Source organism: Marinomonas colpomeniae, from assembly GCF_014803385.1.
In the GTDB taxonomy this organism is placed as follows: Bacteria; Pseudomonadota; Gammaproteobacteria; order Pseudomonadales; family Marinomonadaceae; genus Marinomonas; species Marinomonas colpomeniae.
Map to the genome: position 1 here is coordinate 951,534 of NZ_JACYFC010000001.1, position 57,671 is coordinate 1,009,204.

The 57,671-nt window shown below is 40.6% G+C and carries 54 protein-coding genes (2 of these 54 cut by a window edge); 27 read left to right on the forward strand and 27 right to left on the reverse strand.

The features are described from left to right. A protein-coding gene (locus IF202_RS04460) for a carboxypeptidase M32 (protein WP_191593649.1) crosses the window boundary here: on the forward strand, positions 1 to 398 show its 3' portion. 1,105 nt of this gene lie to the left of the window's left edge; 398 of the gene's 1,503 nt are visible here — the last part of the coding sequence; its start codon lies beyond the left edge, outside the window; its stop codon occupies positions 396 to 398. 131 nt (positions 399 to 529) lie between these two features. Here the strand turns inward: IF202_RS04460 and IF202_RS04465 are convergent, their stop codons facing one another. Then, positions 530 to 2,653: an ArsR/SmtB family transcription factor gene (locus IF202_RS04465; protein ID WP_191593650.1), complete on the reverse strand. Its 2,124-nt coding sequence runs from the start codon at positions 2,651 to 2,653 to the stop codon at positions 530 to 532. Between the two features lie 2 nt (positions 2,654 to 2,655). Then, positions 2,656 to 3,852, reverse strand: a complete 1,197-nt coding sequence (locus tag IF202_RS04470) for an ATP-binding protein (protein WP_191593651.1) — start codon at positions 3,850 to 3,852, stop codon at positions 2,656 to 2,658. A 173-nt stretch (positions 3,853 to 4,025) separates the two neighbouring features. On the opposite strand from IF202_RS04470, the gene IF202_RS04475 reads away from it, so the two are divergent. After that, positions 4,026 to 4,970: a DMT family transporter gene (locus IF202_RS04475; RefSeq protein ID WP_206705355.1), complete on the forward strand. Its 945-nt coding sequence runs from the start codon at positions 4,026 to 4,028 to the stop codon at positions 4,968 to 4,970. 88 nt (positions 4,971 to 5,058) lie between these two features. Here the strand turns inward: IF202_RS04475 and IF202_RS04480 are convergent, their stop codons facing one another. Further along, complete coding sequence (locus tag IF202_RS04480; protein WP_191593653.1) at positions 5,059 to 6,186, reverse strand: zinc-binding dehydrogenase; 1,128 nt, start codon at positions 6,184 to 6,186, stop codon at positions 5,059 to 5,061. 243 nt (positions 6,187 to 6,429) lie between these two features. On the opposite strand from IF202_RS04480, the gene IF202_RS04485 reads away from it, so the two are divergent. Next, positions 6,430 to 7,335 (forward strand): LysR family transcriptional regulator, encoded by a 906-nt coding sequence (locus IF202_RS04485; protein WP_191593654.1) that lies wholly within the window; start codon positions 6,430 to 6,432, stop codon positions 7,333 to 7,335. 107 nt (positions 7,336 to 7,442) lie between these two features. Here the strand turns inward: IF202_RS04485 and IF202_RS04490 are convergent, their stop codons facing one another. The 4 genes from IF202_RS04490 to IF202_RS04505 all read right to left on the reverse strand — a co-directional run bounded on the left by IF202_RS04490 (position 7,443) and on the right by IF202_RS04505 (position 10,243). Further along, a complete protein-coding gene (locus tag IF202_RS04490; RefSeq protein WP_191593655.1) occupies positions 7,443 to 8,315 on the reverse strand; it encodes an MYG1 family protein in 873 nt (290 codons plus the stop codon). A 286-nt stretch (positions 8,316 to 8,601) separates the two neighbouring features. After that, positions 8,602 to 9,378 (reverse strand): 2OG-Fe(II) oxygenase family protein, encoded by a 777-nt coding sequence (locus IF202_RS04495; RefSeq protein ID WP_191593656.1) that lies wholly within the window; start codon positions 9,376 to 9,378, stop codon positions 8,602 to 8,604. Next, the gene (locus IF202_RS04500; protein ID WP_191593657.1) at positions 9,359 to 9,763 is read right to left on the reverse strand and encodes a VOC family protein; all 405 of its coding nucleotides are present in this window, start codon (positions 9,761 to 9,763) and stop codon (positions 9,359 to 9,361) included. The genes IF202_RS04495 and IF202_RS04500 overlap by 20 nt, the downstream gene beginning before the upstream one ends. Before the next feature lie 189 nt (positions 9,764 to 9,952). Continuing rightward, positions 9,953 to 10,243, reverse strand: a complete 291-nt coding sequence (locus tag IF202_RS04505) for a putative quinol monooxygenase (protein ID WP_191593658.1) — start codon at positions 10,241 to 10,243, stop codon at positions 9,953 to 9,955. 375 nt (positions 10,244 to 10,618) lie between these two features. Between IF202_RS04505 and IF202_RS04510 the strand changes: the two genes are divergently transcribed. Beyond that, positions 10,619 to 11,023 carry a DUF1801 domain-containing protein gene (locus IF202_RS04510; RefSeq protein WP_191593659.1) on the forward strand — a complete coding sequence of 135 codons (405 nt, stop codon included), beginning with the start codon at positions 10,619 to 10,621 and terminating at the stop codon, positions 11,021 to 11,023. A gap of 185 nt (positions 11,024 to 11,208) precedes the next feature. On the opposite strand, the gene IF202_RS04515 is transcribed toward IF202_RS04510, so the two are convergent. Then, positions 11,209 to 12,213 carry a GGDEF domain-containing protein gene (locus IF202_RS04515; RefSeq protein ID WP_191593660.1) on the reverse strand — a complete coding sequence of 335 codons (1,005 nt, stop codon included), beginning with the start codon at positions 12,211 to 12,213 and terminating at the stop codon, positions 11,209 to 11,211. 229 nt (positions 12,214 to 12,442) lie between these two features. Here IF202_RS04515 and IF202_RS04520 point away from each other — a divergent pair, with 229 nt between their 5' ends. Continuing rightward, a complete protein-coding gene (locus IF202_RS04520; protein WP_191593661.1) occupies positions 12,443 to 13,528 on the forward strand; it encodes a linear amide C-N hydrolase in 1,086 nt (361 codons plus the stop codon). Between the two features lie 118 nt (positions 13,529 to 13,646). Here IF202_RS04520 and IF202_RS04525 read toward each other — a convergent pair whose 3' ends face one another. Next, on the reverse strand, positions 13,647 to 14,453 hold the full coding sequence (locus tag IF202_RS04525) for a M48 family metallopeptidase (RefSeq protein ID WP_191593662.1): 807 nt from the start codon (positions 14,451 to 14,453) through the stop codon (positions 13,647 to 13,649). Positions 14,454 to 14,829: 376 nt separating this feature from the next. Here IF202_RS04525 and IF202_RS04530 point away from each other — a divergent pair, with 376 nt between their 5' ends. The 4 genes from IF202_RS04530 (at position 14,830) to IF202_RS04545 (ending at position 21,819) form a co-directional block, all read left to right on the forward strand. Next, a complete protein-coding gene (locus IF202_RS04530; RefSeq protein ID WP_191593663.1) occupies positions 14,830 to 16,638 on the forward strand; it encodes a NirA family protein in 1,809 nt (602 codons plus the stop codon). Positions 16,639 to 16,669: 31 nt separating this feature from the next. Next, positions 16,670 to 18,427, forward strand: a complete 1,758-nt coding sequence (locus IF202_RS04535) for a diflavin oxidoreductase (RefSeq protein WP_191593664.1) — start codon at positions 16,670 to 16,672, stop codon at positions 18,425 to 18,427. Between the two features lie 256 nt (positions 18,428 to 18,683). Next, on the forward strand, positions 18,684 to 20,420 hold the full coding sequence (gene dld, locus IF202_RS04540; RefSeq protein WP_191593665.1) for a D-lactate dehydrogenase: 1,737 nt from the start codon (positions 18,684 to 18,686) through the stop codon (positions 20,418 to 20,420). 241 nt (positions 20,421 to 20,661) lie between these two features. Then, positions 20,662 to 21,819 carry a YHYH protein gene (locus tag IF202_RS04545; protein WP_191593666.1) on the forward strand — a complete coding sequence of 386 codons (1,158 nt, stop codon included), beginning with the start codon at positions 20,662 to 20,664 and terminating at the stop codon, positions 21,817 to 21,819. Between the two features lie 92 nt (positions 21,820 to 21,911). On the opposite strand, the gene IF202_RS04550 is transcribed toward IF202_RS04545, so the two are convergent. Next, positions 21,912 to 22,682: a DUF4197 domain-containing protein gene (locus IF202_RS04550; protein WP_191593667.1), complete on the reverse strand. Its 771-nt coding sequence runs from the start codon at positions 22,680 to 22,682 to the stop codon at positions 21,912 to 21,914. Between the two features lie 280 nt (positions 22,683 to 22,962). Between IF202_RS04550 and IF202_RS04555 the strand changes: the two genes are divergently transcribed. The 10 genes from IF202_RS04555 to IF202_RS04595 all read left to right on the forward strand — a co-directional run bounded on the left by IF202_RS04555 (position 22,963) and on the right by IF202_RS04595 (position 34,033). Beyond that, positions 22,963 to 23,658, forward strand: coding sequence for a VC0807 family protein (locus tag IF202_RS04555; RefSeq protein WP_191593668.1), 696 nt, complete (start codon positions 22,963 to 22,965; stop codon positions 23,656 to 23,658). A gap of 301 nt (positions 23,659 to 23,959) precedes the next feature. After that, on the forward strand, positions 23,960 to 24,937 hold the full coding sequence (locus tag IF202_RS04560; protein WP_191593669.1) for a dipeptidase: 978 nt from the start codon (positions 23,960 to 23,962) through the stop codon (positions 24,935 to 24,937). 2 nt (positions 24,938 to 24,939) lie between these two features. Next, entirely contained in the window at positions 24,940 to 25,485 is a 546-nt protein-coding gene (locus tag IF202_RS04565) for a DUF5943 domain-containing protein (RefSeq protein WP_191593670.1), read from the forward strand. Between the two features lie 122 nt (positions 25,486 to 25,607). After that, positions 25,608 to 27,686 carry an oxidoreductase gene (locus tag IF202_RS04570; protein WP_191593671.1) on the forward strand — a complete coding sequence of 693 codons (2,079 nt, stop codon included), beginning with the start codon at positions 25,608 to 25,610 and terminating at the stop codon, positions 27,684 to 27,686. A gap of 18 nt (positions 27,687 to 27,704) precedes the next feature. Beyond that, a complete protein-coding gene (locus IF202_RS04575) occupies positions 27,705 to 29,672 on the forward strand; it encodes a (Fe-S)-binding protein (protein ID WP_206705356.1) in 1,968 nt (655 codons plus the stop codon). Beyond that, positions 29,669 to 30,943, forward strand: a complete 1,275-nt coding sequence (etfA, locus tag IF202_RS04580; protein ID WP_191593672.1) for an electron transfer flavoprotein subunit alpha — start codon at positions 29,669 to 29,671, stop codon at positions 30,941 to 30,943. Before IF202_RS04575 ends, etfA begins: the two co-directional genes overlap by 4 nt. Next, positions 30,933 to 31,721, forward strand: a complete 789-nt coding sequence (gene etfB / locus IF202_RS04585; protein WP_191593673.1) for an electron transfer flavoprotein subunit beta — start codon at positions 30,933 to 30,935, stop codon at positions 31,719 to 31,721. Before etfA ends, etfB begins: the two co-directional genes overlap by 11 nt. A 45-nt stretch (positions 31,722 to 31,766) precedes the next feature. Beyond that, complete coding sequence (locus tag IF202_RS04590) at positions 31,767 to 31,997, forward strand: hypothetical protein (RefSeq protein ID WP_191593674.1); 231 nt, start codon at positions 31,767 to 31,769, stop codon at positions 31,995 to 31,997. A gap of 81 nt (positions 31,998 to 32,078) precedes the next feature. Further along, entirely contained in the window at positions 32,079 to 32,309 is a 231-nt protein-coding gene (locus IF202_RS17410) for a hypothetical protein (protein WP_235963255.1), read from the forward strand. Continuing rightward, complete coding sequence (locus IF202_RS04595) at positions 32,306 to 34,033, forward strand: methyl-accepting chemotaxis protein (RefSeq protein ID WP_235963260.1); 1,728 nt, start codon at positions 32,306 to 32,308, stop codon at positions 34,031 to 34,033. The genes IF202_RS17410 and IF202_RS04595 overlap by 4 nt, the downstream gene beginning before the upstream one ends. Positions 34,034 to 34,131: 98 nt before the next feature. Here IF202_RS04595 and IF202_RS04600 read toward each other — a convergent pair whose 3' ends face one another. Together IF202_RS04600 and IF202_RS04605 are read right to left on the reverse strand one after the other, a co-directional pair. Continuing rightward, the gene (locus tag IF202_RS04600; RefSeq protein ID WP_191593675.1) at positions 34,132 to 34,416 is read right to left on the reverse strand and encodes a putative quinol monooxygenase; all 285 of its coding nucleotides are present in this window, start codon (positions 34,414 to 34,416) and stop codon (positions 34,132 to 34,134) included. Beyond that, positions 34,409 to 34,645, reverse strand: a complete 237-nt coding sequence (locus tag IF202_RS04605; RefSeq protein ID WP_191593676.1) for a DUF2798 domain-containing protein — start codon at positions 34,643 to 34,645, stop codon at positions 34,409 to 34,411. Before IF202_RS04605 ends, IF202_RS04600 begins: the two co-directional genes overlap by 8 nt. Before the next feature lie 101 nt (positions 34,646 to 34,746). Here IF202_RS04605 and IF202_RS04610 point away from each other — a divergent pair, with 101 nt between their 5' ends. Beyond that, the gene (locus tag IF202_RS04610; protein ID WP_191593677.1) at positions 34,747 to 35,604 is read left to right on the forward strand and encodes a LysR family transcriptional regulator; all 858 of its coding nucleotides are present in this window, start codon (positions 34,747 to 34,749) and stop codon (positions 35,602 to 35,604) included. Positions 35,605 to 35,809: 205 nt separating this feature from the next. On the opposite strand, the gene IF202_RS04615 is transcribed toward IF202_RS04610, so the two are convergent. The 3 genes from IF202_RS04615 to uraH form a co-directional block, all read right to left on the reverse strand. Then, positions 35,810 to 37,690 carry a methyl-accepting chemotaxis protein gene (locus tag IF202_RS04615; RefSeq protein ID WP_191593678.1) on the reverse strand — a complete coding sequence of 627 codons (1,881 nt, stop codon included), beginning with the start codon at positions 37,688 to 37,690 and terminating at the stop codon, positions 35,810 to 35,812. 313 nt (positions 37,691 to 38,003) lie between these two features. Continuing rightward, on the reverse strand, positions 38,004 to 39,158 hold the full coding sequence (gene hpxO / locus IF202_RS04620; protein WP_191593679.1) for an FAD-dependent urate hydroxylase HpxO: 1,155 nt from the start codon (positions 39,156 to 39,158) through the stop codon (positions 38,004 to 38,006). Positions 39,159 to 39,411: 253 nt separating this feature from the next. Beyond that, positions 39,412 to 39,774, reverse strand: a complete 363-nt coding sequence (gene uraH / locus IF202_RS04625; RefSeq protein ID WP_191593680.1) for a hydroxyisourate hydrolase — start codon at positions 39,772 to 39,774, stop codon at positions 39,412 to 39,414. A 212-nt stretch (positions 39,775 to 39,986) separates the two neighbouring features. On the opposite strand from uraH, the gene uraD reads away from it, so the two are divergent. Further along, positions 39,987 to 40,508 carry a 2-oxo-4-hydroxy-4-carboxy-5-ureidoimidazoline decarboxylase gene (uraD, locus tag IF202_RS04630; RefSeq protein WP_191593681.1) on the forward strand — a complete coding sequence of 174 codons (522 nt, stop codon included), beginning with the start codon at positions 39,987 to 39,989 and terminating at the stop codon, positions 40,506 to 40,508. A gap of 102 nt (positions 40,509 to 40,610) precedes the next feature. Here the strand turns inward: uraD and IF202_RS04635 are convergent, their stop codons facing one another. Then, positions 40,611 to 41,213 carry a LysE family translocator gene (locus tag IF202_RS04635; protein WP_191593682.1) on the reverse strand — a complete coding sequence of 201 codons (603 nt, stop codon included), beginning with the start codon at positions 41,211 to 41,213 and terminating at the stop codon, positions 40,611 to 40,613. A 115-nt stretch (positions 41,214 to 41,328) separates the two neighbouring features. Here IF202_RS04635 and IF202_RS04640 point away from each other — a divergent pair, with 115 nt between their 5' ends. Both IF202_RS04640 and IF202_RS04645 read left to right on the forward strand, forming a co-directional pair. Then, positions 41,329 to 42,753, forward strand: a complete 1,425-nt coding sequence (locus IF202_RS04640; protein ID WP_235963261.1) for an aminotransferase-like domain-containing protein — start codon at positions 41,329 to 41,331, stop codon at positions 42,751 to 42,753. Positions 42,754 to 42,907: 154 nt separating this feature from the next. Continuing rightward, positions 42,908 to 43,117, forward strand: coding sequence for a hypothetical protein (locus IF202_RS04645; protein ID WP_191593684.1), 210 nt, complete (start codon positions 42,908 to 42,910; stop codon positions 43,115 to 43,117). A 53-nt stretch (positions 43,118 to 43,170) separates the two neighbouring features. Here IF202_RS04645 and IF202_RS04650 read toward each other — a convergent pair whose 3' ends face one another. From IF202_RS04650 to IF202_RS04685, 8 genes are all read right to left on the reverse strand, one after another. Then, complete coding sequence (locus IF202_RS04650) at positions 43,171 to 44,190, reverse strand: isopenicillin N synthase family dioxygenase (protein ID WP_191593685.1); 1,020 nt, start codon at positions 44,188 to 44,190, stop codon at positions 43,171 to 43,173. 87 nt (positions 44,191 to 44,277) lie between these two features. Continuing rightward, positions 44,278 to 44,754 carry a nucleoside deaminase gene (locus IF202_RS04655; protein ID WP_191593686.1) on the reverse strand — a complete coding sequence of 159 codons (477 nt, stop codon included), beginning with the start codon at positions 44,752 to 44,754 and terminating at the stop codon, positions 44,278 to 44,280. 11 nt (positions 44,755 to 44,765) lie between these two features. Further along, the gene (locus IF202_RS04660) at positions 44,766 to 45,560 is read right to left on the reverse strand and encodes an ABC transporter permease (RefSeq protein ID WP_191593687.1); all 795 of its coding nucleotides are present in this window, start codon (positions 45,558 to 45,560) and stop codon (positions 44,766 to 44,768) included. Further along, positions 45,538 to 46,371 (reverse strand): ABC transporter ATP-binding protein, encoded by an 834-nt coding sequence (locus IF202_RS04665; protein WP_191593688.1) that lies wholly within the window; start codon positions 46,369 to 46,371, stop codon positions 45,538 to 45,540. Before IF202_RS04665 ends, IF202_RS04660 begins: the two co-directional genes overlap by 23 nt. A gap of 7 nt (positions 46,372 to 46,378) precedes the next feature. Continuing rightward, positions 46,379 to 47,386 carry an ABC transporter substrate-binding protein gene (locus IF202_RS04670; protein ID WP_235963262.1) on the reverse strand — a complete coding sequence of 336 codons (1,008 nt, stop codon included), beginning with the start codon at positions 47,384 to 47,386 and terminating at the stop codon, positions 46,379 to 46,381. A gap of 359 nt (positions 47,387 to 47,745) precedes the next feature. Continuing rightward, positions 47,746 to 48,324 carry an NAD(P)H-dependent oxidoreductase gene (locus tag IF202_RS04675; protein ID WP_191593689.1) on the reverse strand — a complete coding sequence of 193 codons (579 nt, stop codon included), beginning with the start codon at positions 48,322 to 48,324 and terminating at the stop codon, positions 47,746 to 47,748. A gap of 83 nt (positions 48,325 to 48,407) precedes the next feature. Continuing rightward, positions 48,408 to 48,746, reverse strand: a complete 339-nt coding sequence (locus IF202_RS04680; RefSeq protein WP_191593690.1) for a MerR family transcriptional regulator — start codon at positions 48,744 to 48,746, stop codon at positions 48,408 to 48,410. A 32-nt stretch (positions 48,747 to 48,778) separates the two neighbouring features. Beyond that, entirely contained in the window at positions 48,779 to 49,252 is a 474-nt protein-coding gene (locus tag IF202_RS04685; RefSeq protein WP_191593691.1) for a MarR family winged helix-turn-helix transcriptional regulator, read from the reverse strand. 54 nt (positions 49,253 to 49,306) lie between these two features. Between IF202_RS04685 and IF202_RS04690 the strand changes: the two genes are divergently transcribed. Continuing rightward, positions 49,307 to 49,696, forward strand: a complete 390-nt coding sequence (locus IF202_RS04690; protein WP_191593692.1) for a hypothetical protein — start codon at positions 49,307 to 49,309, stop codon at positions 49,694 to 49,696. Between the two features lie 73 nt (positions 49,697 to 49,769). Here the strand turns inward: IF202_RS04690 and IF202_RS04695 are convergent, their stop codons facing one another. The 3 genes from IF202_RS04695 to IF202_RS04705 all read right to left on the reverse strand — a co-directional run bounded on the left by IF202_RS04695 (position 49,770) and on the right by IF202_RS04705 (position 52,885). After that, positions 49,770 to 51,155, reverse strand: coding sequence for an MATE family efflux transporter (locus IF202_RS04695; protein WP_191593693.1), 1,386 nt, complete (start codon positions 51,153 to 51,155; stop codon positions 49,770 to 49,772). A 25-nt stretch (positions 51,156 to 51,180) separates the two neighbouring features. Next, positions 51,181 to 52,032: an AraC family transcriptional regulator gene (locus tag IF202_RS04700; RefSeq protein WP_191593694.1), complete on the reverse strand. Its 852-nt coding sequence runs from the start codon at positions 52,030 to 52,032 to the stop codon at positions 51,181 to 51,183. A 118-nt stretch (positions 52,033 to 52,150) separates the two neighbouring features. Continuing rightward, positions 52,151 to 52,885, reverse strand: coding sequence for a pseudouridine synthase (locus IF202_RS04705; RefSeq protein WP_191593695.1), 735 nt, complete (start codon positions 52,883 to 52,885; stop codon positions 52,151 to 52,153). 243 nt (positions 52,886 to 53,128) lie between these two features. On the opposite strand from IF202_RS04705, the gene xdhA reads away from it, so the two are divergent. The 3 genes in view from xdhA to xdhC are tightly spaced (at most 14 nt apart) and all read left to right on the forward strand, a layout consistent with a single transcriptional unit that may run on beyond the window. Further along, the gene (xdhA, locus tag IF202_RS04710) at positions 53,129 to 54,697 is read left to right on the forward strand and encodes a xanthine dehydrogenase small subunit (RefSeq protein WP_191593696.1); all 1,569 of its coding nucleotides are present in this window, start codon (positions 53,129 to 53,131) and stop codon (positions 54,695 to 54,697) included. Continuing rightward, the gene (xdhB, locus tag IF202_RS04715) at positions 54,690 to 57,059 is read left to right on the forward strand and encodes a xanthine dehydrogenase molybdopterin binding subunit (RefSeq protein ID WP_191593697.1); all 2,370 of its coding nucleotides are present in this window, start codon (positions 54,690 to 54,692) and stop codon (positions 57,057 to 57,059) included. Before xdhA ends, xdhB begins: the two co-directional genes overlap by 8 nt. A gap of 14 nt (positions 57,060 to 57,073) precedes the next feature. Continuing rightward, a protein-coding gene (gene xdhC / locus IF202_RS04720; protein WP_235963263.1) for a xanthine dehydrogenase accessory protein XdhC crosses the window boundary here: on the forward strand, positions 57,074 to 57,671 show its 5' portion. The gene runs 269 nt beyond the window's last position; 598 of the gene's 867 nt are visible here — the first part of the coding sequence; its start codon is at positions 57,074 to 57,076; the stop codon falls past the right edge of the window.

Here is a 57,671-nt window from a genome sequence, read left to right on the forward strand (position 1 = left end):
AAATAGAACGCGACCTGATCAACGGTGTCATCGAACACACAGACGTACCAGAAATTTGGGATGAGAAAATGAAAGCGTCTCTTGGCATCACAACCAAAGGCAACTACAAAAACGGCTGCATGCAAGACATCCACTGGACAGACGGAAGTTTTGGCTATTTTCCTTCTTACACACTGGGCGCCATGTATGCGGCTCAATACAAAGCCACCATGACCAACACCGTCAACATAGAAGCGGCCATTCAAAGCGGCGACCTAAGCCCAATTTTCCAATGGCTCAACGACAACATCTGGTCACAAGCTTCGCTCCACACTACAGACGAACTCGTCAAACGCGTCACAGGTGAAGTGCTTAATGCAGAACACTTTAGAAAACACCTAGAAGCGCGTTATTTGTAGTTTAATCGTATTTTGAATAGCCGATTTGTTCCCTCCCTTTTCTTCAAGGGGAGGGTTAGGGAGGGGTTGTCACGAACGGTTCCTTTCTCTTTCAAGGGTAGGGAACCGTTCGTTTTGTCCTCAGCTATAAATTACTCATTTAACGCTTTTTCGCTCAAAATGAAACTGCGAATTTCTTTAGGAAAAATAAGTAATGAACTTGGATCGTTCGTTGCAAGGTAAGCTGAAATAGCCTCTGTTTCTTTAATTATAGATTTGAATTTTTCATTTTCATAAATATGAAACTTAGCTGACTCTAAAAAAATCTTCGATTTTTGAATACAGCAATATACGATAAGCTGAATCATGTGTGTTATTTTATAGTTCTTGGACTCTATCAATGCTTTTAAACCAACTTCAATATCTTCTTTTGAGTACTGGTCAGAATTAATGAATAACCTAGGTATTATTGATGATATATAGTCCACTTCATTAGTTTTATCTACAAGTTGAATTAATAGTTCTATTTGTTGTGTCTTTTCTTCCCACCTTTCAAAAAGAAGGCCAGTAGACCCTTTTACTATATGAGTGATTAATTGATCTCTTTTATCAAGTGTGAAAACTATCGTATCCAAGGTTAGTTTTATGTCATGTAAGCAAGCAATAGCGATGTGAGGAAAGCTGAATAAGTTCAATTGATCGAAACTCTGAAATAATTGTTTTGATGTTACGGTTTTTTCTTTTTTTCTTAAGGTATATAAAAATATTAAAGTTGTAGAAACGAAATTTTCTTCACTTGGTAATGAGGAAAAAAGTTTTTTTAATAAAGACAATTGAGTTGTTTTTGCACTAAAAAAATTCAAAAGGAGTTCACTGAATTTTTGTGAAAACATTGCCTTCTCCTCTTTGTTGAACTGATAAAACTGCTCAATGATTTTATGTGTTTCTTGATAATTTTCTTTCTTAAACTCTCTTTCGAAATCTTTCAATGCCACCGTGACGTGAGGGCTAGTGGTAGTGTTATTAATGGCAGAATTGATAAGGTCTTCCGTTAAAAATTTGATGCCTAAGAGGTCGATTTTTTCATTACTTTGAATCTGCTTTAGTTCTGTTGTGGTATAAAAATGACGAATCAAATCAATCGCTAATTTAATAGGCGCTCCACGGTTGTCTTTTACACTTAAAACCATACGAAGTAATGGTTCAGCGATTTCGTAATAGGATTGACGGCCGTATTGTGTGGATTCCACAAATCCAGACGCTTTTAATTTTTTCAACTGACTGGATGCCGTTTGTGGGCTGATGTGATTCTTCTTGGCTAATGTTTGTACGGTTACTGCGCCCGATTCACGACATAAACACATGATTAATTTACGTTGCTGAGCGGATATATCTAACATTTTTGCTTGATAATAGGGCGTCAGTTCGTCCAGCATTTTCATCATGGGTTCAGTAAATTCATTTAGTGTATCGGCTTGAATAAACTGAGAAAATAACACATAAATTCTTGGACTTCCGCCTGCTAAATGATGTAAAGCTCGAATTCGTGCTTGGCCTTCTTCTGTGTTTAATACTTCTATCAATGCTTCGTTTTTATCGCGTTTGGCGATGTTGAGCAGTAATTGGATAGCGTCTTTTAGAGTGAATTTTTCTAAATGCGTGACGGTGAAAAAACCGTAGAAAGGCTTACTACGAGAAGTCACACTAGCAAACAAGGATTGTGTTGCTGCGGCAATGGTGACCTTTCCTGTGTTTTGAATAAAAGCTCTTAGTTTCTCTTGGTCATCCGTTCCAAGGCCATCGAAAATAAGGTTTAAATTTTCCGCCAATATGACTAATACCTTATTAACCAATAAATTCTCTATTAACTTTTCAGCTTGATATTCTGCATCGGTTAAACCCAGTTCATATAAAACATCAATGGTGCTGAGGTCGATGCTGTTTTCGTCATTTTCTAAATTACGCAAAATTTGTATTAATAAATCTAGGTAAGAAGAGATTCCCCATTCTTCCTCGCGTAACCAAGTTAATAGCATAGTCTTTTTGAGTACGTGATCTTGTTTAAGCTTGTGGTACAGCATGGAGATAAGATGCGTTTTCCCCATTCCTCTTGGGCCAACAATCAAGGAAAAATGCTTACTATTTTCTAATACGCTGCTTTTGTGTTTGTTATAAAGAGAGGTCAGTAATGCATCACGCTTCACAAACATAGCCTGTAAGGTTTCTGGCGCTAATATACTAGGAGTATAAAGTGGAATGTTATTGTGTATTTGCATAATTATTTCCTGTGGATACGCCACCATTGTTTGATTAATGAGAAAGAAAAATTATAAGTGTTATTTTCGGAGTCTTTCGTTAAATAATGATCCGCCGCGAGTAACCTTAATGCTTCTAGCAGAAAGTTCTTAGTGTCTAGATAATCCATAAGTGTTTGATTGTTTGTCACAGTAGGTGATAGGAGTAATAGGTTGTTAAGCTTTTCATAATCTAAACCTTGTTCTTCTTGAGCCAAGATATCCAAAATCACTTGGTAAAATTGATACTGCTCACCGTAATACTCTTGTAGTCTTTCGTCATAATGACGCAAGTGCCATGGATCATTGGCATCCACAAAAGCATCTTGGATCATCGGCTCGATATTCTGAGTGGCAATATTGTCACCTTTATTTAGAAATGCATTAATCATGTGATGAATATAAAAAGGAACATTATCGACTGCTTGGGAGAGTGCTTTGGCGAAGTCTTCTTCCACAGCAACAAGGTTTTCACCCTCTAACAATTGGTTAGTTAACTCAATGGAATGTTCCAATTTTAAAGGAGACAAGTTTATTGTTTGCATATCATTAGTCGGCTCATTGGCTAATGACGCTGCTTTTAAATCTTGCAACACATGATGTAAACCAATTGACCCCGTGAATATCATTCGAACACGACTGTGGTTTTGACGCGCTAATCTCAAGTTGTCGAGTAAATTAGCTGCAGCAGTATTTCCTTCGTTTTTTATGATTTTTTGTAGCATCCATGGGAATTCGTCCCAAATTAATAATAGTTTTCTGTCTTCGGCTTCGTAGATATTTGCTAATTTTTTTATCATGTCTTCAAGAACAAATATCCAATCTGGGTCTGCTTTTTTAGCTACGGTGACCCCGAAAAATTTTGAATCAGATAACTCGTTTCTTACTTTCTTAAGAAGCTCGATCCCTTTTGTTGTCATAGCCTGATGTGAGGATAAGTCATCAACGAGACGTGTAACAAACTCTTTAATAGTTGAAATACCTTCCACATCACGCAAAATAACGGTGATGCTTTCTCGTGGTTCTTCCTTCATTTTTCGGATGATGCTTGTTTTTCCGATACGGCGTTCTGACGTTAAAATAACGCTTTGCTGTTCAATAATTCGCCACATGTTATTAATGAATGCATCGCGCCCAATGACTTGTTCAGGTGCAATATTGCCTCCCGCATTTACTTTCATGATATTCACTCCTTTGTTATCAATGAATAGAATAATACACCAAAAACGACGTACGTCAATTTCGACGGTAATTAATCTAAGTGCACATTTATTTTGAGGGGCACTCAAGATAGGTACATCTAAAACTCAATAAAAAACAAAGCTGGTATTAAAAAAATCAAACAAGTGGCAGCTTGTCGGTTACACTCTCTCTTTATGTATGCGGTAATAATGCTAATTGGATCAATCATATGGCTCAAAACTACACACCTACTTTTAAAAACTGGCTTTCTCTGCTGTTACTCATTCTGCTGTGGGGGACGTCATTTATGTTTACTGCCGTCTCACTGGAAAGCTTTAGCCCTGTGGCGATAGTCTCTCTCAGAGTCTTGATTGCCGCGATTATTCTCACTGTCTTTATGTATGCCAAGGGTTGGCGTTTGCCTGTGGAGCCATTGGCTTGGGCGATATTTTTGCTGTTGGGTGTTATGGGGAATTTGTTGCCATTTTTTCTGATCTCCACAGGTCAGAAGGATATTAGCTCGGGCATTACGGGATTGTTGATGGCATTTATGCCGCTGGCGACCATGATTTTGGCGCATTATTTTGTGGTAGGGGAAAGCCTTAATCGCTTTAAGATCTTCGGTTTTGTATTAGGTATTACTGGCGTGGTGGTTGTGCTTTGGCCGTCGTTAGTAGGCGCTCACAGTAACTTACTGAGTGGTCTATTGATTTTATTCGCCACGTTTAGTTATGCGATAAATGCCATTTTGGTGAGGCGATTGCCTTCCTATAATCCCGTTGTCAAAGCGGCTGGTATGATGATTATTTCCAGCATCGTGATCGTGCCATTGTGGTTGTGGCACGATTTACCTTGGCAACAAAGTTATTCTTTAAAAGCTACGTTATCCTTGTTGTGGCTAGGTATCGGCCCAACTGCGTTTGGCACCATTCTGTTATTTGCCGTTATCGCCACGGCAGGCCCTACGTTTCTTTCGTACATTAATTACATGATTCCTATTGTGGCGTATTTTACTGGCGTGCTGCTTTTGGGTGAAGCCTTTGAATGGCAAAGCCTAGCGGCGATGTTATTAATAATCTTGGGGATAGCACTAACGCGAAAGCGGGTTGCTGATTAAATACAGCAACCAAGATAGATATCTTAAAGAGGTCAGATCCTTAAAAATTGTTTAAGGAATCTGACCTCTTTGTACTCTATCTACGTTATTACTTCTGAGGTGTAATTAGATATTTTTCACCGGTTGCTTGTTTAGAATAGCCCGCGATAGATTGCAGTTGTAACGCTTCTGCTAATGACACTTCGTGTGTGTAGTGGCTTGCAAAGGTCGTTGTGATTTCTTCTGCAACACGTTTGCGCATCGCTACGACGGTTTCTGTGCCTAACTTACCCAATGCATTGAATAATAAGAATCCATTAACCGCCCAAGCAAAACCGAAGTCACGATTTAGGGTGATAGGGCCACGGTTTAATGCGCCATAGATGTAAACTTGTTTGAAAGTATCAGAGCCATAAATGGTGTGTTCTTTCATATCTCGTGCTGCAGCCACTTCCATACAGTTAAGAATATCGCTGGTTAGTTGTCCGCCACCAATTGGATCAAAGGCTATCGTTGCACCGGTTTCAATAATCGCGGCGGTTAAGTCGGCAAGAAAAGAGTCACTGCTTGAGTTAACAACATATTTTGCACCCATGTCGCGTAATAGTTTTTCCTGCTCTGGTTTACGCACTATGTTAATTAAATCAACACCATCAGCAATACAAACTCGGTTTAGCATTTGTCCAAGGTTAGACGCCGCTGCAGCATGAATAATGGCTTTGTGGCCTTCTGCGCGCATTGTTGCCACCATTGTCAGTGCGGTAAGCGGGTTAACAAATGAAGAGGCACCTTGTTTAGCGGTCGTACCTTCTTTTAATGGTAAGCAGCTTTGTACATTGGCACAGTGATATTGACGATAAGTGCCACCACCAATAACGGCGACGGTTTTGCCCATTAACGCTTGTGCAGCAGGCGATGAGCCAGCCGCTACCACGGTTCCTGCACCTTCATTACCCACTGGCGTTGCTTTACCAACACGAGTTTTAAGGGATGGCATCGCTTGAACGGGTACATCCGCTGTGATGATTGGGTTTTCTTGAGTGCCTGATTGTGTTGCTGTAGACATGTCAGCCGCACTGAATAGAACACCTAAGTCAGATGGATTTAATGGTGCCGCTTCAATGCGAATGATGACTTCATCGGCACCCGGTTGTGGCATGTCGATGTGTTGTAGAGCCAGTGTTAATGTGTTGTCTTCATTGATTGTTGAAGTAAGTTGGATGTTTGTGTCTGTCATTTGGGTATTCTCCTGCAAATGATTAAATTTTGAATCAACGACGCTGTGGTATTGATTATGGTGTTGGTTATGTTTTGCTTATCAGAATAATTCTAGTCTTAGTGCTTTATCGCTAAGCGTTTACGTTAAGGGCATTATTACTGGTTTTAATTTGCTTATATATAGAGGTAAAAGCGAATCACTATTGCTATTATGACAACAATGAGGCGATGATAATCCGATATTTGTTTAGTGGAGAAATGAGTGGATCAACTACGAGCAATGCGGTATTTCAGTAAAGTTGTCGAAACGGGCAGTTTTACTAAAGCCGCGCGTATGTTTAATGTGCCGCCATCTTCCTTGTCGAGACGGGTTGCCGATTTAGAAAAGAGTTTGGGAGCGACCTTATTAAAGCGTTCGACCCGAGTGGTTAAGCTGACGGAAGTAGGCCAAATTTACTATAACGACGTACAGCAAATATTAAATCAACTGTCGCAAAGCAATGAGCATGTCCGTAGTTACCAAACAACACCAATGGGGCGTTTACGGATCAGTTCGATGGTAGGGTTTGGTGAAAAAATATTGCTGCCTTTGTTGGATGAATTAAGTGCCTTGTACCCTGAAATTGTATTAGATGTCAGCCTAAGCGATGAGTTATTAACACTTGGACGTGATGATGTTGATATTGCTATTCGCGGTGGCTATGCGCCCAATGAACGTGTGTTAGCGATAAGGCTGATGGATAACGGTTTTGTTCCTGTCGCGTCACCCAGTTATTTAGAAAAATACGGTATGCCTACTCATGCGATGGAATTAAAGCACTGTAGTGGCCTTTATTTTAGAACGCCCACTGGGCCAACGCCGTGGTTATGCAAAGTAGATGAGCAATGGCATGATGTTTCAGGGCCTGCGGTCGCTATTTCAAATAATGGACCGTGGCTTGCCAAAAAAGCGTGTAATGGAGAGGGCATTTTAATGTCAACGCGATGGGCGCTGGCGTCTTATCTTGAGTCTGGGATGTTACAAGAACTTAAATTTGAACATGAGTTAGCGATCACTCAACATTCCGAGATGGCTGTTTATTTGTTGTATCAAAAACAGCGTTACTTAGTACCAAAAGTAAAAGCAGCTGTCGATTTTCTAGTTGAAAGAATACGGCAGAATAGCTAAAGAGCACCTAGTAAAAGTATATTAAGTCCCTTGTCACAAGGTCACTCTAACAATATAAAAAAGACCGATGCTATGAAAAGAGCATCGGTCTTTTTTATTAGAGAGTTTTAATAATCCAACGCCATTTTTGCCATTTGCATTGTACTTTCAAACGACGCACAACCTGCGATAAACACGCCGTTGTGACAGAACATAGCATCGTCTAAACCCGTTACGTCTTGTAGTTCTTTATCAGACAATCCTGCCCACGGAGCGGGTAGTTTTTTACGGTCTTCAAACGAGCCGAGTTCGACTGGCACGGTTTGTATGCGCCATTTTCCTTGTGATGGGTAAACCATGAACAAGGCGTCTTTCGATAATCTAAGCACGGTGGTTTTCCAAGGTGTGTATTGTTCTAACACGATGACTCTTGGATCTTCGGCTTTTTCGATGGCACTGGCTACGATGGTTTTTGCGTTTACACCACCACTCGCCGCGGCAATGAACCGAGTTAATAGGCGTGATGCATAGGCAACGGCTTCATCAAAGCAGGCATCAAAATCACCTTCTTCTTGCCATGTAGGATTAAACATTGAGATAGTTTGGCTCAGGCTAATACCCGTTTGTACGCCTTCTACGTGTCCGCAATCTATTGCGTCGATAGTAGACACTAAATTCTTGTCTAATGAATTAGCGACTTCTTGATTGCCTGCGCATATTTCTAGGCCGTATTTTTGCCAAATTAACCCAAATGATGAAAACGGGATGCCATTTTCGCGTGCGCCTGCACCGCCTTTTTGGTGATGATCAAAGCGGCCTTTTTCTGCGTCGTATATTCCGCCTACGTCTAACACAATGTCGGCTTTGGCCATTACGTCTAAATCACGTGTGCGTATTAATTCTACAGACGGAAAAATGTGTTTAAGTGCTGCTACGGCAAATACATCGTCTGCATGAAAATTGCCATTGTGTGTTGCAATTACTTTAACTTGTTCGGTCATTCTATAGTCTCTTCTATTGATATCATGTCACTTAACAGCACACACGTACTAAAAATAGAGATTTTACTGGGTTTTAATGATGGGTGACACCGTTCATTTTAGAAAGGCTAAGATCACCATTCGTAAAGGCCAATAAGAATAGCAGGCTTTGGGCTTCTCTGAATTTACCAGACAATAATAGTTCAGGAATATGTTAGGGATATTTCACATCATTACGCTAACAGTTAGTGTTCTGCTCTTCTCAAATACGGAGCAACCCAGTTGTTCTCTAAATTAGATTCGCAAGCTATAAACTGAATAATATATCAGTTCGAATAATGTACTTGATTCCACTAGAGATTTTTTGTGAGGCATGTAGGCAATGTAATGGATGCGAACCATGAGGGAAGCACAACATGCCGCCAGCAGGTGTACGAATACCCTTTAATTGAGCATTTTTAGGTGTTTTAGCTGGCTGAGTTGGGTCATCTTTATTCACTAAAAACTGTGTTTCACCATCGACGAAGTCATCACTTAAAAAAATCAAACAAGTATATAAGCTATAACGATCACCAAAAGCATCAGTAACCACGTTGCCATCAATGATACGGCTACCTGGCCATGCTCCATCCGTATGAATACCGAAAAAATCTTCTGGCTCATAACGATAAAAACGAAAGCGTTGGTTTAACCCTAATCCAACTTTATCTAAAAAATAAGGGGTACTTATGTTAAAAAATGGCGCAACGCGCTTCCAAATAGAACGTTCCGTCGTATTGTCTGTGATCCAATTAAGGTTCATGTTATGACGGATATGATGGCCAAGAGACACCGCCGCGTCTTCTGTATATCCCATGTTTTCAGCTGCGCGAATGATGGTGTCACATTCGTCTTTGCTAAAAACATTTAATAATTGAAAAGCACCTGGTACGTCAGTAACGTCCAAATGCTCTATCTGTTGTACTGAGTGTTCTTCTAGCTGTAATGGGTTTTCAACATGGCTACCCCACAATGGTAAATTCGTTGACGTACTACCTGATTCGTAGTCAGCAATGTAAAAAGGATTATTTGTTGAGGTTGTCATTGTTAGGAATCGCCTGTATTTCAATAATAAGGTTTTCTGGGGCACGTACAAAAATTTGTTTCACTGGTGAATTAGGAACATTGTTTATATTGTAACGCAGACCCATTTGAGCAATTTTCTGCATTACTTCATCGTAGTTATCACTAAAAAAGCTAACATGATGGACAATATTAGGCACAAAACAGTTTTCTAAGTTGTGTGCTTCAATATCTGATTGCTGAGGAAAAATATGAATAACATCTTTATCACCGGCAAACAAAAAGTACCCAGAAAAGGAAAAATTGGGTCTAGTTTTTACTTCTAAATCCAGAAGTTCAATAAGGAAGTCTTTTATTTTTTCCGGTTCTTTTGCGCTCAATGAGAGGTGATCGAAACGAATATTCATTCTTATTTCCTGAGTAAGTGTGTGGTGGTTGTGTTTACTCGCATTCTTAGGAAAGTCTAGATACTGCAAAATAAAGGCATAAAAAATAAGAAGAGTGGGTTGATCGAGAAATGATCAACCCACTGGGTCGCTTTTACATCTATAAAGAACATCTATCAAAAAAACAGTCTGGTCTTTACGTATAAAACATTAACCAATTTTAGTCATTTCGCTCAAAGTGAACTCAGCAACAGCACCATCAGTCGCTGCCATGTAGTCAGCTAAATGAGTGTTGCTCATGTGTGTTTGCCAAAGGTCACGTGTTTCCCAGTTTTCATAAAATGTGAAATGCGCTGGATTCTCGTTATCTTGGTGTAGATCGTAATTCATACAACCTTTCTCCGCACGAGTAATATCAATTAGCTTTACTAGCTCGTTTTTTACTAATTCAATCTTGTCTGGATTTGCTAGAATGTTTGCAACAATAGTTAATGCAGCCATGTTCGTTTCCTTTATTTAGTTGAATGTTGTCTTAGTCATAATTAACTGAAGTGAATAATAAATCTTTAATTCATGTTTTTAAATGTGGTAATTATTGATTAATTATCAAATTTAATTTGATAATGTAATTGTTGAAGCTTTTCAAGCTGCTCTAAAGCTAGCTGTCGTATTTTTACTGCTGCGATTGCCAGTTTATATGTGCCAACGGTAACAGCGAGTGCTGTCTTGAATTACCTCAAATTTCTTTTTTTAATTTCTAAAGTTAATGCTTAAATTTTAGCCATAAATGGCTAAATGTTTATAACGATAAAAGGATAGCATTATGACTCGAGAAACAATGCGGTATTCTATGTGCTTTAAAGTAGGGGGTACGAGATGGATTTAAGTATTAAGAATAAGTTTGAGACTTACCCTAAGCACATTGCAGAGCGACTCAATGCAGTTCGCGACTTGATTTATAGTGTGGCTGAGCAGGATGGTATTTCTGATTTAACAGAGACTTTGAAATGGGGCGAGCCGAGTTATATTTCAAAAATAGGCAGTGCTATTAGATTTGACTGGAAAGCGAAAAATCCCGATCAGTACGGTATTTATTTCAACTGTAAAACCTCATTAATCGAAACTTTTAAAGAGGTTCATGGCGATACGTTTGTCTATGAAGGGAATAGAGCGATTATCTTTCAAATAGACCAGGCTTTACCCGCTAAAGAATTGGCTCACTGCATCTCTATGGCGCTGCGCTATAAAAAAATAAAACATCTAGACTTACTTGGTGCTTAAATTGAAAAGGCTAAGCGGCTTAGGTTAATTGGGAAGTATTTATAATCAGCTGTGACGCTTTAGTGAACAAGAAAAAGCGTTGATATCGCTGTGTTGACTAAGTTTCAACCTACAATGAGAGCTTAAAAAGTACAGCTTACGCCCCCAAGTTATAAGCTGATTGTTTTTTATCCTTTTGATAATGATTACGAATAATCGCTGATCACTTGGTTCCTGCCTTGAAATTTAGCTTCGTACATTTTTTGATCCACTAAGTTGAACATGGTTTCTAGCCCTTGACCTTCCTTATAAGCGGTAACACCAAGACTAGCAGTGATGCTTATTTCATTACCTCTGCTTATAACGTGATTGTTCTGAATGGCTAAGCGAATGTTCTCTGCAATATCAACACACTCTTTTTCTGACTGATAAGTTGTACATAAAACACAAAATTCTTCTCCACCATAGCGAAAAACATCAGTGCTATTGGCTGTTTTTGTTATGCATTCTACAGTGGATTTCAAAACATCATCGCCTACATCATGACCATATTCATCATTCACTTTTTTAAAGTAATCAATATCGATCAAAATAGTAAAGAAATTCGCTTTCTTTTCAATTAGTTCATTGCATCTATTTTTAAACGCTAATCGGTTTTTTGCGCCAGTTACTATGTCTGTGTTTGCTAACAAATACAGCGTCTTTTCTTTTTTCTGGCGATTGTTTTCATAAAGATGTGATACAACCCAAATCGATAGATAGCAGGAGATAAAATTAACTGAGCCACTTTGGTGCATAGAAAAAAGATCTTCTGTTCCTGTTTTTTGAAAAAAAATGGCATAGGCTCCACTTATAGATAAAAGTGAAAAGACGAAACCCATTTTAATACCAGTAAGAATATAGAAGATAACGGGCAAACAGAACACCCAGAAAAAAACACCCTTTAAAAAAGGTGCCTTTATAAGTGCAAATGAGATGACAATTAATAAACTGACTAAATAAAGATAAACTTGCCAATTTTTATGTTTTTTCTTTGAGGCCACAATGGCTATATAAAATGAAGCTATAAAAAAAAGTATTTCAACAAAAGCGAGAATGTAGAATTTGTTAATAAATAAATTTAAATAAATAACACTTAATACAATGATACCTAAGGCACTTGCTAGTCCAGATAATACCTTGCCCTGAAGCTCTGAATTTTCTTGATACATTGCTTGTTTTTACCTTAAAAATGATACTGCTGATTTTCTCTTCAATATACTCAAGTTGTTGATAAGTATGAGAGCGGCTTATATCAATAAGAGTCTAATTGTTTTGTATTTAGGATTGTATAAAAAAACAAATGTCTTACGTAATGAAACTTAAATTAACTTAAGTTTACAATTTGAAGGGTGTATCTTGAGTGAAATTTTAACTTTCTTCTTATAAAAAGGATTTTTTATGTGTACTCGTATTCTAAACAGTCTTAATCCAGATCATATTGTCACGTCTAGGAATATGGACTGGAATTGTCCTGTAGAGTCTTATCTGTATTATTTCCCAAAAGGAAGTACACGGATAGGTTTATCAAATATAGAAAGGACTAGATTGGATTTTTCTAAGAGTGATGTATTGAATTGGAAGTCTATTTATAGCTCAATTACTCAAATGATCACATCTAGTGAGTATTTGAGTTCAGAAAAAAGATTCGCGTGTGCAGATGGGATGAATGATCAAGGATTAATGGTTAACGCTTTATATGATTCCGATTCAACATTTTCTGAAGCAAGCGATTTAAAGGGAAAAAAGGTTCTTAGTGCGTTGCGTTGGGTTCAATATATTTTGGACACATGCAGTAATGTTTCTGATGCGATCAATGCTTTTTCAACACAGGATATCCATATCGTTATCGAAAAAGTGCCTGATACATATTCTAAGCGAGATAGCTTATTCCATATATCTTTATCTGATGCATTAGGTAATTCAGGCATTATTGAGGTAAATGAAGGTAAGTTTGTTGTGTATGAAAATACGCAGTATGGCGTGGTTACTAACTCTCCGTGTTACGCAGCCCAAATTAAGATTATGGATTACTGGCTATTTCAATGGGATTTATTAGCAGATGTAAGAAATACAACGCCAACTTACAATGTACTAGGAGGAAACTCTTCGGTTTCACGCTTTGAACGAGCTTGTTTTTATCGTTATCTAAGTAACTCTAACCCTCAGAATGTAGTATCTCAAACCTATTCAATGGCTGTTTCATGTTCTACTCCAACAGGATTTGATCCTAAGAGTATCTCAGAGAGAAAAGAGGAGTTGCCGCCACCAACGACAATTTGGATAAACTTGGGAGATTCATCAAATAAGAGATACTATTTTCATAACATGTTTACAATGAGTTCACTGTGGTTAGAGCTTCCTTTAAAAAGTGATGTCTGTAAACGTGTTGCTTTAACTAATAGTGACGGCGAAGCTTTAACTGACATTGGTTATGGCGATTTGGAAACTGAATTACTGGTTTGTTCAGATCCACTAACTAAATAACCTGATGTAGAGTTAGATGTTAATTTTGGTCTAATTCTACATACCTAAATTTAAAGTCTATGAGAATTTATAGACATAAAAATTATGGTTTAAAGAAATGAGCCCTATAATGTAAGAATCAGTAACATTTTGCCTGTTTGTTTTGTGCCACTAAAGCTTCATATGTTTTAAGGTATGGAGGCATGCTTGATTCTAAATCATTGATACGTGTGGAATGAGAAGGGTGAGTCGATAATAGCTCAGGTGTTTTACTACTGCCTGCTGCGCTCATGTTACGCCATAATGCGGCACTTTCTCTAGGGTCAAACCCTGCTTTAGACATGTATTCCAATCCTAATAAATCCGCTTCGGATTCATGATAACGGCTAAAGGGTAAGATGATACCGACTTGTGCACCCACACCTAACGCTTGGAATACCAATACTTTTCCTGCCGATTCTTCACCGCTAAGCTGGTAACCAAGAGCCAGTGCTTGGCTGGCGAGCAGTTGTGTAGATACTCGTTCATTACCGTGTTTTGCTAGTACATGACCCACTTCGTGACCAACAACAGTAGCTAGTTGCGACTGGTTACTTGCGGTATTCAGTAGACCCGTATAAACCCCAATTTTATAACCAGGTAAAGCAAAGGCATTGACTTGTTCATCGTCAAATAAAACGACTTCCCATTGTTGATTACGGTATTCGTCTGGCAGTACGGAGATGATTCTATCTGCGACGCATTGAACTTGTTTTTTCTGCTTAGAATTAGATGAAATAAGAATTTCTTCTTTCATCGAACTAAAGGATTCAACGCCCATTTGATCCATTTGACTTTCAGGTAATAGGGCCAATTGTTTGCGACCACTTGGTGATGAGCTGCAGCCCACCACCATAACTAATGCCGCTGCCAGTGCCGCCTTGTAAGAAAAATTTATACACTTCATTTTTATAACCATCCTGAAAGCAATATATTGACTCTTTAACAAGGACTATTTTAGCAAAATTAACAACCAATGTACCTTCCTGTCTTGTTGTTGAATCGCACTTTAATTGCTCGAAAAGCCTGCCGAGTTTATTTTTCACGCTCTTGATTGGTGCGTTATTGGCTTATTAATTCAGATGTTACTTTTTAACCTGTTGTTTCAAAAGAAAATCTAGCGTTGGCAAGTCTTTTGCTTTTATAGGTGCAGTTCCCGCAACGACGCGGCCGTTCAATACTCAATCGTTACTTAAATACCATTCTATAAATATATTTTCCGCAATGGCGCGGCTGTCCAGTAATCCCTATTTACTATGATAAAGGAGGAAGCCTTCTTGCCTATGACTGCTGAAAACTCAAAAAATCATAAAGAAAATTCTGGCATTGATGCCTCTGCAATAATTGCTAGTACGAATGTAAGCCAGGTTACGCAAGGTTTCACTGCCGAACAAAAACGTTATATGGCGAATCTTCTTGTTGATCTTAATTTACATGTTGCACTAGGTGACGGACAAAATAACGCAGTAGAAGACATCGGTCCTGAAACATTTTGGGGTACGCCGGTAGAAGATCTTTGTAAAGAAGAAAAAGCCAAATACGAGCGTCACGTTTTAGATATTTGGGATGATATTTCTGCCCACAATCATAATAACCAAATGGCCGAAGGTATTAACAATTTCCTGTTTAGGCACCATGGTTTATTCAACGTTATGCCTGCACAAGAAGGGTATATGACTCGCTTACGTATTCCGGGTTGTAAGTTACGTGCCGATCAGCTTATTGGTTTAGGCGACATTGCGGACAACATTGCTGGTGGTTACGCCCACATAACCACACGTGGCAGTTTTCAAATGCGCGAAATTCCACCTAATAAAGTATTAGCTTTAAACGCCGCTTTGTATGACATTGGCCTGTCATGTAAGGGCACAGGGGCTGACAGTGCGCGGAACATCACGGCGACGCCAACCTCAGGTTTTGATACGGAAGAATTGATTGACCTCCATCAATACGCCATTGAGCTTAGCCACCGTATTTTAAACACCCGAGACCTACAAGGTATCCCAAGAAAATTCAATTTCGCCTTTGATAACTCAGGCACCATTTCAGTTGTTTCTGATACCAATGATGTGGGTTACCTAGCCGTTAAAGTGAAAGCCAATAACCAAAACGTGGAGCCAGGTTTATATTGCCGCATTATTTTTGGCGGCATTACAGGTCATGAAGATTTTGCCCGCGACACTGGATTTATTTGTCATCCAAAACACACTCCTGAAATTTCTGAAGCGATTCTTCGTGTTTTCTTAGAACACGGTGATAGAACCAATCGTAAAAAAGCCCGTTTTAAATATGTATTAGACAATCATGGTTTTGATTGGGTTTGTGAAAAAGTGCAAGAAAAATTAGATGCTTACGGTAATGGCGCGAAGCTGATTCCTTTGTCTAAAGAGTTTGATGAACCAAGAACAGCTATTAAGCGTCAAGGGCATATCGGTGTGCATTCACAATCGCAAGAAGGCCTTAATTACATTGGCGTTGCACTTAGGTTGGGGCGTATGTCGCCTGAGCAAATGCGAGGTGCTGGTCGTATCGCGCAGAAATACGGCAGTAGTGACCTACGCTTTACCGTTTGGCAGAACTTTCTTATTGCTGGTGTGCCTGATGTAAATGTTGAAGCAGCGATTAAAGAAATCGAAGCTCTTGGTATGAGTGTCGATGCGAACTCTTTCGCAGCAGGTGCCGTATCTTGTACAGGGCGTTGGGCTTGCAAGCTTGGCAATGCTTATACCAAGGAAGATGCCGGCAGCATTATTGACCACCTGCAAGCTCGTTTTGAATTGGATCAACCTATCAATATTCACCTTACTGGTTGTTCTAATTCTTGTGCACAACATTATATCGGTGACATTGGTTTGATAGGTGCGGCAGCGAAAGATGGCAGTGAAGGCTATAACGTCTTAGTTGGTGGTGGTTGTGATGATGACCAAGGTTTAGCGCGTTTGCTTTGTGGTCCTATTGCTTCACGCGATATCTGCATATTTTTAGAGCAGGTAGTGGGCAACTATTTAAATGGCCGCGAACAAGCTGAGAGCTTTTTAGCCTTTACCCGTCGTCATGATCAGCAGCAACTGAAAAATGTGTTGCTAGCATAAACAGAATAATAATTTACCATTTGGGGTTTGTATGAGTAATTCGATGATCACGCAGCTTTCCGCTGTTATTGAATCAAAAGCGAAAGATGGCAATACCGTTGTGGAGCTGCCTAATGATGCCCCATTTGATCCAGTACAACGAGAATGGCTAAATGGCCTTCTTACTGGTATCAGTACTATTGCAGCGGCCGCACAAGCAGGACCGAAAGAGAAAGAACCCGGTACACCCTTATCTATTTTCTACGGCTCACAATCTGGAAGCAGCGAAGTATTGTCTAAAGACTTAAAGAAGTTTGCGGCAACTCAAGGGTTTGATGCAAAAATAGAAGAGCTAGACTCTGTTGATTTAGCTTCTATGGCCGTTCTGAATCATGTGCTTATTATTTGTTCCACCTTTGGTGAAGGCGAACCACCTGATAATGCCAAAAAATTTTATGAAAACCTGCTTTCTAATGAGGCTCCTGCTTTGCCAGCGACCCTTAATTTTGCAGTATGTGGGTTGGGCGATTCCAGTTACACCTATTTTAATAAAGCCGCTGAAGATATTTATAGCCGTATGGCTGAGTTAGGCGCATCCCCTTGTAAGGCACTGTTGTGTTGTGATTTGGCTTTTGAAGATGACTATGCTGAGTGGAAAGGTGACGTGTTTCAAACTGAAGCATTTGTCTCTGCTGCGGGCGCCGCAGTAGCTGGTGCTGAAACAAATGAACAATACGTCCCTGCATTTGATAAAAATCACCCTTTCATTGCTAACTTGATTCAAGTTAAAGGCATGAGTGGCGATAAGTCCGCGAAGTGCGTTAATCATGTGGAGATTTCTTTGGCCGGTGGCGGTGTAGACCTTGATTATCAAGCGGGAGATGTTTTAGGTGTATGGCCATTAAACTGTCCAGAAGATGTTAATGCGATTCTAAATGCGAGTCCGTTTACGGGGTCGGAGATTGTTGAGTTGAAATCAGGACCAGCTTCTTTACGAGTATTGTTGCAAAGCAAAATGGACATACATACGGTCAATGGGAAGACGTTGGAAGCATGGGGAATAGACGCCACTCCTGATGACTACCAAGTACTTGATGTAATGTCTGACATAAAACCAGACATAGATGCGCAGACATTTTTAAACGGGTTACGTCCATTACAACCAAGATTGTATTCCATCGCTTCTAGTCCAAAGGCGCACCCAGGTGAGGTGCATTTGACGGTTGGCGAAGTGCGTTATGATTTGTTCAATAAACCACGTAAAGGGGTTGCCTCAACTTGGTTAGGAGAGCGTTTGCCTGCAGGTTCCAATGTCGGTGTTTATATTCAATCCTCCCTGCATTTTCATATACCAGACAATGACGATGCGCCTTTGATAATGATTGGCCCCGGAACAGGGGTCGCGCCTTTTAGAGCTTTTTTGGAAGAGCGTGAAACTCGCCAAGCCGCAGGGCCAAACTGGTTGTTCTTTGGCGACCAACACGAAGCGGAAGACTTCTTGTATCGTGACCAAATAAGTAAGTGGCAGGAAATGGGTGTGTTAACCAAAGCAAGCTTAGCTTGGTCAAGAGATACCGCGGCTAAGGTGTATGTTCAAACCTTGATTCGTGAACAAAACCAAGAGTTTTATGCATGGTTGGAACAGGGTGGATACATTTACATTTGTGGAGATGCATCTCGAATGGCGGCGGATGTCGATACAGCCATTCGTGACGTGATAAAAGAGCAAGGCAATTTAGATGATGAGGGTGTACAGGCTTATATGGATAAGCTTGTTGCTGAACACAGATATCAACGAGACGTGTATTAGCCTATTTCAACTAATTGGTTTGAAAAAGTATCAATGGTCTGACGTTTAAAAGGGTAAATAAAACTCCAGATAATAAGAACGTCATGTTCAGTAGAACCAAAAAGATCACTCATTATTTGGTGGTCTTTTTTTGTTTTTGAACTTTGTTTTGGCATAGGTTTGTTCGTATCTTGATATAGATCATGCGTAATGTTTTTTATCCTAGATGAGTCGAGTATACTTGCTTCTTTTCTCCCAACACCTGTGAAGTATTTTTATGACAGAATCCAGCACAAGCTTAGATTTGGCCGTTAAACTAAAGGCCATTGTAGGAAGTCAGTACACCTTAACGGATGACGATAAGAAACAACCATATAGCCAAGGTTTTCGCATTGGTGGTGGTCAAGCATATGCCGTTGTACGACCGGGTAGTTTGGTGGAAATATGGAAAATACTAGAAGCCTGTGTTGAGGCTGATGTCATTGTCATCATGCAAGCTGCAAACACTGGATTAACGGGTGGTTCTACGCCGAACGGTACAGACTATGACCGTCCTATCGTTATCATCAGTACCATGAGAATTGACGATATTCAGTTGATTGATCAAGGTAAGCAAATTATTGGTTTGGCCGGTAGCACCTTATTTGGTTTAGAAGACACACTTAAACCTTACGGGCGTGAACCTCATTCTGTGATTGGTTCTTCCTGTATCGGTGCGTCTATTGTTGGTGGTATCTGTAATAACTCTGGTGGTGCCTTGGTTCAGCGTGGCCCTGCTTACACGGAAATGTCTTTATACGCGCAAGTAAGCCAAGATGGCGAACTGCAATTGGTGAATAACCTAGGCATTGATTTAGGCAGTACACCAGAAGAAATTCTAGAAAACCTTGGCAAGAAAAAGTACCAAGAAAAAGACGTACACTTTCCAGAAAAACGTGCATCAGACAACGAATACCATGAACGTATAAGAGATGTTGATGCGGATACACCGTCACGATTCAATAACGACTCTCGACGTTTGTATGAAGCGTCAGGTTGTGCAGGAAAATTGGCCGTTTTTGCTGTGCGAATAGATACCTTTCCAATTCCTGAAAAACATCAAATATTCTACATAGGCACAAACGATCCAGCCGTAATGGAAAAAATGCGACGTGACATGTTGTCTACGTTTAAGAATTTACCTGTCTCTGGTGAATATTTGCACCGAAGCAGTTACGACATTAGTAAAAAGTACGGTAAAGACAGTTACATAGTGATAGACAAGTTAGGGACAAAGTACATTCCGAAAATGTTTGCCATTAAACGTACCGTTGATAGATGGGCAAGTAAATTAAAGTTCATGCCTAATAAATTTTCTGATGTTTGCTTGCAATACTTTAGTCAACTTTGGCCAAATCATCTGCCAAAACGCATGGAAGAATACCGTGATAAATATGAGCACCATTGGATTGTAGAAACTAGCAACGAAGGTGTAGACGAAGCGAAAGCTTATTTAGAAACCTTCTTTAAAGGCAATGAAGGTGGCTTCTTAGAATGTACGAAACGAGAAGCCGATCAAGCTTTATTGCACCGATTTGTGACAGGTGGAGCATTAGGTCGTTATCATCTTATGAACGGCAAGAACCTTGGTTCAATCATGACGATCGACGTGGCTTTCCCTCGTAATGAGTTAGATTGGTTCGAGCGATTACCGAAAGAAGTGACAGACCAAATCGCGGTTAAAATGTATTACGGCCACTTTTTTTGCCATGTAATGCATGAAAACTACATCATGAAAAAAGGTGTAGATGCTAAAGCGGTGAAAAAACAAATTTTAGCGACCTATGATGAACGAGGCGCAGAATACCCAGCAGAACATAATGTCGGTCATGAGTATCTTGCTAAACCAGCATTACGAGATTTTTACCAAAAAACAGACCCAACCAATAGCTTTAACTCTGGCATTGGTGGGACCAGTAAACTGAAACACTGGCATGAACATAGTGATGGTGAAGGCGGTTGTGGCTGCAAATAAGTAGCGAGTAAAAAGCGAACAAACCAAAGTTAAAAGCCGAGATTAATGTCTCGGCTTTTTTTATGGACCTTGTCTGTTATGTCTATCTCATGAGGGGGCGTTTTAAGTTGTTATTTAGCGTGGCTATCCAATAAGAAAGTGTAAATTTAATTAAAGACCCTGTATTACTTCTTTATTGTCGATTCTAATCTAGCCTTAAACAAGTTCTTCCATTTACACAGCGTCATCGGAGTTATTTTTAATGAAGAAAGTATCCAATAAAATCCTCGCTGCTATCGGTTTTTTAATCGTTGTTCCAGTATTAGCGATTCAGGTATATGCAAACGTAAGTTCAAATTCTCAGGCCAAAACCTTAGAAGGCTTTTATGACAATGATGCCATTACGGTAGATGAGGATTTAGTGTCTTGTACACTCTCAAATGGTACAGAGTCTGAATGTTTTAGAATTACCGTTGACGTAAGTGGAGGTAATACCGATCTCGAAACAGGACCTTGGTGCCCACAAAACATAAGCGATACAGCTGACACGTCTGGTATTTGGTTAGATGGTGGGAAAGTTCATGATGTTGATGGTGAATTCGTTAAAAACCTAGCGACTTTCTACAAAGACGATAAATGGCAACTGTATAACCCTAAAACAGGAAAGATTCGTGTTACAGACAGTAAAACCGCCTGTTTAGCTGCAGCGCGTCCAGACGTAGACCCTGAATACAACAATTACTGTGTACAGTGTTTGCCTGAATATGTAGAAGAAGGTACAAGTATTACTTACCTTATTCCTGCTGAACCACAGGTAATGGCAAAATCAGAAGCGGTAAACCCTCAGTCAGGGGTTGGTGTTGCTTTTAACGGCGTGAAAATTGAAGCCCCAGCGCCAGTTGATGCCATTCTAGCGGCGCATACCATAGCACCATTTGATGACTGTGGCGGTCATGTGAATACGCACGTGGGTTATCATTATCATGCGGTTACAGATTGCACCGAAGAAGCAAACAGCAAACATAGCCATGACGATGGTGTAGAGCACACGCATGGTCATGCTACTGCGATTGGTTATGCTATGGATGGATATAAGCTTTATGGTCCAAAAAATGCGGATGGTTCTGCTCCTCAAAACCTAGATGCTTGTAATGGTCATGTTACTTCTGATGCTGGTTACCATTACCACGTTAATGATCCGAGCGAGAATCAGATTTTGAGTTGTTTTACTGCGGAACCAGGTTGTACGGTAGAAGGGGATTCAACAGCTTGTAACGTGGAGCGTATGCCTCCGCCGCAAGACTGCAAAGAAGGTGAAGATTCTTGTGTGGCAGGTAACAGACCTCTTCCTCCAGAATGTGAAAGTGTAGGCGATGTTGATGCTTGCATGAAGGAACACAAACCACCACAACGCAAATAATAGTTTTGTAGCATAAAATAAAAAAAGACCTGAAAAGGTCTTTTTTTTGATCAAGTGATATGCCTATATGGCAAGTAAGCCTGAGAGGTGTACTAGTTACTAAACACTTGTTTCAATAACTCGGTTGTACGTGCAACTGGGTTCTCTCGGATTTTCTTTTCTTCGATAGCAATTAATGCAAACAAGCCATCTAGTGCGCTGTCTGTTACATGCTCTTCAAGGTTTGCATCTTTAGCAAAATCTCCTATGAAGGGAATGTCTTCCGCTTTCTCAGTAAGTTGATTGTAGTATTTAGTTGCATTAACACTTGCTAGCGAGCTTTCTATTTCAGGTTGAAAGAGTTTTGCTATGTCATCTTGCGTATGTTCACGGAAATATTCCGTTGCGGCATTATCTGAACCATTTAGAATTGCCATTGAATCTTCAAGGGTCATCTCGTTCAGGCTATTGATAATTAGCTCTGTTGCTTGAGGAACCGCTTTTTCTGCCGCACGGTTCATGCTTAATTCAAATTGGTCTACTTGTTCATCCAAACCGTATTTACGCATAGTGCTACTGACTTTTTCGATTGAATCAGGCAAAGGAATTCGTACCAAGCTATTATTCAAATAACCGTTTTCTGCGCCTAGTAGTTCAACAGCATGCTTAGCGCCTACTTCCAGTGCTTCTTTTAAGCCGGCAGAAACAGTGCTCGCGCTTAAACCGCTAGATGAATCAGAGCTATCTGTTGTTCCAACCGTTTCTTCTATAGTGCTTTTTGCAGATTCTTTAACACTGTCTAAAGCGTCTCCAAAACTAAATGCGTTAGCGGGTTGTGATAATGTGAAAGCGATAAGTGCTGCAGCCGTTGTGAGTTTAATCATAATAATCTCTAAGTGTGATATTTAACGGTAATTTAACATTACAGATAGCTAGGTTAAAGAACTCTTATGTAACCTAAGTAAAGTATTCTCTGAAATAGAGAAGAGTTTATTTACATTTAAATTACAAATCTTTTTTGAGAAAGTGTACTTTGATTTGAAAAGGCTTGAGTAAAGATTGGGAATTTTATACGTCACTAAAAAATGTCTATACACCATGAGGTGCTTTTTACTTTATGATAGTCGCCATTAAAATTTGAATTTAAGCTGGAACCCCAAAACTATGAATAGCTCACCTACACACAAGCCTCGCCCAATGGTTGACCTTCTTGTTAGTGTCGTTTTACCGTCTTTGATTTTAATGAAGTTAAGTGGTCAAGACCAGTTAGGCGTCAGTGGTGGTTTGGTTGCAGCTTTGGCGTTTCCGCTTGGTTGGGGGATATTTGAGTTAGTAAAGTATAAGAAGTTTAACTTCATTGCCTTGTTAGGTTTAGTAAGTGTGTTGCTAACCGGCAGCATTGGTCTGTTTGAGTTAGACAATAAATGGTTAGCAATTAAAGAAGCCGCTATTCCTGCGATAATAGGTATTGCGGTATTGGTTTCTACCTTTACGCCATATCCTTTATTCAAAACGTTATTTTTTAATGCGTCGATCATGGACATTGATACGATTAAGCAAAAATTAGAAGAGAACAACAGCACTGCGATATTTGAAAAAAGACTGATGACAGCAACGTATTTGGTGGCGGGTTCGTTTGCTTTCTCCGCAACGATGAATTACATACTCGCTAAATGGATTGTTACTAGCCCTGCTGGAACAGAAGCCTTTAACGAGGAGTTAGGGCAAATGACATTGTATAGTTATCCGATGATTGCGATTCCGTCGATGATAATGATGATGGGTGTTTTTTATTACTTGTGGCGCAGTATTAATAAAGCCACAGGACTAAAATTAGAAGATTTATTAGTTAAAAAGTAATTAATCAAAACTTCTAATAAAATAAAGCCGTATGGCGTTTTAGTTAAGTAAGCAACAATCCCGTCAGAGATAGCTGAAAAGAAACGTCACACGGCTTTATCCATTCAAAAAAACACAGATAGCCTCACACTTCAGTACTTTATATTTTACAAATCCTGCCTATTCTCATTAACGACATGTCTTTTTCAGTCAGGTCGCTTTTAGTGTTCCTCTAGTCGTTTATAGCCAGCTCCCTTTCTTCGCGAAAAATTACACTCAGTTGATTGAGAATTTACCAACTGTTTAGGGTAAGGATAAGGCGATGAATGCAGCAGAGCTACACGATAAAGCGATTGTCATTGACGGTTTGATTTGTGCGAAATGGAACCGTGAGTTGTTTGAAGATATGTCAAAAGGCAAATTGACTGCAGCGAACTGTACTGTTTCTTTCTGGGAGGACTTTAAAGGCACAGTACGTAATGTCATTGAAATGAATCAGTTGATTGAAGCGAACTCAGACTTACTGACCAAAGTGTATACCACCAAAGACATTCATCGAGCGAAAGCAGAAGGCAAGACTGGTGTGATGATGGGCTTTCAAAATGCCCATGCATTTGAAGATCAAATTGGTCATGTACAAATATTTAAAGAGCTTGGCGTTGGTATAGTGCAAATGTGCTACAACACGCAAAACTTAGTCGGTACAGGTTGTTATGAGCGCGATGGTGGTTTGTCTGGTTTTGGTCGTGAGATCGTTGGTGAGATGAATCGTGTTGGCATGTTGTGTGATTTATCTCACGTTGGTCCTAATACGGCAAAAGAAGTCATTATCGAATCCAAGCAACCTGTTGCTTATTCCCATTGCCTACCTTCTGGTCTAAAAGAACACCCACGTAATCGCAGTGATGAAGATTTGAAATTCATTGCAGACAACGGCGGATTTGTTGGCGTGACTATGTTTACTCCTTTCCTAAAAGCAGGTGTCAACGCGACCGTTGATGATTATGTAGAAGCCATTAGGTACATCTACAACATTGTTGGTGAAGATGCGATTGGCATTGGTACTGATTTTACTCAAGGTCACGGTGAAGATTTCTTCGAATATCTGACTCACGACAAAGGTTACGCACGTCGCTTAACTCGCTTTGGCGAGATCATTAATCCTAAAGGCATTCGAACGGTTGGTGAGTTTCCTAACTTGACCGAAGCATTATTACGCGGTGGTTTTAGTGAACGTCAAGTTTGCAAAATCATGGGTGAGAATTGGGTTTCATTACTAAAAGAAGTTTGGGGGGAATAAACATGACAACACATGCGCCAGAAATGCCAATTGTAGTAGACGATGAAACCGGTGTTTGGACGACCGATGCTTTACCTATGTTGTACGTACCACGACATTTTTTTGTGAATAATCACATGGGCATTGAAGACGAAATTGGTGCAGAGCGTTACGCTGATATTCTTTATAAAGCGGGTTATAAATCGGCGTATTTCTGGTGTGAGCAAGAATCAGAATGCCATGGTATTTATGGTGAAGATATCTGGAATCATTACCTCAAACGTCTATCTCAGCGTGGTTGGGGGTTCTTCATTACTGAAGAGTTAGACATCGAAAAGGGCACGGCGAAAATTCGTTTAGAGAATTCAGCTTTTGTATATCACTACGAAAAAATCCATGCAAAAAAAGTGAATCGTAAAGTGGATTATATGTTTACGGGTTGGTTTGCTGGTGCTTTAGATCAGATTTTGGAAAGCAAAGGTTTGCCTCTACGAACTAAAGCGGAACAAACCCAAGGTGGTTCGGAAGAAGGATGTGAAGTGGGATATTTTGAAGTCACACCTTTGTAGTTTATTTATCTCGATTGGTGCTAACGGGTAGGTTAGTACTGATTTTTTGAAGCCAGTTTCAGTTTATGTTTTGGCTTTTACATTTAGTTTAAAGCTGTTTTTAGTAAAGCGGGAGTTTTGTAATGTCCCAGTATGATGTGCTGTTTGAACCACTCAATATTAATAAATTAACCATCCGAAATCGCATTGTGAGCACGGCACACGCCGAAGTTTATGCAACGGATGGCGGTATGACGACAGAACGTTATATCAAATATTATGAAGAAAAAGCCAAAGGCGGTTGCGGCCTCTGTATTTGTGGTGGTTCTAGTGTTGTATCGATTGACAGCCCAAACAGTTGGTGGAGTTCGGTAAACCTGTCCACTGATCGTATTATTCCTCATTTTCAAAATCTTGCTGATGCCGTTCATAAGCATGGCGGTAAGATTATGATTCAAATTACTCATATGGGGCGCCGCTCCCGCTGGGATGGCGAAAATTGGCCAAACCTAATGTCGCCATCAGGTATTCGAGAACCTGTGCATCGTGCTACCTGTAAAACAATCGAAGTAGAAGAAATGTGGCGCGTAATTGGTGATTTTGCACAAGCGGCTCGTCGTGCTAAAGAAGGTGGTTTAGATGGTGTTGAGTTGTCTGCTGTGCATCAACATTTGATTGACCAGTTCTGGTCTCCTCGGGTCAACAAACGTACTGATGAATGGGGTGGCACCTTTGAAGGTCGTATGAAGTTTGGTATGGAAGTATTGAAAGCCGTGCGTGCTGAAGTAGGTCCAGACTTTGTTGTCGGTATGCGTATTACGGGTGATGAGTTCCACCCTGACGGTTTGAATCATGATGATATGAAACAAATCGCAAAATACTATGATGACACAAACATGGTCGATTATTTTGGTGTCGTAGGATCGGGTTGTGACACACACAACACATTAGCGAATGTGATTCCAAATATGAGCTATCCACCAGAGCCATTTTTACACTTAGCGGCAGGCATCAAAGATGTCGTAAATGTACCGGTTATTCATGCTCAAAATATTAAAGATCCAAACCAAGCAAAGCGTATTTTAGAAGCGGGGTATGTGGATTTTGTCGGTATGACGCGTGCGCATATTGCGGATCCTCATTTTATTGCCAAGATCAAAATGGATCAGGTTGATCAAATTCGCCAGTGTGTTGGGGCAAACTATTGTATCGACCGTCAGTATCAGGGTTTAGATGTGCTGTGTGTTCAGAATGCCGCGACGTCTCGTGAATACATGGGCTTGCCTCACATCATTGAAAAAACCACAGGTCAAATTCGTAATGTTGTCGTAGTAGGTGGTGGACCTGGTGGCTTAGAAGCGGCTCGTGTCGCGGCAGAACGAGGCCATAAAGTCACACTCATTGAGAAAGCGCCAGAGCTTGGCGGACAAATAACATTGGCGGCTAAAGCCCCACAACGAGATCAAATTGCGGGTATTGCTCGTTGGTTGGTGATGGAAGTAGAGCGCTTAGGTGTCGAAATTCGGTTAAACACGGAAGCCGATGAGAACTTAGTGAAAGAGCTCAATCCTGATGTTTGTATTTTGACCACTGGTGGTCGTCCATTCTTGGATCAAAATCCAGCATGGGGTGCAGCAGAAGGCTTGGTTGTGTCTACTTGGGATATATTGAGTGGCAAAGTGGAACCGGGTAAAAACGTTTTAATCTACGACACGATTTGTGAATTTTCTGGTATGTCGGCAGCAGACTACCTCGCGTCAAAAGGATCGTTAGTCGAATTAGTCACAGACGATATTAAACCGGGCGTAGGAATTGGCGGCACAACCTTTCCAACCTATTACCGTTCGCTTTATGAAAAAGAAGTCATCATGACATCAGACATGTTGTTGGAGAAAGTGTATCGCGAAGATGGCAAGTTAGTGGCTGTATTAGAAAACGAATACACGGCACAACAAGAAGAACGAGTGGTTGATCAAGTGGTTGTCGAAAATGGCACCAAAGCCAATGAAGAGCTTTATTACGCATTGAAAGAAAGCTCTTGTAATAAAGGCCAAATTGATAATGAAGCGTTGTTCGACATCAAACCTCAGCCGGTTCTTGAAAACGCGAGCTTTGATAAAAATGACAATGGCATGATTCTTTGGCGCTTGGGAGATTGTGTGTCACAACGCAATATTCATGCAGCCATGTTTGATGCTCTTCGTTTATGTAAAGACCTCTAAATTGAGAAGGGGTTGAATATGATTCTTGATTGGCTACTTCCCACTCTAATTGCTGTTCTTCTTGTTCTCGCTGGGATTGGTGCGGTTCGCCGTGCCAATCTATGGCGAGCAGGCCAAGCTGAAAAAGTAGACGTAATTGCTGGTTTAATGGCAATGCCTAAGCGTTATCTGCATGACCTTCATCATGTGGTAGAGCGTGATAAATACATGTCCAGAACACACGTGGCAACGGGCGGTGGTTTTGTTTTAGCCATGGCGTTGGTAGTGTTGGTGCATCTGTTTGGTATTGAGAGCAAGATTCTAGCGTGGATGCTTTTAGGTGCATTAACCATGATGTTTTGCGGCGCTTTGTTTGTTTTCAAACGTCGTATTAATCCGCCGTCACGATTGTCGAAAGGCCCGTGGATGCGTTTGCCGAAAAATCTTCTTGTCTTTTCGATAACCTTCTTTGTTTTAACCTTACCCGCTGCTGGTGTGCTTCCTGAAAGTTTCACATTAGGTGCAATGGGTAACTGGATTCTAACGATTGTTTTATCTGTTCTTGTGTTATTAAGCCTTAGTGAAATGTTGTTTGGTATGACATGGGGTGGACCTATGAAACATGCCTTTGCGGGTGCGCTTCATCTTGCGTTTCATCGTCGTCCAGAGCGTTTTGGTGGTGGACGATCAACAGGTTTAAAAGCCGTTGAACTTGCGAGCGATTCAAACAGTATGACGTTTGGCAAAATCCACGGTGTGGCAAAACCGTCTGATTTTAAATGGAATCAGCTATTGGGTTTTGATGCATGTGTGCAATGTGGCCGCTGCGAAGCTGTTTGTCCCGCGTTTGCTGCAGGGCAGCCGCTGAACCCAAAAAAGCTCATTCAAGATATGGTGGTTGGTTTTGCTGGTGGTACAGATGAAAAATACGCTGGCAGTCCTTATCCAAATAAAGAAGTAGGTAAGGCTAAAGGTGGTGTAGATCAAATTATTACTGAAGGCTTAATCAGTTCAGAAACACTTTGGTCTTGTACGACTTGTCGAGCGTGTGTTGAAGAATGCCCTATGATGATCGAACACGTCGATGCCATTGTAGATATGCGTCGTTTCTTGACCTTAGAGAAAGGAGAAACGCCAAACAAAGGTGCGCAAGTACTAGAAAATATTATCGCGACAGATAACCCAAATGGACATTCTCCTGCAAGCAGAACTCACTGGGCAGCCGATCAAAACCTTAAGGTGATGAAAGACGTAAAACAAGTGGATGTGTTGTTTTGGGTGTCGGATGGTGCATTTGATATGCGCAGTCAGCGAATTCTTCGTTCGTTCGTTAAGTTACTAAAAGCCGCCAATGTTGATGTGGCAATTTTGGGTGATGAGGAATTAGACAGCGGTGATGTTGCACGACGTTTAGGTGACGATGCAACATTTCAAAGTTTGGCGAAACGTAATTTAGCGGTTCTCTCTCAATATCAATTTAATAAAATTGTAACGACCGACCCACATGCGTTTCATTGCTTAAAAAATGAATATGGCGGCTTTGGTTCAGATGCTTTAAAGGGTGTCGACGTTTTACACCACACTACTTTTTTAAATCAACTTATCAAAGAAGGCCGCTTGGAATTAGATGCTTTCGCTTCTAACGGCGGTAAAGTAACGTATCACGACCCTTGCTATTTGGGACGTTACAATGGTGAGTATGAAGCACCACGAGAATTATTGGCGTCTTTAGGAATTAAAATTGCAGAAATGGAGCGTTCTGGTTATCGCTCACGTTGTTGTGGTGGCGGTGGTGGCGCTCCGATTACGGACATTCCGGGTGAGCGGCGTATTGCTGATATGCGTATGGAAGATGTAACAAGCACCGGAGCGGATATGGTCGCCGTAGGCTGTCAACAATGTACCGCGATGTTGGAAGGAGTGGTTGAACCTCGTCCTGTTATTCGTGATATTGCTGAGATTCTTGCGGGACAGATTAGAGAACCGAAAGAAGGTGAGCGTGTATGAGTGAATTATCTTCTAATCTTATTCGTCGTGACCCAAGAGCTGAATGGATAGCGCGTAACCGTTTGCACCCTTTACACGACAGCATAATGGCTGCCAGTGGCGCAGAGGTTCGTGGGCCGTCTGGTTTGATTCGTAAAAATCCGCACATTGTCGGCTTTATTGGTCCGAATGGCATTAAGCGTATTGATAGAGCAAATACGACGTCAGGTATTGGCAATAAAAAGCGCTCTTCAGTGATTCAAGAAGTTGTTCTGCCTTTACATCAAGTGGTGAACCCTGAAGGTTATATTTTTGTAGTGCCTGATATGGTTGGCGGGCGATTAACTACTCATGATAAAGATGTTTTAGGTTTGGCTCATAAGCTGATTAAAGAACAAAGTGACACTCAAAACATGGCGGTTGTTGCTGTGTGCTTTGGGGAGAGTAAAGAAACACAATTTGAACTGGCTGGTGTCGATCGGTTGATTCATTTATCTGGTTCTCAATTTGATGGCTTTACGCCCGAAGCACGTTTAACCGCCTTACAACAAATTAATAATCAATATCAGCCAAAGCACTGGTTGTTTCCAGACTCTATTAATGGAGGAACTGATTTAGCGTCTCGTTTAGCCGCTCGTCTAGGTGAGCGTGCAGCGGCACAAGCTTGGCAAGTATCAGCAATCCAAACGGTTTGTCGAGGGGCGTCTGGGAGTGTTGATATTGTAAGAGAAACGCCAAAAATCCTGATGTTATTAGAAGAGTGTGGCGATGCCATTGATGAAACTCGCCATGAAGTCTTGCCTCTGTCTGTAGATGATATGGGATTACTGGAAAAAATAGATACTCGTTTAATTGATAAAGGCCTGATGGCGGTTGATCCGAATGAAGTTCCACTGGCAGAAGCAGAGTTTATTTTGTCCGCGGGTAATGGCATTCATAACTGGGATCAATTCCATGAATGTGCGAAGGAGTTAGGTGCTACCGAAGGCGCAAGCCGTGTTGCTGTAGATGATGGTTTTATGCCTCGTGCTCGCCAAGTTGGTGCATCTGGTACTTGGGTCACTGCACGAGTGTATTTAGCTGTCGGCATCTCTGGTGCAATACAGCATATGCAAGGTATAGGTCAGTGTGAAAAAATCGTCGCCATTAATACAGATGCTGGCTGTGACATGATCAAAAGGGCAGATTTAGCCATAGTGGAAGACAGTGAGGAAGTGCTAGCAGAGCTTATTAGATTGGTTAAGCAGCATAACTTATTTAAGGAACAAGAGGAGAAAGACGATGCTGCCTAATGGCGAACATAGTGTGAAGGTGGTCTCTTTGGTGTCTATTGGTCGCCATCCTCAATCTGGCCGCTCGCGTCGTGCAGAGCAGGATGGTCGTGCTGTTGAGTTAGGTTTAAAGCTGGCAGGTGATAATCTGACAGTAGTCCATGCTGGAGATTCTCAAGAGCCTGTGTTGCGTCAATATGCCGGTATGGGATTAAATGCGTTAACTGTATTGTCTCAAGAAGCAGATGGCGATGCTTTGCCATTGATGTATGATTTTTTGTCACAAAGCGATGCTAATGTTTTGTTAATGGGAATACGTGCAGAAAGTGGCGAATCTTCTGGTATGCTGCCTTATTTATTGGCAGAAAAACTAGGTTGGCCTTTGCTTTCTCGCGTGGCTGATATTGTTCATATCAATCAAAGAGAAGCCGAAGTACTATTGGCTTTGCCTCGTGGACAGCGTCGATCAGTTACCGTTTCTTTACCTTTTGTTGCGACAATTGATAATGCGGCAATAGAAGCACGACAAACGGCATTTGGCCCAGGATTACGAGCAAAGATTAACCTGATAGAGAATCAAAAAATTACGGATGATACAGCGACGGCTTGGCAAATAAGTCCAGCAAAACCTAGACCAAAACGTATGAAAGTCGTGAAAGCCAAAAATGCGGCCGACCGATTTAAAGCAGCAACAGCTAAACCCGCTGGCGGTGGAGGTAAAATTATGAAAAATGAAACACCGGCAGAAAAAGCACAGGCTATTTTCGACCTATTATTGGAAGAGAAAGTGATTCGTTAAAACCAGTATTAGTGTAAATAGGATAATATCAGGGTTGATGTTTTTATGATGATCGTAGATTTAGTTGATGAAGTGGATTTCAAAGAAAAATTGATCGCTATTGGTGTTCCTTTGTCAGAGGATCAGCCTATGGGTGACGTTCAAGAGACGTTATTGTCATGGTTGAAAGAGTATCCAGAGCAGCTCCCGTTTGTTGTTGCTTTGTTTGAAGAGATGACAGCGGGAAACGTCACCGTATTACCTGAAGTCAGTACTGTCATACAGGCTATTTCTTAGTACATAAATACAAGGTTTCTTCTCTCAAGAGGCTCTATTTTAATTTGAGTGTAATATCATTTACCAAATGGATATATGTGGATGAAAATCAAAACAAAGTTACTTATTGCTTTTTCTGTTGCAACCGTACTGCCAGTTCTCATCGTTAGTTCTATCACTGCGTTTCTTGCTTCTGATCAAGCGCTACAAGACTTTTCAAAAAACAGTGGTCAAACGTTAGGCGCCGTTGAAAAAACGTTTGATCAGTTTATTACAGATATTAAAAATGTGGTTGGCTATATTTCTGCACTGCTCCTGATGCGAAACCATTGACGACTTATTTTGATAAGAAGGGGAAAGCCCCAAGCGTTGTCGCAAAGAGCAATGGAGGTCGCGAAGCAGAAATTTTTAATATGTTTGAAGATCTTGGGAATAACAATCCTAACTTTGTGTATGTTTACATGGGAGATCTTGCTGGTGGTTATTTAGAGTGGCCAGGAACCTATGAATACTCTGAGTTTAAAACAGAGACACAGAGTTGGTATATTAATTCTTTGAAGGCACCAGGTGATATTTTGTTAAATGATGCCTATTACTGGGAGCCGGATGATGCGGTTTATTTATCGGTTATTCGCACTTATCAAAAAGCTAATGAAACCGGTGGTATGGTATCTATAGATGTTTCAATTAAAACACTGACAGAAATGGCACTTCAAACCAAACTAGGTGAGCTAGGTAGCCTCATGGTGATTGAGAATACGGGTGCTATTTTGGTTGATGCCCTTCATGAAGAAAATAATTTCAAAAAAATCAGTGAGATCGAGGGGGACGCATATCAGCAAATAGATAAAACCACTGAAGGTTTAATTCATTTTAATCTGGACGGTGAAGATTATTATGCGAATGTTTATACGTCTCCAAATCTTAAATGGAAATTTGTGGGTTTAATGCCCGCTTCTGAAATTTACGCTAGTACCAATGAGCTTATTAAAACAACTGCAATTGTTTGTATATTACTGTTAATGGTATTTGGTGTTGTTGCGTACTTGATGGCTAAAAATCTTATTACACCGATTCAATCTGTTTCTAATCATCTGCGTACTTTGGCCGAGGGTGAAGGAGATTTAACATCAAAAATTGAGATTCAAACGAATGATGAAACAGGGCTACTTTCAAATTGGTTTAATCAGTTTATTGAGTCTACCCGTAAGTTAATTTTGGGTATTAAACTCTCTAGTATTGAAATGGATAAAGTAACGGCAGAGACTTCTGTAAAAGCAAGAGAAGTTGCAGAGAGTGCTGCCAATCAATTGCAATCTATTGAGCTCATTGAGGAAGCTGGGCAACAAATGCTTATAGCCTCCAATGAGGCGGCTCAAAGCTGCACTCACTCAGCAGAGTTTTCTGAAAAAGGCTTAGAAACAACTATTGCAGGAAAGAAATTACTAAATAGTAGTGCTGAAGGTGTTAATCGTTTAGGTCGTCGCCTTAAAGAGTCGAACATGATTATTATTGAGCTAGAGAAAGAAACAAGCAATATTAATCAGATACTTTCAACCATTGAAGCAATTGCAGAGCAAACGAATTTACTTGCGTTAAATGCAGCGATTGAAGCTGCAAGAGCTGGTGAGCATGGTAGAGGGTTTGCGGTAGTCGCAGATGAAGTTCGTACACTAGCTGGCCGCACGCAAGAATCAACAGAGCAAATTAGCGGTATTCTTGGCTTGCTAGGTAGTAAGACTAAAGAAACGTCTGATTCTATGGAGCTGAGTTTATCTGAGTCTGAAACTGCAATTAGTTTGTCTGATCAAGCATTAAAAGCATTTGAACAAATAGAAGAGGTCGTGCAGCAGATGCGAGATATGACAACTCAAACAGCTGCTTCTGCCGAAGAGCAGCGTGCGGTCACAGAAGGTGTTAATGATAATATTCGAACCATTAGTGAATCGGCACATAATGTATCAACTATTTCAGATGACGTAGCTAAACTTTGTCAGAAACAAGATCAACTTGGTAGAGAATTATCTACTATGGTAGTTCGTTTCCGTACAGAATAAATGATTCTGCGTTGAAACTAAAAGGCCACGAATTCGTGGCTTTTTTTATCTGAAAGTCAACTATTAAATAATAGTTTGAAATCTATTATTGAGAACTACTATTCAATTAAACTTAGTTTATGAATCTCTGGCTCCTTTTGTAATGCGGTTTGATAAAATTCAAATATAGGTAATATATAAGGTTGAGCGTAGTGTTCATCTAATGTTATTTGGCTTGTAAATGTCTCAACAAAGACAAGTTGCTTGGTGGTTTTATTTTCATATATTTCAAATCGAATGCAACCTTCCTCTGCTCTTGTAATAGATAAAACGTCTGTGATTCTTTGTTTACATTCTCCGTAAAATTCGGCTTTTGGGGTGATAAACGCAACAATATTAATCATTTTTTAGTTTTCCTTTTGAAAGCGTAGTTATTAAAAAAACAGTGAATCTCATAACCAGAGAACTAAGCAGGTAAGCCGCGGTAAAGGCAGCAGGCCATGCATTAATAAAGGCAAGAGCCCATCTGTTTATAAAATCACTGGTTAAGCCAATGTTTATGTAAGTAACCCAAGCTGACATGATGAAAGACAAACAACATGAAAACAGAATTGTGAAAATGAATTTGGTCATACTTTTCTCCTCGTGTTTGTATATTATGGTGCTCGTATATTATGGTGATATTTTTTGCCTGACCATGTCAGATTTAGAACTCTAAGATTGCAGGAATTCACATGCTCGATGACTTTCTATTGTTTGTTGAGGTTGCGCGTCGTGGCAGTTACGCAAAAACGGCACACGACCTTAAAGTTACGGCTCCAACACTTTCAAAACGTATTCGTCTATTAGAAGAGAGGCTTGGCGATTCGTTGTTTATCCGTTCTGCTCGTGGCGTGAGACTAACCAGTTTCGGTAAAGGGTTGTTTGATCAATTTGGTGAAACGACATTGGATTTACATTCGGCTGTTTCACAAAGTATTGAAAAAGAAGTTATTTCGTTTGTACTCCATTGTCCTCAAAACCTGATGACGGGGCTTCTTTATCCAGCAATAGAGAAGTTTGTTCTAGAAAAAAATAACGTAAATATCGTTATTGAACCTGCTAATAGTAATGTTCTGTTGAGTCAAACCTCGTTTGATTTAGCGATACGTATTGGACAACAAAAAGACTCTGGTTTTTATCAAAAACGTATTGCGGATGTAGCTGTTTGTCTTGTGTCTAGGAGAGGCTGTATCAATAAAAATAGATTGATTATTCCCTACTCAGATTCTCAATTACAAGGAATGGCGTTTAATCAAATAGAAAAGCAATATACACAAGAAAGTGTCGTGAACGACATTACTTTGGTCCGTAAGCTGGTGGCTTCAGGTGCCGGTGTGGGGTTATTGCCAATGACGGAGATAAGTGAGCTACATGAAAGTTTGCCAGGCCAAATTCAATATGAGTCCGATCTGATTTTTACCCGACCTGCTTATGCTTTATGGGCTAATAAGTCTAAACCAACTCAATTGGCATCATTCTTAATTAACTCAATAGAAGAGTGTGTTCAGAATACACCTGCACTACAGGGCGAAGTGATTAATTTGTCATAGAGACAAATTAATCTTTACCTTTAATGTTTCTGGCGTGAACTATTTAGAATTACTGAAGGTGTTATTATTAAAAGCATATTTCACAGACCAACTAAATTGGTCTGTGAAATATGTGAAATTCACTGTCCTTCTACTGAAAATATGAAACTTTAGGTGGCTTGTTCTTGTTGCTACCTATTTCAGCGAGTTTAGAACTAAGATTTTTTTACAGCTTAAACACACCAACAGATTTATCTAATGTTACTGCTAGACCGGTTAGATTAGATGCCATACCTTTGTTGCTGTTGGAGCTTTCATATGTCGCTTTCGCAAGATCATTAATGGTAACAATACTCACATTGATCTCTGTCGCTACATAGGTCTGCTCTTCTGCTGCGGTGGCGATCTGAACGTTCATATCTTGAATGACAGATACGGCGTCGCGAATAGAGTGTAATGCCTTATTAGCAGCCTCTGATTTCTCTACCGTTGTATTCGCGTCTTTCATGTTGCTGTCCATTAATTGAACTGAACGTTTTGCTTCACTTTGAAGGTTGTTGATCATGGTTTGAATTTCGTTCGTACTTTCTTTTGTACGATTTGCCAGGTTACGAACTTCATCGGCTACAACCGCAAAGCCTCGACCATGTTCACCCGCTCGTGCTGCCTCTATTGCTGCATTTAATGCGAGCAGGTTAGTTTGCTCAGAGATAGCATTGATGACTTCTAGAATGCTTCCGATACCTTGAGTTTCTTTTTCAAGCTTTGTGGTAACAACTGTCACCTTCTCAAGGCCAGTCAGCAGAGTAGAAATATTGTCATTCATTTCTTGAACGACTGTCATACCCTGATCTGAGAATTGATTGGCTTCTTTGGCTGCGGTTGAAGCTTGCAATGCATTACGTGCAACTTCCTCAACTGTCATGGTCATTTCATTCATAGCGGTCGAGGTGTTTTCCAATTGAATCATTTGTTTCTCAGAGCTGCTGTTTGTTTTCTCTGCAGAGACAGATACTTTATCAGATGATGATTTAAGTTGGTCTGTTGCTTCATTAATATTACCGATAATAGATTTTAGATTGTTGATCATCAAAATCGTTGCGGCATAGATGCCAGTTTCATTTCCAGTCGCAGACACTTGTAATGTTAAGTCGCCATTTGCTACTCGTTTTACGAGCTCTTCAATTTCTTTTGGTTCGCCACCGATAGGGATGTACATCAATTTCACAACCGAAAAATAAATAATCGCAAGTGACACTAAAATCAAAATAATAGACAGGGTAAAGCTTTGAATGAGGTTAGAGCTTGATGGGGCATTGATGTTACTTGTTTTATCCCATGACCAAACAGTCCAACCTAAAGACTCAATTTTAGAGCCATGTACCACTATTTCTTCGCCTTCAAAGCGTGCAGTATGCTGGCTGCTATCTTTACTCGCATATTGTTTATAGGAAGGCTGCAATTCAAATAAGTTTTTACCAATATTATCAACGACTGGTGCGGCAAGAATGAATCCATCAGCTCTGCTTACAATCAGTTGATTGGTGTCTGTAAGACTTTCTGCAAATTTGGTGATTCCATCTACTGGAATATTGATATTAAGAGTGGATACTATGATGTTGTCGCGGATTACTGGAACCGCAACCGCCATGACTAAGTTGCCAGTCGATGAGACATAAGGTGTAGTTACAATTTTTTTTTCGCCTGAAAAAATGCGGTTATACCACTCTCTGTTTAAACTCTTCGCGTTGAAGTTAGGTATAAGGCCAGTGGGTGTGTAAGTGTCACCGTTTTTCAAACCAACATAAGCATTTATCGCATTCAAGTTTGAGATGATATCTTTGAGTTGTTTACCCACAGGTTCAAAGTTTATATTTCCATTTTTATTAATAGCCAAGTCATTACTTAATACGTTTAAACTGTCAAAATAACGCTGCATTCGCTGCTCTAATGCATTTGATATTAGGAAAGATTCAATTTTCAATTTTCCGGTAGAATTTTTTACAGAAGTGGATTTGAAATTAAAATATCCGATCATAGTCACAAGTAAAATAGCAACAATAAATAATGCTCCTACGTAACTTAACAGTTTGCTCTTGGCGCTCATTAGTTTTTCCTTTAACTAAGTTAATTATGAATGCATGTACAAATCCATGTACAAATCTATTATAATTCATAATTAATGGCATGTTTAGACTTTAATCGTGAAAAATATAGTATCTTATTATTTTTCTGTAAAAATGGACTTTAAATTATTCCTTAAAATTTAAAGGATACCTCTAGGTCGCAAAAATAAAACTTACTCAATGTCTTGTATTAAAGGTGATTCAACGTCATTTTTTAAAAACTGTTTTTAAAAAAAACTGTTGTAATTTTTATTAACGTATTATATATCAAGCATTATCCTCAGCCTTAAATAATTAACCCAAAGGGCCATCTTGGATAGTATTTTTTATACCTAGAATAATGTTCTCGCCTTTTTCTACTCGTAAGTCATCATACCAATCTTGAGTTTCTTGCATATCTTTACCATGAGTCACGTCACAGCGTTTTCGTGCTTTTAAGACAAGGTCTTGAACTCGAAAACGACGTTTTTCTTCGTAGCTTTTTATCGCTGTATTAATATCGTTGGTTTCGGAAAAGCATTGTCCTAATACAACGGAATCTTCCAGTGCAGAGCAACCGCCTTGACCTATGTCTGGTGTGGTGCTGTGAGCTGAATCGCCCAGTAATGCGATATTACCTTTCACTAAAGTATCAAATGGTGTGATGTCATGTATCTCGATACGATTTGTGGTTTCTGGATCAATAGCGTCAATAAGGGTTTGAACAGGTTTAGCCCAACCTTTGAAATAACCTTTTAGATCTGCAACAACTGTCGTTCTGTCTTCTTTAAGGCCCAATGGCAATGGCACATCAAAGAAAAAGTAGAAGCGGCTACCGGCAATGGGCATGATGGAAACGCGTTTACCTTCTCCAACAAATGTTGTCCATTGATCCGCAGGTGCGATGTCTGTGTCAATGTCGACTAAGCCATTCCAGTTGACGTAACCTGCGTAACGACGGTCTAGTTCTTTGCCTAGTACATGTGCTCGAACAACAGAGCGTGTGCCATCAGCAGCAATCATCATGTCACCTGTTGCACTGGTTCCATCGGTAAAGTAAGCCGTGACACTGGTATCGGTTTGTTCGACTTTTTCAATACGTTTACCGAACTGGACTTTATCTCGTCCCCAAAAATCAATCATTTGGCTTTGTAAGTCGGCTCTAGAAACAGGGCAAGGGCGTTCGGCAACGGCGTCTAATAAAGGTTTAAGACTGAACTGTGTCATTATGTCGCCGGTGAAACCGTCTTGATAAGCGAGATTGTGCATTGGACCACCAAGCTCGTCCATGATGTCGCCCATACCTAGGTGTCGCATGCATTTAACACCGTTTTGCCAAATAGAAAGTGCTGCGCCAACAGGTTTCATTTCTTTTACGGCTTCAAAAACGTCGCAATCAATACCTTGTTGCTTTAGGGCAACTGCCGCTGACATTCCGCCAATACCGGCGCCGATGATAAGTGCTTTCATGTCTGTTCCTTACTGTTTGTTTCATGTCTATCGATCGAGAAAAGCAATAAACAGGCCACGAAACAAATGATTCATTAAAATTAAGTGTGAAACCTTTGTTTTACAGACATTAACATCAATAGCCGTGTTTACTTAAACGAAAACGGTCAGCTTTGATGTACATCAAAAGCTGACTGTTTGTTTTAATATGGTGCATTAATGTGTTTTATTGGCTTCTTTATGGTGCATTGAGACTAAGCGGTAGTAAAACAGGTTAGCTACCTCGATAGGTACTGTAAGAATAAGGTGAAACTAATAATGGAATATGATAATGAGCATCTTCGTCACTGATGCCAAAGCGAATGATGACGGTATTTAGAAAGCTAGGTTGAGTTGGGTCGATTTCAATACCTTGCTTTGCAAAATACTCATCAATATCAAATTCCAGTTCATATACAGCGGTTTTAAAAAGCTCGCCTTCTAATAAAGGCTTATCACAACGACCGTCGTCGTTTGTTAGTGTGCTATGAATGAGTTGACGTTGGTCATTGTCGCTTCTTTGATACAAGCGTACTTGTACTGCGTTAGCGGCAACTCCTTTTGTTGTATCAAGAATGTGAGTAGTTAAATAGCCCATGATTTTTCCTCAACAAATTGTAAATAATAGCGGTATCGTATACAAAACTGTATGTCTGCTTCTTGTCACATGGTTTTTTATGTGACACTTTCTATATGATAGAGTGATGAAAACATTGTTTCATAGTTGGTAGTGTTTGTATCGATTGTTTTATGTGTATGTGTATTTTAATAGTACTTATACCTTACTAAACTGTTTTTGGAGAATATGTTATGCAAAATCAACAGGCTGTATTTAATTCATTAGATGAAGCGGATTTTGTTTCTCTGTTTGGAAGTATTTATGAGCACTCTTCTTGGGTAGCTGAACAAGTTTGGCGACAAAGATCAGAGTACCCACAAGGTTATTTTGATGATATTGAAAAGCTTAAAGTAGCTATGCGAGACATAGTTGACCAAAGTAGCGATGAGCAAAAATTAATGTTATTGCGTGCTCATCCTGATCTTGCTGGTAAAGCGGCGTTGATTGGAGACCTGACGAACGAATCTAAATCCGAACAAGCAGGCGCTGGTTTAGATCAATGTACTGATATTGAGTTGGCTCACTTTTTACAGTTAAACGATGCATACCGTAGTAAGTTTGGCTTTCCTTTTATCATGGCTGTTAAAGGCGCAACGAAAAAACAAATATTGGCAGGTTTTGAAGAAAGAACACCAAATGACTTAGAAACTGAATTTACTCGCGCTATTAACGAGGTACATAAAATTGCAGGATTCAGGTTGGCCGATTTTTAACGATATCAAGCTACTAGTATAAAGTGAAAGCCACTAATTTTGCGATTAAAAAGCAGGGGTAGTGGCTTTTTTATGGAAGGTATAGTTCTGATTAATAATAGTTCAGAGAAAAATCATCGGAAGCGTTGTTAACAGCAATAGCCCCATTAGCCGATTAAAATTGCGATGAAAGGTCGGATTTTGTAGTTTGCTAGAAACCAGTTTACCTATGGTGATCCACATAAAGGTTCCAGGCAAAGTGGCTGTGTTAAAAGCAATAAGACACATCAAAGCGGATGGCCAAAAAAGATCTCCTGTTAAGGTGAAAACAGAACTTGCTGTGATTAACATCGACCAAGACTTTGGATTGATGGCTTGAAAAAGTGCTGCTTCCTTAATGCTCATAGGCTGTAAACTGTTTTTCGAGTCATGCGGTTTTGCCAAGGCAATTTTGGCAGACATATAGACAATGTAACCCGCTGCGACAAAGGTGAATATATCGTGCAGAACTGGCCAATTTTTGAAAATCTGCCCTAGCCCTAACAGGATAGCAATGTGAAGTAAGGTCATGCCTAAACGAATGCCTATCACATGAGGTAAGGTTTTTTTCATGCCGAAGTTGGCACCAGAATGGGCTAATAAAATATTGTTTGGTCCGGGTGTTATCGTAGCAATTAGGCAAAAGAGCACAAGCGCGGGAATCAATTCTAACAAAGCCGTATTCATTGTTTTATTCCAAAAGGGTAAACAGTTAATTTAAAATTGTATCAATACAGTTTACGTTGTATTGTACTAATTAAGATTCTCACACAATACAATTATGGGCAATTTATTTATTGTTATGAATACAATTTTAACGGTTAGTAAAATAGAGTTTGATGACGCTTGTTTGGCTCTGCCAAAATACAAAGCATTAGTGTTGTTAATTGAGCAAGCTATTTTGGCGGGAACGCTGCAAGATCAGCAAAAATTACCTGCCCAGCGATTACTTGCAGATCAACTGAATATCACTCACGGTACCGTTACCAGAGCTTATGACGTGTTGGAAAAGAAAGGTCTTGTTAGCGCAAAGCTTGGCGCTGGCACCTATGTAAGCATGCCTAGTTCGACACATTACCTAAACGGTCAATCAGATCAAAGCACACATGCCGCCAAGGAATACGACTTTGCATCCAGCATGCAACCAATGCTCGGTCAGCAGATGTTAATGAAGAGCGCATTAAGTGAATTGGCTCAAGATCTTAATGCGATAACTCAAGTCATGACGTATTCGCCACAAGGTGTCGCTAAGCATAAACAAGTATTTACCGATTGGTTAGCCAGTAAAAAGATAAAAATAGAAACCAATGATATTGTCTTTACCCAAGGTGCACAGCAGGGGATTTATACTTGCCTGCAAATTCTCACCAAAGAAAATGACTACATCTTGCATGAAGAGTTAGCGTATCCCGGTTTTTTCCGAGCAGTGGATGTAAGTCGAGTAAAACCGTTAAGCGTACCCATTACACCGCAGGGTTTAGATTTGAAAATCTTGGAAGGCTATTGTCAGCAATATAAACCCAAGCTGCTTTACATCACACCCAATATGCAAAACCCAACCAACATACAATATTCACCCGCTCAATTAGAAAGCATTGTAACGCTTAGTCGTAAATATGACTTCTATATTGTTGAAGATGACGTGAACTACTGTTTATCAGAAAGTTGGCGTGTACCATTGCAACAGAGAGCACCAGATCGTGTGTTTTATCTGTCGAGCTTATCTAAATACGTAGCAGGTGGATTAAGAGTGGCTTACACCATAGTTCCCAAACTGTGGCAGCAAGCCTTTAACGCGAACATTCACAGCCAGTGCTGGATGGTTTCGACGTTAAACTTTGAGCTTGTAACACGCTTCCTAACCAGCGAACGTTTTACTTATAACCAATCATTGTTAGAAAGTGAAATGCGTTATCGTCAAAGAGCCTTCAAAAATATGGCAGAAAAACAGGGTTTAATCGTTCGTTGTGGTGGGCTGAATGTGTGGCTGAGTTTACCAAATCACATAAATGTAAATCAATTTAACGCCTTTCTATTATCCAAAAATGTGAAAGCGAGAACGGCGGATTTGTTCCGTCATTCAGCTTCGTCACCTGTATCCATTAGTTCAAACGCTTTACGAATTTCTCTAGGTGGGTTCAATACGAGAAATGACTTTGAAGAGGGTGTAACGGAATTTGAAAGTGCTTTAGTGCAGTTTAATAACCAACAAGATGTGGTGATTTGATTTTAGTGATTGAGAGATAATTATCAACATAGCTCGATTTTATCTTCTTTTAAATGTCGGATAGGTTATCTCAAAAGCTAAAGCGGTTAGTTTTTTAATCGCTATACTAGGTGTATAATAACCGTTCTTATTTATGGTGATGGTTGGAGAATTTATGGAACTTGATGTCTATTTAATTTGTGGGCGTGGCGAAAAAGGCGATAAATTTCAGCTGGGCCAAGTGTTTAATAAAGAAGGTAACTACTTTAAAGATGAATATGATCCAACAACTCAATACAACAACATGGATGAGTTGCAAGAAGCATTAGCCAAAATGGTTAATGTTGAGAAGGCGTCGTTAAAGCTTAATCAGATCAATCTTTAATTAGCTCAAAAATAAAAAAGGACTCTTAAATAGAGTCCTTTTTTTGTGTTTAATTAAGTAGAAGGAATACCTGTTTCTTTATCAACAAAATTGGCTTGGATACGTTGGCTCAAAAAGTCTGCGGCGCTAATTGGTTCATAATATTTTTCTGGGCCTTGGATTATTTGCTTTTTGTTAGCTTGGCAAAAGAAGGCGATTGAGTGTCGGCTGCCGCAGTATTCCTCAACTCTAGGCTGACGCACGCGATGTAGGTTTGAAATGAGCTTATCGTCACTCCAGCGCATGAGCATGTCACCAATGTTGCAAGTGATAACATTCGCTAATGGTGGAATACTCGTCCAACGTTGACTGTCAGATTCGGCTCCAGGACAAACTTGTAAACCGCCATGACCTTCATGTTGAAAGAGTAGGGTTAAGCAATCAAAGTCAGTATGAGCGCCAGCGCGCCAAATGTTGCCTTGTTCTGTCACACCCTCAGTTGGAAAGTAATGCAATAATCGTAAGGTGCTTTGGTAATCGTTTTTCTTTGGGTCGTGAGCTTTAGTAAAGAAGTCTCGATCAAAGCCTAATTTATCCGCAAAGCAAGAAAGTACTTTCATACCAACTTCCCAGCACAACTTCTCAAAACACAATGTGTTGGCTTGGAAATGTGGTAATTCTTGTTCGCTAGGCCATAGATTATCCATGTGGTATTGAGTGATTTGATAGGATTCTTTTTGATCTTTGGTGCCAGTAGAAGGGCGAATTTGGCTGCGACTTTCCCAACCTGCATTAACGCCTTTGGGTCTTGGGTATTGGGATCTAATGTTTTCAGGTAAGTTAAAGAAACGATTTGACTCGGCAAAGGCAGCGTCAATTTCTTTTGATGGAATACCGTGATTGGTAAGTTGAAAAAATCCCGTTTCTGTTGCGGCGAGCCAAAGTTGCTCAACTAGTTCTTCACGACGATTTTCAAAATCGCTTAGATCTATGATACGGATTTTACGGTCATTGGTTTCTTCACCCGCGCCGCCGAATGTGGTTTCTCTTTGTAGTTCTTTGAGTATTACTTCTTTTGATAAATCAGTTGTCATTGCTTCCTCCATTTATGAAGTTAGGTGGAGCAATGACCTGGCAAAGCCTGACTGCTTCTACTCCGTTTGTTTAATCTTTTTTATGAATTACCAAACACCTTCTTGCAGTGCTGCGGCTTCGTCTTCAAGGCAAGGACCGATGACTTCGACTTTACGTTGTCCAGCATCGAATACAGCACGACAAGGTAAATCTAGTGTTGGATTTTCAGGGTGATTCCCTGTAATTCCTTTGAGCCTTGCTTCGCTTAAACCATATACCAATCGACCTAAACCTGCCCAATAAGCCGAACCTGCACACATGGCGCAAGGTTCAGCAGAAACATACATGGTGCATTTAGCGAGAAAGTCTGGGCGATAGGCTTTGCTGGCGCGAGTCATCAGCTTACGTTCAGCGTGGCCTGTCATATCGAAATCAGGTAAGTAACCATTTATTTGTGACATGATTACAGTATCTTGATCATCGACCAAGATCGCCGCGAAAGGGTGAATACCTTGTTGCTTAGCTTCATCTGCAAGGGTAAAGCTTTGGCGTAAAAAATCAGTGTCTTTGGTATTAAGTTTCATATCTTACTCTTTTATAATTTTTTCTTAGGAAGGCTCCAAGGGAACAACCAAATTTGTACCCACTGAACAGACTTAAACAACAGAAGGCTGATAACGGATAGGAAAATTAAACCTGCAAAGGCTTGTGGGATTTTAAAGAAAGACGTGGAGAACTGAATGAAATAGCCCAAACCTTCTTCTGCAGCCACAAACTCGGCCACCACAGCGCCAATAATCGCCAAGGTGATTGATACACGTAAGCCACTGAAAATGTGTGGAATTGCATAAGGAATTCGAATTTGCCAGGTTTCACGATAACGCGGTGCGCGCAAAGATTGGCTCAGTTCGATCATTTCTGGTGGTGTTTCTAACATGCCTGTTGTGGTGGATACGACCAAAGGAAAGAAGGTGATTAAGCACGTAATCAAAACGCGAGAAGGATCGTCTGTGCCAAGTAATACAATGATCAAAGGCGCAACAGCTACGACAGGTGTTGATTGAATCACGATCAAAGCAGGGTAGAGTATTCGGTTCATCAATTCAGAACGCATCATACCAATAGACAAAGGCAAAGCGATACAAATCGACAGCACAAACCCCATCAATGCGACGCGTAATGTCGCCCAAAGATGTGTCATCCAACGTGAAAACTCCACGTTAAAAAATGCGGTAATGATCGCAGAAGGCGATGGCAATATGTAATTCGGCACATTACCAAGCTGACAAATCAGCTCCCACAAAGCAACCAAGCTAATAAAGAACAAAGCGGGTGCAAAACGATTCGCTTGATGCTGAATCCAAGACTTAAGCGGGAGTGTTTGGTTCATAAATATATCCTCGGATTAAGTCAGTTAATTCAGCAAAGCGTGGCGAGTTAATGGTTTTTTGTGAGCGTGGGCGAGGCAGATCAACATCGATCATATCCAATACTGTGCCGGGGCGTTTACTCATTACCAAAATACGATCCGACAACAACACGGCTTCAGTTATGGAATGGGTGATAAACAATACGGTTTTAGGGTGTTCTTTCCAAATATCCAATAAATCAAAACCGATTTGTTCACGTGTCAAAGCATCCAACGCAGAGAAAGGTTCATCCATTAATAAGATGTCTGGATTTAGCAGTAAAGCGCGAATAATGCCGACACGTTGTTGCATGCCGCCGGATAATTCATCAGGCATCTTGTCAGCAAACTGCGTTAAACCTGCCATTTCGAGAAGCTCGTTGGCACGTTTCTCATCGTTGGCGGAGTAGCTGCCGTATTTGTGCTTCAGCGGAAATAAAACGTTTTTACGTACGGTTAACCAAGGCAGTAAGTTGGCTTTTTGAAACACAATACCAACGTCATCGCGAGGTTCCGTTACAGGAAGGTTAAAAACAGAGACGTCGCCATGGGACGGAATCAAAAGACCCGCCACCATGCGCAATAGAGTTGATTTACCACAACCAGAAGGGCCAACCACCGCCACGAATTCGTGACGATGAATATCAAGATCAATGTTTTGCACAACCATTGGTGTGTCAGGGCTAGGGTCATATTTATGACCCACACCCTTCAGGCTCACGTAAGCGGCTTTTTTGTCGTCGCTTGAGTTACCTAAAAAATCATCTGAAGCGTTTTCTGAAAGTTTATCCATTCAGTTATTACTCCGGTATAAATTTGCTGTTCACAGCAGTTGATGGATCAAGTGCGTCAAGTGCTAAGCCATTTGCTTCTGCTACGTATTCCCACGTTTTTTGAATACGAGCTGGTGTGAAGTTACCGAAGCCATCTTTTTTTGTTACATCGTTATAAACCAAGTTGGTGATGCTTTTCAGCTGAGCAGAAACAATCTCGGCATCCACTTCTGGTACCATTTTATGAAGATCCGCACCGGCTTTATCTGGGTACTGATAAGAAAATTCAATAGATTTAGCGAAGGCTTTAATAAAGCGTTTTGCAACGTCTGGACGTTCTTCTAGGAAACGTTCAGAAGCAAGAAGGGAAGAACTATAAAGTGACAAGCCAGAGTTAGACCAAGGCATCTCGATGATTTCTTTGCCAGCTTCGCCTGCTTGTGCTTCAAATAAAGCGGTGTTCGTTACCCATGCGATGATAGCGTCTGTGTTCCCTGTGATCATCATAGGTGAAAGTGCACCCGGATCAGATTTCACTAATTGAATGTCGCTTTCTTTTAAGCCGTTTTGTTTCAATACCAAAGGGAGAAAAGCGTTAGAAGACGTAAAAGGTGATGTTGCTACTTTTTTGCCTTTCAAATCTGTGATCGATTTAATACCGCTGCTTTTTAAAACGAAGAAGGCGTGAGGAGCCTGCGTAAAGTAAGGAAGTACTGCAACAACAGGTACATCGTCTTGTGCTCTTGCTGCCATTAAAGCACCAATATCTGAACTACCGATATCAGATTGACCTGTTGCCATTTTAGTTAACGCATCGGTAGAGCCACGGCCGCTGGCAATTTTGACTTCCAAATCTTCATCAGCGAAAAAACCTTGTTGGATACCCACGTAAACAGGGGCTTTATCACCACCTGGTAACCAATCTAATTGGAATGTCACTTTATCTGCTGCCATGGCAGAAGCACTTGCAACTAAGCCGGCAACTAAAGAAAGTCGAAGAGTGGTTTTCATTGCTGTTTTTATCACTGTTTTCATGGGTAAGCTCCAAACATTAAATAATCATTTTTATACGTTAAGATTCTTTTGTTTCATTTATTAGTTACAAAGCAACAACCGTTCCATGTTTTGTGTATGGTTATTTATTTTCTTAACTCATTGAATTTAATGATAAAAAAATACATCCATTTTTATTTGATAAATAAAGACGCTGTATTCAACATAATTATGGCTAAGAGTGAAACAAAATGACGCCCTAAAAAGGGGCGGGTAGTTTAAATTACTGAGTGTCATAGTGATCAGATTTAGATCGATTTTGGTAGGTTCATACTTTCCCTCGAATAACCCTTTAAATTGGGGGAGGGAAAGCATGTTAATCTTTGAATGTGTTAGTCAGTTCAATTAGCTATATGACCAAGTTTTGCTATGTCATTGGCCCATTTCTCTCTTGAGGATTGTTTAGAATTTATAACAGGACCAATCATTTTACTTTTTACTGAGTGGAAACCGACAAACTTAAGGGTGGTTCGCTTTAACTGTTTCACCGCTGGAGCACCTTGGACTAATTGGTAATACCAAGGTGGAGTATCCATAGTCATTACAATTCGTGCGGTTCGACCTTTCAATAATTTTTTAGGGATGGTTTTACCTTTTTCATACTGAAATGCAAAACCGGGTAAAAACGCTCTATCAATTAGCCCCTTAAATTTTGCAGGTACTGAGCCCCACCATATTGGGGTGAAGATCACCAAATGATCACTCCAAGTTACCGCTTTTTGAAAGGCTATCAAGGAGTCTTCTAAATCATGACTTTCTGTATATCCATTAGAAAGATCAGGGTCAAATTCCATGTTGGCTATATGAAGAATTTTAACTTCGTTATGCTTGTCTGCAGCGTTTGCATATACCTCAGCTAAGTGACGCGTGAAGCTCTCTTTTTTGGGGTTTGCGACCAATACCAATATTTTTTTACTCATCTCATTATCCAGTTTTAATTTGTTGAGATGAAGTTTACAGCCTCCTCCTAAGGGGAGAGTCAAGCTTGTTATTTGGCTTATTGTTAGGGATGTATTTGGTCATAGCATTTATTAAGCATGTCTATTTTTTTATTGATATCATCAATCTGATTAAGCAGTTGCACTCTTTGCTTCGCTAAAAAAACCTTTATACTGCTCCAATTTACTTTGTCATCATTGTAAGTGATCACATCTTTCAACTGAGACAATGTAATGCCCAATTCTTTTGCTTCTTTAATCAAGATGAGGAGTTCAATGTCATTTTCTTTATAAAATCTGTACTTGCCTATTCTGTCAGGGTTCTGAATTAATCCTATTTCTTCATAAAATCTAATGGCTTTGATAGATAGCCCTGTTCTTTTTGATGCTTCACCAATATACATATAGGCAACCAACTTATTGTATTAGAGACGTGCTATTTTTCGTTTAATTGAACCATTAACGCTTGTATTTGATTTAAGCTTTTAATCGTCGTGTTGATTGATTCTTCGCTGATTTGTGTCGCAAGGCTTTTATCTATGTTGGCCAGTAGCTGTCTAGCATCCGCCATTAATAGTTCGCCAGTTTCTGTAAAGATGATTTTCTTCTGCTTACCGGCGTCATCTACTTGCTCTAAATAACCTGCAAGGCAAAGACCTTTTACGGTTTTTGCCACCATTTGACGAGAGACCCCAAGGTTTCTTGCTATCTCTGATCCATAATTGATTCCACATTCTAGCGCACTCAAAAAATTCAACGCGGCAGGAGTCGCGAATGTATAGCCTTTATTTTTCAAAGATTTAGATAAATAAAGCGCAATCGAATCATTAACTTGTGATGCCCCCAAAACCAATTGAAGCGCTTGGCTTTCGACCATGGTGGGCTTTTTGTGTGTCAACTCAGTTGACATTATTCATACCTCCAATTACTCTTATGTCAACCAAGTATACATAAGAGGCTAGATATGATCACCCTTAAAACTGTTATGAGAGCAAACGCTGCAAGTTGTATTATTTTTGCGCTGATATTTTTACTCAATCCTGCTGCCACTGCAGCTTTCTTAGGTGGAGAAATACCTGCACCGGATCTCGTGTTTCTGATTTTAGGCGCGGTATTGATGTTTAATGGGCTTCATTTAATGTGGGTATCTTCGAATCCAATGCCCAACAAGCTATGGGTTTTGTACTTTTCATTCGGTGATTTTCTTTGGGTGATTGCAACGGCTGTTCTATTGATCCTAGGAATTTGGATCACAACTGGAATAGGCATCATAGCTTCAATGGTTGTCGCTATTGTGGTGGGTACGTTTGGTGTTTTACAGATGATGAAAAGAAAAGCCATGGGCTGTTGTTAATGGCTTAGAGCTAAGTGATTAACTGTATAAAGCCTTAGGAAGTTCTGGTTCCTGAGGCTTGATATTGATTCGATTATTGTCCGTTTTCTTTAAAAAATAGCCCCAAAGGGTTGCCTTCTTTTTGTCGACGTTGGTACAGAATGAAAAAGGTAAGGAATAAACCGAGGATTTCAGAGCTAGGACCCGCTAGCCAGATACCCAGTTCGCTTATTTCTATCGGTAAGATAAAGATCAGGGGTAAGGTAAATAAATAGATTTTAGACAGTCTTAAAATAGCCGCTCGTTTCGCATCGCCTATCGCTTGAAACACCACACCAACCATCATTAATGGCCCCATCAAAAACAGAGTCGAGGTCATGATAGGTAAAATGCGAGCCACTTCAAAATTAACACCATAATTCTCTACAAACACCAACCCCAGTTGCTCCTTAAAAACAAAGATAACAAGCTGGCAGAGTAGGCAATAAAATAGCGCCATAATCATAGCAATTTTGATAGCACTGTTTGAACGTAACCACTCTTGCGCACCAATGTTATTTCCCAAAATGGTTTGGAACGCCATGCTCATACCCAACAATGGAAGGAAAATGAAGGTGGTTAAGCGAGTAATAATTCCGTAAGCAGCTACTGTCGTATCGTAATTGGCAGAGCCCCAGATTTGTAAGTTATATAAAATCGAAGCCGAGACTAAGGCGACGCCGACATAAGTTAAGCTTACAGGTGCGCCTAATGCTAAGAAGCTTTTCCACAATGATCGTTGAGTAGTGAAATGAGCAACAGAAATATTCAATTTATTAATGGTATAGCGGCGAAAGAGATACACAGCAAACAATGATAATGCCTGCGCTAATAACGTCCCGTAAACGGAACCTGCGACACCAAGTTTCAGTTCAGCAATGAAAAAGTAGTTAAATAAGGCGTTTAATAAAACAGACAATAAAGGAATTACGGCCATAAATGCCATTTTACCTTCGCAACGTAAGCTATCGCTGTTTATTGTGAGGATGAAGAGTAAAGGTGAGAAGAATATCAACAAAGATAAGTAGTCGTAACTCATGTCAGATAGACGCTCTGAACCATTGTTTACAAATAAAACTAACTGATCTCCACCAACAATAAATAAGGTAATTAAAACCATACACACAACAATAGAAAGTGTAATGGCTTGAGAGAAAGCATTTTTTGCTTCTTCTATTTTGTTGGCGCCCAGTAATCTTGCCATCACGCTGGAAAAACCATTCGACACTAGACTTGATAAAGCCACCAAAATCATAAAAGCAGGGAAAACAGATGTGACGGCTGTTAAAGCCTCAGTGCCCACATATTCACCTAAAAAGTACGCATCTACTAAAGCAAAGGAGCCATTTATTAGCATCATAAAAATAATAGGAGCTGCAGTTTTTAAAAACACAGAAGTTAAAGAGCCTGTGAGGAAAAGATTGTTAGAAGGTGTACTCATTATTTCTATCCCTGATTGAAGTTGATTATTTTATTGGTAAATAAATATCGGTGAGTAATTCGTGTTCATCTACGTCATATATCGTATTTATATAATGGAAAAACAAAGGGAAGTCTCTGCATTGAGCCTTGTTTTTACCTAACCAAGTCGAATACAGGTAATAAATACCATGACTGATATCGGCAAAACTGCCTGAGTGTCTAAATACTGCACAAGGCCCAGAAGGAATGGTTTGAGTGGTAATGCCATAGGCGTTTTTAGGGACGTCCTCTTCGACAGACCCGCATAAGTCGACTCGGAAATCATCTGCTTTTACTCTTTTCGGATCAGCATAAACGATACCAAACGTTTTGCTGGTTTTAATCGGAGACAGTTTGCTTTCTTTACGCCATTCAATGAATTTTTTTGTCGTTTCATAAATTAATTCAGGGGCTCCGTGGTGCTCTAAAACGGCCACCTTGGTTTCCTTAAAATGAACCACCTTAATGTCAGGACTCTCAGTTGTTTGTACTGATGGAGTCGACGATTTTTTATGCCATTCAATCCACTCTGGTGCTTTTCGAAATGCAGAGGGTGTTTGTTTGAACTCGCGTTTAAAAGCACGTGAGAAAGCCTCTGCACTGTCGAATCCTGCTTCGTAAGCAATATCAATAATCTTCATCTCTTTTTTCAATGTTAAGCGAAAGGAGGCGCGTCGTAGACGAGAAATTTGGATGAACTTTATTAAGCTAAAGCCTGTGCGTACGGAGAAAATTCGATGGAAGTGGTATTTAGAAAAACCAGAAACCACGCTCAGTGTATCCAGAGACAGCTCTTCATCAAGGTTTTGATTGATGTAATCGCATACCCTAGATACATTTTTATCGTAGTTTGTCATCGAAGGCACATATCCTTATCGTTTAATTTATTTATAGACGCTGTGTTGATAGAGATTCTGACAGTTTAAAAACGGAGCGTCTTGATTGAAATTGCGGTTCCCTTCTTTTCTTTTCCAGTCAGGTACTCAGCTCAGGAATGGAGCACGATAATGAATGGCTAAAAGATTCGACTTCTTGTTTGGTTAAATAACGCCATTGCCCGATATCTACATCGAGACAAACATCACCAATCTGTTCACGATGAAGTGACACCACACGATTGCCTACCGCTGCAAACATCCGCTTCACTTGATGAAACTTACCTTGTGTGATCGTTAATAATGCTTCTGTCGATGTGATCATTTCCAAGTGAGCAGGTAGCGTTAAAGCAGATTCGCCTTGTAATGGAATACCTTGTTTAAATTTTAACGTTACTTCGTCAGACAAAAGTTTTGACCACGGTTTTGATAAACCGACACGATACACTTTACAGCAGTTATTCGTTGGCTGCGTAATATTGAAAGACCAGCGACCATCGTCTGTGATTAACACCAGCCCTGTAGTATCTGCGTCTAAACGGCCAGCAATATGCAGTTCACTTTTTTTATCAAAATCTAAAAAGTTGAATAGGGATGGGTAAGCCTCGTCGATGTTGGAGCACACTGTATTGGCGGGTTTATGCATCAAAATATAACGAAAGGGACGAGGTTTCAGCTCTATACCATTCAACACAATATGATTGTTCTCATGAACCTGAGTTGCTTCATCAGTCATCACGATATCGTTAACGCAAACTTCACCTTCATGAATACATTGCAGCGACTCAGCCTTGGTTAACTCCGTACTTTTACAGATAAATTTATCAAGACGCATGGATAACAACATTAATAAGAAAAAGAGCTCAACATTATCCTTTGATAGCCTGATGTTGGCAATTCAACGGATGTAAAATGCGTGCTGAATTAGCATTGAGTATTGGGCAATACTTTATTGCTTAAGTCCTCTAAATTAAGCTGATTATCGAATACTTTAGTTTTTTTATCAAAGTCTGTACGATTGGTCAGATATTTGCATTTCATCTAAGTAATAGATATCAATTTATAAGAGGAGAGTGCTTTGCATTTTTTATTGAACGATAAGCCAGTCACTGAAACCGCGCTCCCTAGCGACTTTACGGCGTTACGATACCTACGCGAGAAGCGCGGTTTAACAGGCACAAAAGAAGGCTGTGCATCCGGTGATTGTGGTGCATGCACGCTCCTTGTTGGTGCGTTAGAAGGCGGCGAGCTGAAATACTCGACTTTCAACTCTTGTATTACGCCGATTCAATCTCTTTCTGGTAAACATCTTGTTTCAGTTGAATATCTGTCTGAATTGAGTGGCAAAGCGGGCGGTGAATTGCATCCTGCTCAACAAGCCATGGTGGAACACCACGGTTCCCAATGCGGTTTTTGTACACCCGGGATTGTTTTGTCTCTCGCTGGGCTTTATGAAAACAGCCAATCTTCTGATAAAACCATAGACCGTGAGTCTGTGTGTGATGCCATTTCTGGTAACTTGTGCCGTTGTACGGGTTATCGTCCTATCATCGATGCTGGTTTGGATATGGTGAAAACCGCTGAAGACAATCAGTTTGTCGAACTCATGAGTAAAAACGAGAAGATTAAATCTCAACTCTCAGCGATGAAAGAAGCGGTCTCATCTGAAAAACACTCATCTGAAAATGACCGCGCAACCTATTTACAGCCAATCACATTAGCAGAATTACTACAGGCAAAAGCTTCCCATGCTGACGCGACTATGATTGCTGGTGGTACGGATTTAATGCTGGAAAACACCCAACGCTTCCATGACTTTGCTACCTTAATTGATGTGTCCCAAGTCGCTGAGTTAAAACAAATCCAAGACAATGGCAGCACGTTAACCTTGGGTGCGTCTGTCACTTACAGCGAATTAGAAAATTTCAGCAAAACACGCTACCCGCACATTTATAACTTGCTTAGCCGTATTGCCTCTCGACAAATTCGTAACCGTGGCACCATTGGTGGCAACGTGGCGAATGCCTCGCCAATCGCTGATTTACCGCCTTTGTTGTTGGCGTTGGATGCAGACATGCAATTAGTCAAAGTCGATGGCAGCAAACGAGTCGTCAACATTAATGACTTCTATCGAGGCTACAAAACCACTCTGCTAGCAAAAGACGAATTGATCGAATCCTTCTGGATAGATTTGACCAAACTCAATGCGTTCCATCGTTTTTATAAAGTCTCTAAACGTATGGAAGACGATATTTCCAGCGTCATGCTGGCAGTACGTTTTGAATTAAACGATGACAAAATCAGTGACGTTCGATTCGCATTTGGCGGCATGGCAGCAACGCCGATTCGTGCTGTAAAAGCAGAGCAATCCCTGATCGGTCAAAATGTGAATGACGAACCAGCGTTAGCGCAGGCTATTGAAAATCTAAGAAACGAATTGACGCCATTAAGTGACATGCGAGCCAGCTCTCGTTATCGACTTGATATGGCCTGTAACTTGATCAAAAAAGCATGGTTAGAATTAAACGGCACGCAGGTTCCGACTTTCTCTGGGCACCCTGTATCTGACTCCTTGTTAACCCTTGGTTATGAATTGCCCTCTAATAAGGGACAAGGTACACAAGAAAAAGGAGCATCTCATGCGTAAACTTCCAAATAATCTAACGCTTAATAACCAATCGACAGATGCGAAAGGCGCGCGCTTGCCCATTCATGAATCGGCGATGAAGCACGTGACGGGCGATGCGGTTTATATTGATGACATGCCTGAATGGCCAAACGAATTACACATAGCGACAGGCAAATCCACCGAAGCGCACGCGGACATCGTGAGTATTAATCTAGACAAGGTGCGCGCGCATCCTGGTGTAGTCGATGTGATTGTACAATCTGACATTCCAGGTGAAATCGATGTATCACCTGTATTGAGTGGCGATTTATTGTTGGCTGGGGATTTTGTCCATTTTATTGGTCAGTCTATTTTTGCGGTAGCGGCAACCAGTTTACGAGCGGCAAAACAAGCGGTTGAATTGGCGGAAATCGTCTACAAACCCAGAATAAGTACCTTGCATCCGAAGGAATCGCTAGAACGCCAAGAGTTCGTTTTACCAACTCATACGATTCAATGTGGTGACGTAAAATCGGCGATGGCGTCTGCGCCTCATAAAATCAAATCAGACCTCTACATCAAAGGCCAAGAGCACTTTTATTTAGAAGGCCAAATCAGTGTCGCGGTGCCAAACGAAGACGGCGGTGTTTTAGTTTACGCTTCCTCTCAGCATCCTGCGGAAGTACAAAAATTGGTCGCGAAAGTGCTGGGTTTACCTGTGGCGCAAGTCTTGGTCGAAGTTCGACGTATGGGCGGCGGCTTTGGCGGCAAAGAATCTCAAGCGGCCGTGTTAGGTTGCATGGCGGCGGTGTTGGCAATACGTAATCGTTGTCCGGTTAAATACCGTATGCCGCGCCAAGATGACATGGTGCAAACCGGTAAACGTCACGATTTTTGGAACAGCTACGAAGTCGGCTTCTCAAATGAAGGGGAAATCCTCAGCGCCGAATACGACATGGTCGGCAAGTGTGGTTGTACGGCGGATTTGTCCGATGGCGTAGTCGATCGCGCCATGTTCCATGCAGACAACGCTTATCACTTACCGAATGCACGCATCAGCGGCTATCGTGGTAAAACTCATACCGTTTCAAATACCGCATTCCGTGGTTTTGGTGGACCCAAAGGCGTGTTGTTGGCCGAAGCCGTTGTAGAAGAAATTGCCTGTACCGTTGGCAAAGACTCACTCGATATTCGTAAACTAAATTGTTATCAAGAAGGCAAAACGAAAACCCCTTACGGACAAGAGGTTGAAGAAGATGTCTTGCTAACCTTGATCGAAGAGTTAGAAGAAAGCTCTGATTATCGAGCGCGTCGTCAGGCGATTAATGAATTCAACAAACAAAGCCCTTTCCTTAAAAAAGGCTTGGCGTTAACGCCGGTTAAGTTTGGTATTTCCTTTACCTCAAAACACTTAAACCAAGGCGGTGCTTTGATCCACGTTTACACCGATGGCAGTGTTCAAATTAGCCACGGCGGAACGGAAATGGGCCAAGGTTTGTATACTAAAGTCGCGCAAATCGTCGCGAAAACCTTTGGTATTGATTACCAGCGCGTCAACGTTTGTTCAACTCGAACGGACAAGGTACCAAATGCTTCGCCAACTGCGGCATCCGCAGGCACAGACTTAAACGGCATGGCAGCGCTGGATGCAGCGAGAACCATTAAGGGCCGCTTACAAGAATTCGCTATGGAGCATTTTGGTATCGCAGCAGACGAATTTGCTATTGAAGACGACTCCGTGACGCTTGGTAATGAAACGATGAGCTTCCCTGAATTCGTCAAACTTGCTTACATGAACCGCGTGTCTTTGTCGTCAACTGGATTCTACAAAACGCCGAAAATTGGTTATGACAGAAAAGCCGCGAAAGGCCGACCATTCTTGTATTTCTCTAATGGCGCGGCAGTATCCGAAGTCATCGTTGATACTTTCACAGGCGAATACAAGGTCACGCAAGTCGACATCTTGCACGACGTGGGTGATTCCATAAATTCTGACATCGACATTGGTCAAATCGAAGGCGCCTTTGTTCAAGGTATGGGTTGGTTAACATCGGAAGAACTTAGCTGGGATGAAAAAGGTCGTATTACCACAAACAGCCCTGCAAACTACAAAATCCCAACGTCGGCGGATGTTCCAGAAAAATTCAATGTAAAACTGTTCGACCGCGCCAACAGTGAAGAATCGATTTACCGTTCTAAAGCCGTTGGTGAGCCACCATTAATGCTGGGTATTTCGGTTTGGTGCGCGCTGAAAGACGCATGTGCATCTGTGTGTGATCATAAGTTTTCACCACCTTTGGCAGTGCCAGCCACACCAGAAGCCGTGTTTTACAGCATGCAAGCGGCGCAAGAATTTGTCGCTAACGCTTCCACTAATAAAGCCAAAGCCGAAAACGCTTAAGGAGTCACACTATGATGTCTTCTATGAGTTGGATTCAAGCATTAGCCGAAGTCGAGAAAGCAGGGCAGGCGTGGGTGATTGCCACTGTCATTGGCACGCAAGGCTCTGCGCCACGGGAATCGTCTAGCAAGATGATCATCACAGCTGATCACACATTCGACACAATCGGCGGCGGGCAGCTGGAATACGTTGTCTGCCAAAAAGCCCGTGATATGTTAAATGGTGGCCATACTGGTGCTTCCCACGTATTGGAGAACTTTCCCCTAGCGGCGAAAACCAACCAATGTTGTGGCGGCGCGGTGAGCGTGTTGTTGGAATACTTCCCAGAACCCGCCACCAAAATCACTATATTTGGAATGGGACACGTAGCGACAACCTTGGTTACTGTTTTAGGTGAAATGCAGGCGAAGATTTCATGGGTGGATAGCCGTGAAAACTTAGCGAACGAACGCAGCAACCAAGTATTATCATCGAACACGAATACACATTTGTATCCGTCCATGCTCGATCATATTGAAAAAATGGCACCGAACGAAATTGCCCTAGTCATGACCCACGACCACGCGTTGGATTTACAATTAGTCGAGGCTTTATTGGATCGCAAAGACTGCC

Coding starts and splice junctions, on each gene's coding strand:
- IF202_RS04510 (WP_191593659.1), top strand. CDS start 10,619: ATGGATTTAAGTATTAAGAATAAGTTTGAGACTTACCCTAAGCACATT.
- IF202_RS04665 (WP_191593688.1), bottom strand. CDS start 46,371: ATGGATAAACTTTCAGAAAACGCTTCAGATGATTTTTTAGGTAACTCA.
- IF202_RS04600 (WP_191593675.1), bottom strand. CDS start 34,416: ATGATTAATATTGTTGCGTTTATCACCCCAAAAGCCGAATTTTACGGA.
- IF202_RS04565 (WP_191593670.1), top strand. CDS start 24,940: ATGACAACACATGCGCCAGAAATGCCAATTGTAGTAGACGATGAAACC.
- IF202_RS04695 (WP_191593693.1), bottom strand. CDS start 51,155: ATGAGTACACCTTCTAACAATCTTTTCCTCACAGGCTCTTTAACTTCT.
- IF202_RS04525 (WP_191593662.1), bottom strand. CDS start 14,453: ATGAAGTGTATAAATTTTTCTTACAAGGCGGCACTGGCAGCGGCATTA.
- IF202_RS04670 (WP_235963262.1), bottom strand. CDS start 47,386: ATGAAAACAGTGATAAAAACAGCAATGAAAACCACTCTTCGACTTTCT.
- IF202_RS04535 (WP_191593664.1), top strand. CDS start 16,670: ATGAGTAATTCGATGATCACGCAGCTTTCCGCTGTTATTGAATCAAAA.
- IF202_RS04515 (WP_191593660.1), bottom strand. CDS start 12,213: ATGTATCAAGAAAATTCAGAGCTTCAGGGCAAGGTATTATCTGGACTA.
- xdhB (WP_191593697.1), top strand. CDS start 54,690: ATGCGTAAACTTCCAAATAATCTAACGCTTAATAACCAATCGACAGAT.
- IF202_RS04520 (WP_191593661.1), top strand. CDS start 12,443: ATGTGTACTCGTATTCTAAACAGTCTTAATCCAGATCATATTGTCACG.
- IF202_RS04685 (WP_191593691.1), bottom strand. CDS start 49,252: ATGTCAACTGAGTTGACACACAAAAAGCCCACCATGGTCGAAAGCCAA.
- etfA (WP_191593672.1), top strand. CDS start 29,669: ATGAGTGAATTATCTTCTAATCTTATTCGTCGTGACCCAAGAGCTGAA.
- IF202_RS17410 (WP_235963255.1), top strand. CDS start 32,079: ATGAAAATCAAAACAAAGTTACTTATTGCTTTTTCTGTTGCAACCGTA.
- IF202_RS04640 (WP_235963261.1), top strand. CDS start 41,329: ATGAATACAATTTTAACGGTTAGTAAAATAGAGTTTGATGACGCTTGT.
- IF202_RS04495 (WP_191593656.1), bottom strand. CDS start 9,378: ATGACAACCTCAACAAATAATCCTTTTTACATTGCTGACTACGAATCA.
- IF202_RS04700 (WP_191593694.1), bottom strand. CDS start 52,032: ATGACAAACTACGATAAAAATGTATCTAGGGTATGCGATTACATCAAT.
- IF202_RS04465 (WP_191593650.1), bottom strand. CDS start 2,653: ATGCAAATACACAATAACATTCCACTTTATACTCCTAGTATATTAGCG.
- IF202_RS04675 (WP_191593689.1), bottom strand. CDS start 48,324: ATGAGTAAAAAAATATTGGTATTGGTCGCAAACCCCAAAAAAGAGAGC.
- IF202_RS04605 (WP_191593676.1), bottom strand. CDS start 34,645: ATGACCAAATTCATTTTCACAATTCTGTTTTCATGTTGTTTGTCTTTC.
- IF202_RS04645 (WP_191593684.1), top strand. CDS start 42,908: ATGGAACTTGATGTCTATTTAATTTGTGGGCGTGGCGAAAAAGGCGAT.
- IF202_RS04575 (WP_206705356.1), top strand. CDS start 27,705: ATGATTCTTGATTGGCTACTTCCCACTCTAATTGCTGTTCTTCTTGTT.
- IF202_RS04545 (WP_191593666.1), top strand. CDS start 20,662: ATGAAGAAAGTATCCAATAAAATCCTCGCTGCTATCGGTTTTTTAATC.
- IF202_RS04690 (WP_191593692.1), top strand. CDS start 49,307: ATGATCACCCTTAAAACTGTTATGAGAGCAAACGCTGCAAGTTGTATT.
- IF202_RS04560 (WP_191593669.1), top strand. CDS start 23,960: ATGAATGCAGCAGAGCTACACGATAAAGCGATTGTCATTGACGGTTTG.
- IF202_RS04660 (WP_191593687.1), bottom strand. CDS start 45,560: ATGAACCAAACACTCCCGCTTAAGTCTTGGATTCAGCATCAAGCGAAT.
- IF202_RS04650 (WP_191593685.1), bottom strand. CDS start 44,190: ATGACAACTGATTTATCAAAAGAAGTAATACTCAAAGAACTACAAAGA.
- IF202_RS04490 (WP_191593655.1), bottom strand. CDS start 8,315: ATGACCGAACAAGTTAAAGTAATTGCAACACACAATGGCAATTTTCAT.
- uraH (WP_191593680.1), bottom strand. CDS start 39,774: ATGGGCTATTTAACTACTCACATTCTTGATACAACAAAAGGAGTTGCC.
- etfB (WP_191593673.1), top strand. CDS start 30,933: ATGCTGCCTAATGGCGAACATAGTGTGAAGGTGGTCTCTTTGGTGTCT.
- IF202_RS04705 (WP_191593695.1), bottom strand. CDS start 52,885: ATGCGTCTTGATAAATTTATCTGTAAAAGTACGGAGTTAACCAAGGCT.
- IF202_RS04550 (WP_191593667.1), bottom strand. CDS start 22,682: ATGATTAAACTCACAACGGCTGCAGCACTTATCGCTTTCACATTATCA.
- IF202_RS04570 (WP_191593671.1), top strand. CDS start 25,608: ATGTCCCAGTATGATGTGCTGTTTGAACCACTCAATATTAATAAATTA.
- IF202_RS04635 (WP_191593682.1), bottom strand. CDS start 41,213: ATGAATACGGCTTTGTTAGAATTGATTCCCGCGCTTGTGCTCTTTTGC.
- IF202_RS04555 (WP_191593668.1), top strand. CDS start 22,963: ATGAATAGCTCACCTACACACAAGCCTCGCCCAATGGTTGACCTTCTT.
- IF202_RS04590 (WP_191593674.1), top strand. CDS start 31,767: ATGATGATCGTAGATTTAGTTGATGAAGTGGATTTCAAAGAAAAATTG.
- IF202_RS04500 (WP_191593657.1), bottom strand. CDS start 9,763: ATGAATATTCGTTTCGATCACCTCTCATTGAGCGCAAAAGAACCGGAA.
- IF202_RS04470 (WP_191593651.1), bottom strand. CDS start 3,852: ATGAAAGTAAATGCGGGAGGCAATATTGCACCTGAACAAGTCATTGGG.
- IF202_RS04655 (WP_191593686.1), bottom strand. CDS start 44,754: ATGAAACTTAATACCAAAGACACTGATTTTTTACGCCAAAGCTTTACC.
- IF202_RS04530 (WP_191593663.1), top strand. CDS start 14,830: ATGACTGCTGAAAACTCAAAAAATCATAAAGAAAATTCTGGCATTGAT.
- IF202_RS04505 (WP_191593658.1), bottom strand. CDS start 10,243: ATGGCTGCATTAACTATTGTTGCAAACATTCTAGCAAATCCAGACAAG.
- IF202_RS04610 (WP_191593677.1), top strand. CDS start 34,747: ATGCTCGATGACTTTCTATTGTTTGTTGAGGTTGCGCGTCGTGGCAGT.
- uraD (WP_191593681.1), top strand. CDS start 39,987: ATGCAAAATCAACAGGCTGTATTTAATTCATTAGATGAAGCGGATTTT.
- hpxO (WP_191593679.1), bottom strand. CDS start 39,158: ATGAAAGCACTTATCATCGGCGCCGGTATTGGCGGAATGTCAGCGGCA.
- dld (WP_191593665.1), top strand. CDS start 18,684: ATGACAGAATCCAGCACAAGCTTAGATTTGGCCGTTAAACTAAAGGCC.
- IF202_RS04615 (WP_191593678.1), bottom strand. CDS start 37,690: ATGAGCGCCAAGAGCAAACTGTTAAGTTACGTAGGAGCATTATTTATT.
- IF202_RS04680 (WP_191593690.1), bottom strand. CDS start 48,746: ATGTATATTGGTGAAGCATCAAAAAGAACAGGGCTATCTATCAAAGCC.
- IF202_RS04480 (WP_191593653.1), bottom strand. CDS start 6,186: ATGACAGACACAAACATCCAACTTACTTCAACAATCAATGAAGACAAC.